This window comes from Myxosarcina sp. GI1 (genome assembly GCF_000756305.1).
In the GTDB taxonomy this organism is placed as follows: Bacteria; Cyanobacteriota; Cyanobacteriia; order Cyanobacteriales; family Xenococcaceae; genus Myxosarcina.
This window is the reverse complement of sequence record NZ_JRFE01000052.1, coordinates 57672-100394: the sequence shown is the minus strand read 5'-3', so window position 1 is coordinate 100394 and position 42723 is coordinate 57672. Positions and strand designations below refer to the sequence as shown.

At 39.0% G+C, this 42723-nt stretch carries 48 protein-coding genes and 1 pseudogene (1 of these 49 cut by a window edge); 26 read left to right on the top strand and 23 right to left on the bottom strand.

Annotated elements, in window-relative coordinates:
* The first annotated feature begins 104 nt into the window (after window positions 1-104).
* Window positions 105-1523, top strand: coding sequence for a hypothetical protein (locus KV40_RS27860; RefSeq protein WP_036488042.1), 1419 nt, complete (start codon window positions 105-107; stop codon window positions 1521-1523).
* Window positions 1524-1634: 111 nt separating this feature from the next.
* Here the strand turns inward: KV40_RS27860 and KV40_RS27855 are convergent, their stop codons facing one another.
* Window positions 1635-1895 (bottom strand): hypothetical protein, encoded by a 261-nt coding sequence (locus KV40_RS27855; protein WP_036488040.1) that lies wholly within the window; start codon window positions 1893-1895, stop codon window positions 1635-1637.
* Window positions 1896-1897: 2 nt separating this feature from the next.
* A complete protein-coding gene (locus KV40_RS27850; RefSeq protein WP_036488038.1) occupies window positions 1898-2095 on the bottom strand; it encodes a hypothetical protein in 198 nt (65 codons plus the stop codon).
* A 61-nt stretch (window positions 2096-2156) separates the two neighbouring features.
* On the opposite strand from KV40_RS27850, the gene KV40_RS27845 reads away from it, so the two are divergent.
* From KV40_RS27845 to KV40_RS27795, 11 genes are all read left to right on the top strand, one after another.
* Window positions 2157-2531, top strand: a complete 375-nt coding sequence (locus KV40_RS27845) for a hypothetical protein (protein WP_036488036.1) — start codon at window positions 2157-2159, stop codon at window positions 2529-2531.
* Window positions 2531-3496: a hypothetical protein gene (locus KV40_RS27840; RefSeq protein WP_036488034.1), complete on the top strand. Its 966-nt coding sequence runs from the start codon at window positions 2531-2533 to the stop codon at window positions 3494-3496. The genes KV40_RS27845 and KV40_RS27840 overlap by 1 nt, the downstream gene beginning before the upstream one ends.
* Window positions 3497-3498: 2 nt before the next feature.
* Window positions 3499-5415 (top strand): hypothetical protein, encoded by a 1917-nt coding sequence (locus KV40_RS27835; RefSeq protein ID WP_036488033.1) that lies wholly within the window; start codon window positions 3499-3501, stop codon window positions 5413-5415.
* Window positions 5412-6848: a hypothetical protein gene (locus KV40_RS27830; RefSeq protein ID WP_036488031.1), complete on the top strand. Its 1437-nt coding sequence runs from the start codon at window positions 5412-5414 to the stop codon at window positions 6846-6848. Before KV40_RS27835 ends, KV40_RS27830 begins: the two co-directional genes overlap by 4 nt.
* A gap of 179 nt (window positions 6849-7027) precedes the next feature.
* On the top strand, window positions 7028-7372 hold the full coding sequence (locus KV40_RS27825; RefSeq protein WP_036488030.1) for a hypothetical protein: 345 nt from the start codon (window positions 7028-7030) through the stop codon (window positions 7370-7372).
* Between the two features lie 11 nt (window positions 7373-7383).
* Window positions 7384-7968: a hypothetical protein gene (locus KV40_RS27820; RefSeq protein WP_052056020.1), complete on the top strand. Its 585-nt coding sequence runs from the start codon at window positions 7384-7386 to the stop codon at window positions 7966-7968.
* Window positions 7968-8198: a hypothetical protein gene (locus tag KV40_RS27815; RefSeq protein WP_036488028.1), complete on the top strand. Its 231-nt coding sequence runs from the start codon at window positions 7968-7970 to the stop codon at window positions 8196-8198. Before KV40_RS27820 ends, KV40_RS27815 begins: the two co-directional genes overlap by 1 nt.
* Window positions 8185-9069 carry a malectin domain-containing carbohydrate-binding protein gene (locus tag KV40_RS27810; RefSeq protein ID WP_036488027.1) on the top strand — a complete coding sequence of 295 codons (885 nt, stop codon included), beginning with the start codon at window positions 8185-8187 and terminating at the stop codon, window positions 9067-9069. Before KV40_RS27815 ends, KV40_RS27810 begins: the two co-directional genes overlap by 14 nt.
* Before the next feature lie 19 nt (window positions 9070-9088).
* On the top strand, window positions 9089-9529 hold the full coding sequence (locus KV40_RS27805; RefSeq protein ID WP_036488026.1) for a D-Ala-D-Ala carboxypeptidase family metallohydrolase: 441 nt from the start codon (window positions 9089-9091) through the stop codon (window positions 9527-9529).
* A complete protein-coding gene (locus KV40_RS27800) occupies window positions 9526-9888 on the top strand; it encodes a hypothetical protein (protein WP_036488025.1) in 363 nt (120 codons plus the stop codon). The genes KV40_RS27805 and KV40_RS27800 overlap by 4 nt, the downstream gene beginning before the upstream one ends.
* Entirely contained in the window at window positions 9854-10105 is a 252-nt protein-coding gene (locus KV40_RS27795) for a hypothetical protein (protein ID WP_156114215.1), read from the top strand. The genes KV40_RS27800 and KV40_RS27795 overlap by 35 nt, the downstream gene beginning before the upstream one ends.
* On the opposite strand, the gene KV40_RS27790 is transcribed toward KV40_RS27795, so the two are convergent.
* The 3 genes from KV40_RS27790 to KV40_RS32710 are packed head-to-tail and all read right to left on the bottom strand — an operon-like array spanning window position 10102 to window position 13141.
* Window positions 10102-10308: a hypothetical protein gene (locus KV40_RS27790; RefSeq protein WP_036488023.1), complete on the bottom strand. Its 207-nt coding sequence runs from the start codon at window positions 10306-10308 to the stop codon at window positions 10102-10104. The genes KV40_RS27795 and KV40_RS27790 overlap by 4 nt on opposite strands.
* Before the next feature lie 45 nt (window positions 10309-10353).
* Window positions 10354-10617 (bottom strand): hypothetical protein, encoded by a 264-nt coding sequence (locus KV40_RS27785; protein ID WP_156114214.1) that lies wholly within the window; start codon window positions 10615-10617, stop codon window positions 10354-10356.
* Window positions 10618-10621: 4 nt separating this feature from the next.
* Window positions 10622-13141 (bottom strand): DUF5906 domain-containing protein, encoded by a 2520-nt coding sequence (locus KV40_RS32710; RefSeq protein WP_052056019.1) that lies wholly within the window; start codon window positions 13139-13141, stop codon window positions 10622-10624.
* 309 nt (window positions 13142-13450) lie between these two features.
* Between KV40_RS32710 and KV40_RS27775 the strand changes: the two genes are divergently transcribed.
* Window positions 13451-14320, top strand: a complete 870-nt coding sequence (locus KV40_RS27775) for a manganese catalase family protein (protein ID WP_371260846.1) — start codon at window positions 13451-13453, stop codon at window positions 14318-14320.
* 149 nt (window positions 14321-14469) lie between these two features.
* Window positions 14470-14913, top strand: a complete 444-nt coding sequence (locus KV40_RS27770) for a DUF4383 domain-containing protein (protein ID WP_036488021.1) — start codon at window positions 14470-14472, stop codon at window positions 14911-14913.
* A gap of 235 nt (window positions 14914-15148) precedes the next feature.
* On the opposite strand, the gene KV40_RS27765 is transcribed toward KV40_RS27770, so the two are convergent.
* Window positions 15149-15619: a DUF4079 domain-containing protein gene (locus KV40_RS27765; RefSeq protein WP_036488075.1), complete on the bottom strand. Its 471-nt coding sequence runs from the start codon at window positions 15617-15619 to the stop codon at window positions 15149-15151.
* A 188-nt stretch (window positions 15620-15807) separates the two neighbouring features.
* Here KV40_RS27765 and KV40_RS27760 point away from each other — a divergent pair, with 188 nt between their 5' ends.
* The 3 genes from KV40_RS27760 (at window position 15808) to KV40_RS27750 (ending at window position 18383) form a co-directional block, all read left to right on the top strand.
* Window positions 15808-16962, top strand: a complete 1155-nt coding sequence (locus KV40_RS27760) for an acyl-CoA dehydrogenase family protein (RefSeq protein WP_216595753.1) — start codon at window positions 15808-15810, stop codon at window positions 16960-16962.
* A gap of 84 nt (window positions 16963-17046) precedes the next feature.
* On the top strand, window positions 17047-17799 hold the full coding sequence (locus KV40_RS27755) for a PIG-L deacetylase family protein (RefSeq protein WP_036488018.1): 753 nt from the start codon (window positions 17047-17049) through the stop codon (window positions 17797-17799).
* The gene (locus tag KV40_RS27750) at window positions 17796-18383 is read left to right on the top strand and encodes a class I SAM-dependent methyltransferase (protein WP_036488015.1); all 588 of its coding nucleotides are present in this window, start codon (window positions 17796-17798) and stop codon (window positions 18381-18383) included. Before KV40_RS27755 ends, KV40_RS27750 begins: the two co-directional genes overlap by 4 nt.
* Here the strand turns inward: KV40_RS27750 and KV40_RS27745 are convergent.
* Window positions 18330-19622 (bottom strand): glycosyltransferase family 2 protein, encoded by a 1293-nt coding sequence (locus KV40_RS27745; protein WP_072013925.1) that lies wholly within the window; start codon window positions 19620-19622, stop codon window positions 18330-18332. The two genes, KV40_RS27750 and KV40_RS27745, sit on opposite strands and share 54 nt — an antisense overlap.
* Window positions 19623-20260: 638 nt before the next feature.
* Here KV40_RS27745 and KV40_RS27740 point away from each other — a divergent pair.
* A complete protein-coding gene (locus KV40_RS27740) occupies window positions 20261-20695 on the top strand; it encodes a DUF4383 domain-containing protein (RefSeq protein WP_156114213.1) in 435 nt (144 codons plus the stop codon).
* A 144-nt stretch (window positions 20696-20839) separates the two neighbouring features.
* Window positions 20840-21820, top strand: coding sequence for a hypothetical protein (locus tag KV40_RS27735; RefSeq protein WP_156114212.1), 981 nt, complete (start codon window positions 20840-20842; stop codon window positions 21818-21820).
* An 86-nt stretch (window positions 21821-21906) separates the two neighbouring features.
* Here KV40_RS27735 and KV40_RS27730 read toward each other — a convergent pair whose 3' ends face one another.
* Entirely contained in the window at window positions 21907-22098 is a 192-nt protein-coding gene (locus KV40_RS27730) for a hypothetical protein (protein ID WP_036488006.1), read from the bottom strand.
* A 135-nt stretch (window positions 22099-22233) separates the two neighbouring features.
* Window positions 22234-22878: a transaldolase family protein gene (locus KV40_RS27725; protein ID WP_036488070.1), complete on the bottom strand. Its 645-nt coding sequence runs from the start codon at window positions 22876-22878 to the stop codon at window positions 22234-22236.
* 167 nt (window positions 22879-23045) lie between these two features.
* Here KV40_RS27725 and trpS point away from each other — a divergent pair, with 167 nt between their 5' ends.
* Both trpS and KV40_RS27715 read left to right on the top strand, forming a co-directional pair.
* Complete coding sequence (trpS, locus tag KV40_RS27720; protein ID WP_036488003.1) at window positions 23046-24056, top strand: tryptophan--tRNA ligase; 1011 nt, start codon at window positions 23046-23048, stop codon at window positions 24054-24056.
* Window positions 24057-24215: 159 nt separating this feature from the next.
* Window positions 24216-25109, top strand: coding sequence for a methylenetetrahydrofolate reductase (locus tag KV40_RS27715; protein WP_036488001.1), 894 nt, complete (start codon window positions 24216-24218; stop codon window positions 25107-25109).
* Window positions 25110-25292: 183 nt separating this feature from the next.
* On the opposite strand, the gene KV40_RS27710 is transcribed toward KV40_RS27715, so the two are convergent.
* The 7 genes and pseudogenes from KV40_RS27710 to KV40_RS27690 all read right to left on the bottom strand — a co-directional run bounded on the left by KV40_RS27710 (window position 25293) and on the right by KV40_RS27690 (window position 30563).
* On the bottom strand, window positions 25293-25829 hold the full coding sequence (locus tag KV40_RS27710) for a cupredoxin domain-containing protein (RefSeq protein ID WP_036488068.1): 537 nt from the start codon (window positions 25827-25829) through the stop codon (window positions 25293-25295).
* Window positions 25830-26041: 212 nt separating this feature from the next.
* On the bottom strand, window positions 26042-28318 hold the full coding sequence (locus KV40_RS27705; protein WP_036487998.1) for a heavy metal translocating P-type ATPase: 2277 nt from the start codon (window positions 28316-28318) through the stop codon (window positions 26042-26044).
* A 53-nt stretch (window positions 28319-28371) separates the two neighbouring features.
* A complete protein-coding gene (locus KV40_RS27700) occupies window positions 28372-28566 on the bottom strand; it encodes a heavy-metal-associated domain-containing protein (RefSeq protein WP_036487996.1) in 195 nt (64 codons plus the stop codon).
* Between the two features lie 273 nt (window positions 28567-28839).
* Entirely contained in the window at window positions 28840-29844 is a 1005-nt protein-coding gene (locus KV40_RS27695) for a hypothetical protein (protein ID WP_156114211.1), read from the bottom strand.
* Window positions 29845-29917: 73 nt separating this feature from the next.
* The gene (locus KV40_RS33810; RefSeq protein ID WP_081942957.1) at window positions 29918-30088 is read right to left on the bottom strand and encodes a Uma2 family endonuclease; all 171 of its coding nucleotides are present in this window, start codon (window positions 30086-30088) and stop codon (window positions 29918-29920) included.
* Window positions 30089-30093: 5 nt separating this feature from the next.
* Window positions 30094-30351: pseudogene (locus KV40_RS37495) on the bottom strand (hypothetical protein).
* Window positions 30351-30563, bottom strand: a complete 213-nt coding sequence (locus KV40_RS27690; RefSeq protein ID WP_216595752.1) for a hypothetical protein — start codon at window positions 30561-30563, stop codon at window positions 30351-30353. Before KV40_RS27690 ends, KV40_RS37495 begins: the two are co-directional and overlap by 1 nt.
* 270 nt (window positions 30564-30833) lie before the next feature.
* Between KV40_RS27690 and KV40_RS27685 the strand changes: the two genes are divergently transcribed.
* On the top strand, window positions 30834-31820 hold the full coding sequence (locus KV40_RS27685) for an adenosine kinase (protein WP_036487992.1): 987 nt from the start codon (window positions 30834-30836) through the stop codon (window positions 31818-31820).
* A 14-nt stretch (window positions 31821-31834) separates the two neighbouring features.
* Window positions 31835-32608 carry a transporter substrate-binding domain-containing protein gene (locus KV40_RS27680; protein WP_036487990.1) on the top strand — a complete coding sequence of 258 codons (774 nt, stop codon included), beginning with the start codon at window positions 31835-31837 and terminating at the stop codon, window positions 32606-32608.
* Window positions 32609-32825: 217 nt separating this feature from the next.
* Here KV40_RS27680 and KV40_RS27675 read toward each other — a convergent pair whose 3' ends face one another.
* The 3 genes from KV40_RS27675 to KV40_RS27665 all read right to left on the bottom strand — a co-directional run bounded on the left by KV40_RS27675 (window position 32826) and on the right by KV40_RS27665 (window position 35887).
* Window positions 32826-33086: a hypothetical protein gene (locus tag KV40_RS27675; protein ID WP_036487988.1), complete on the bottom strand. Its 261-nt coding sequence runs from the start codon at window positions 33084-33086 to the stop codon at window positions 32826-32828.
* Between the two features lie 171 nt (window positions 33087-33257).
* Complete coding sequence (locus KV40_RS27670; RefSeq protein WP_036487985.1) at window positions 33258-34079, bottom strand: hypothetical protein; 822 nt, start codon at window positions 34077-34079, stop codon at window positions 33258-33260.
* A gap of 611 nt (window positions 34080-34690) precedes the next feature.
* A complete protein-coding gene (locus KV40_RS27665) occupies window positions 34691-35887 on the bottom strand; it encodes an ISAs1 family transposase (protein WP_036488062.1) in 1197 nt (398 codons plus the stop codon).
* A 76-nt stretch (window positions 35888-35963) separates the two neighbouring features.
* Between KV40_RS27665 and KV40_RS27660 the strand changes: the two genes are divergently transcribed.
* Together KV40_RS27660 and KV40_RS27655 are read left to right on the top strand one after the other, a co-directional pair.
* Complete coding sequence (locus KV40_RS27660; protein WP_052056017.1) at window positions 35964-36722, top strand: hypothetical protein; 759 nt, start codon at window positions 35964-35966, stop codon at window positions 36720-36722.
* Window positions 36723-36800: 78 nt separating this feature from the next.
* Entirely contained in the window at window positions 36801-37514 is a 714-nt protein-coding gene (locus KV40_RS27655; protein ID WP_036487983.1) for a glycine zipper family protein, read from the top strand.
* A gap of 355 nt (window positions 37515-37869) precedes the next feature.
* Here KV40_RS27655 and KV40_RS27650 read toward each other — a convergent pair whose 3' ends face one another.
* From KV40_RS27650 to KV40_RS27640, 3 genes are all read right to left on the bottom strand, one after another.
* Window positions 37870-38664 (bottom strand): MOSC domain-containing protein, encoded by a 795-nt coding sequence (locus tag KV40_RS27650; RefSeq protein WP_036487981.1) that lies wholly within the window; start codon window positions 38662-38664, stop codon window positions 37870-37872.
* A gap of 92 nt (window positions 38665-38756) precedes the next feature.
* Window positions 38757-39092: a DUF3082 domain-containing protein gene (locus tag KV40_RS27645; RefSeq protein ID WP_036487979.1), complete on the bottom strand. Its 336-nt coding sequence runs from the start codon at window positions 39090-39092 to the stop codon at window positions 38757-38759.
* Between the two features lie 94 nt (window positions 39093-39186).
* The gene (locus KV40_RS27640; protein WP_036487977.1) at window positions 39187-39759 is read right to left on the bottom strand and encodes a thioredoxin domain-containing protein; all 573 of its coding nucleotides are present in this window, start codon (window positions 39757-39759) and stop codon (window positions 39187-39189) included.
* 149 nt (window positions 39760-39908) lie between these two features.
* Here KV40_RS27640 and KV40_RS27635 point away from each other — a divergent pair, with 149 nt between their 5' ends.
* Complete coding sequence (locus KV40_RS27635; RefSeq protein ID WP_036487974.1) at window positions 39909-40565, top strand: cyclase family protein; 657 nt, start codon at window positions 39909-39911, stop codon at window positions 40563-40565.
* A 216-nt stretch (window positions 40566-40781) separates the two neighbouring features.
* Here the strand turns inward: KV40_RS27635 and glsA are convergent, their stop codons facing one another.
* Window positions 40782-42723 carry the 3' portion of a glutaminase A gene (gene glsA / locus KV40_RS36865; protein ID WP_036487972.1) on the bottom strand. The gene runs 80 nt beyond the window's last position, so the window shows 1942 of its 2022 coding nt (coding positions 81-2022); the start codon falls outside the window, past its right edge; its stop codon occupies window positions 40782-40784.

Here is a 42723-nt window from a genome sequence, read left to right as displayed (position 1 = left end):
TTTATCACAAAAAACGTATGCAACTGTAATCTTTTTGAAATATACTGGAGTAGGCAAACTTGATGCTTTTAAGTAAGTAACAAGTAAGTAAGAAATACCCAGTTATGAAAAACAAAATAATTAGCGAACAAATTTTAAATGATGGGAGCTATTCACTTCCTAAGCTGTTAGCAGATACTAACGATCGTCTTAAATCAATTGGTAAGAGAGGGAAAACAGCAACTATCAAAGTTAGCGGTCAAAACTTAGCTGCTCAATTTAATTATGAAAAACAGCAACAAAAAGGATTAAATCTTAGATACAACCAAAAAGGCCTTGAAGAAGCAGAAAGATATTGTAGGTTAATTACTTCTCATCTTTTGGCTAATACCTTTACCTGGGATTGGTTTGAGGGATTGATAGGGAAAAAACAGGTTGTAAAGACTGAAAAAGTTACGGGAGCGATCGCCATTGCCACTTACAAAAATTTTTATTTAAAAGAAAATGCTGGTTTACGGTATCCCATGCAAAGTTACTATCGTAGCTATCGACATATTGAAACAGTACTAAGCAGTTTTGAGTCTCAAATTACCGTAACTCAGATTAAATCTATTATTCATCTGACAGAAAATAACAGTTACAATCGAACGTATTGTCTAAATGGCTTGATTAATTTCTTAGATTATTTTCAAATCAATGAATTTGACAGTCTTATCGCTAGATACCGCAAAAATAACAACCCCAAGCCAAAAACTAAGTACATTCCTAGCGATATTGAAATAGTTAATATTTGGGAAAACAAGCTTACTAAATATCGTTTGAAAAAAGGTAAAAACGCAATGCGTTGTAAACAATGGGTATTTATCTATTGTTTACTAGCGGTTTATGGTTTGCGAGTGCATGAGGTGTGGAATATTGCTAACTGGGATACTTCAGTAATTTTTAAAAATGGTGATTGGTTGGCAATTGGTGACGATGAATTAGAAATTGACAATTCTGTTGTAGTTCCGTCAATACTCGATCCAAATAATGACAATAAATTATTGGCGATCAAACATGAAACAAAAACAGGTTATCGAATAGCGTTTCCTCTATCGCCAATTGGTGAGAATTGGTTAGAAAAGTTTGGATTACTCAAACCGTTAGAACTACCCGACATTAATAATCCTTTAGTCAAGGACAATAAAAAGGGTCATGGTGGTTATCCCTGTAGTCATATGTGCGCTCAATTTTTCAGACTGAGAAAATTACCATTTACTCCCCATGCTTTACGTCATGCCTACAACCATAGAGCGCATAACTTAGGCTATAACCCCAAAGATATTGCTAATAGCTTGGGACATCAAATTAGTACAAATATCTCTACCTATCTAAAACATGAGTCTATTAGTGAAAAGGTTAGAACCGCCAAGCTAGCGGCGGAAAATGCTAAAGCTAAGCAAGATGAATTAACTAAATTAAGACTGGAGAATAAACAGCTAAAAGCAGAAAATGAACGGTTAAAGACTTTATTTAAGATGCATCAAGCAATAACAGATAAATAAAAAAATAACTCTCAATATTGCCCGTTGAGAGTTACCAAATTTTGTTTTTAACTTCTAGCACCAATATTTTAACTAATGCGATCGCCCTACAAAGAGCGATCGCGTTTTTTATTAGAATGGGATGCCTCGATCTATTAACGCTTCGTTAAATCGATCTATTTGTTCGTTAGTTAATACCTCTAAAGTTTTCAAGTAAATCATATACGGTAGACTCAAGCCATTTTCAACCTGATTAATACTAGGCTTGCTAGATTCATTTTCTATTAAATCCAAATAATCACCTAAAAGCCGATATGTTTCTAATAAAGTATCATCTTTTACTTCTAACAGATTTATGCGTATAACTGCTTTTAAAAAAGTATCTTGAATCATTTTCAATATGGTATTTCGTCTATGTCATTTTGTTCTGTTTTTTGTTCGATATCTAACGCATTTAAAACACTAGATTTTAAATCTTCAAAACATTCATGAGGTATATCGTTATCATCTAGCTCTATAGACATCTCTACTGTTTCTGACTGATAGTTCCCTAAGTTCTTTATACGCTTATAAGTGATAATTTTATATTGCATTTTTGCTCGACAAATTGAATTTAGATTATCATAATATGAATATGTTTATTAGTAAAGAACTATGGCAGATTTAACATTACAACAAAGGTTTGGATCTTCAGTATCTTTTGATGAAACTACTAAAATATTGTCAATTGATTTAAACAATCTTACCGATACAGGAGATATAACTACAGGAAAAGGATTAACAGTAACTGGTATTAATGCTAATACCATAGACGCAAACGCTACTAAGATTTTATGGACGTTATTATTACTATCCCAACAGAATCAACCAACAGATAATAATGACGAAACAGTAGGGTTATATATTACTAATGAAGGTAAGCGTAATGTTACTAGAAATAGTGTTTCTCAGTTTGGTTATCGTTTGGTTGCTACAGCATATAAAAACGATACTCTAGGCACAACTTTAGATCCTGATGAGATTAGTTAATGGGTAACTTTCACTGCATACCAGAATCATGTGGCAAGGTGGTTTATCGTGAGTATTTACCACCTGTTATTAGATGGAAGTATCCAAATGAAGACTGGCAAGAAATAGAAGGTGATGATTATGCGATCGAACAAGAAAAAGGAAAATGTCCTACTGCTTATATACTTAAATGGCGTTTTAGAGCGAGTCCTACGCGAGACTGGATTATTTATCAAACAGGGGATAGTAGTTTTTATCCGCCATTTGAAGATTTGCAGTTTATTTTTGACGATCGTAGCGGTGGAATTGTTACAGGTTTTCCGTTACTTTCCGCTAGCTATCCAAAAAGTAGAGGAAATGGTTTATGGTATTTTAAATATTCTTGGCGCGAAAACGGAACATCAAAAAGAACTTTTGCTCAACAATTCCAATCAAGTCTCTTTCAACTAGAAGGCACGTCTGAATTCATAAGTTTTGAACGATTAGATGGAGAATTAGATAACTGTGGCAATTGTATTTTTACGGTTTATAAAAACGAGCAAATTGTTTACCAAGAAACACGTGATGTATGTCCAAAAGTAGAAAAAATAGACTCGCGGTTGTCTGATGTTTATAAAGAAGTAAGAGTAGATAAATTGTCTTATTTAGAAGGGATAGAAGTGGTTAATTATGCTAAAGATATTTTGGCAGTTACTAATAACTTTAAAAGCGATATTCCTTCTTGGTGTCTCAATATTTACTCGACATCTTTACAACCAAGTATTATCCCTTTAGAAGCAATTAAATATTTAGATGCTAGATATATCGCTCAAATATGTTCGCCGCCTACCTTACCGCCGCCTAGTTACGAAGTAATTTGCAATTGTGATAGCTGTGAATCATGCCCCGATGGTACTTGCCCTGTAGAATGCGGCGGTAAAATTTGCTGTTACAACGATTTGGGAGTAAGCATTAAAGAAATACCTCTTAGTAATTACTGTGGTTAGTTATGGCAAACTGCGAAAATTTATGTACCGCCGCAAAATGTGCGGAATTAGAGAGACGAATAAATGAATTAGAAAGTCTTATTAATAATCATTTATCCCTCGCTGTTCCCCAAGCACATCAATTTAATTCCAGTGTTAACGTCAATGCAGATCTAAGCGATCGCAGTTTGAGAATACAGGTAGAGGTAGAGGATATTGGCGTTAATGCCGATACGGTAACTTTGCCTTTCGTTACCCAGGATGAATTTAACGATCACGTAAACCAAGATATTCCTACAGCGCATGACTACAAACCATTTGTTGCTGTAGATTTTTTTAATGAGAGCGGCGTATTAGTTGTCAGTGTTGATGGGGAATCGGACTCTGACGTAATTAATGTAAATAACGAAACGGATGTTTTTGTAGATGTTTTTCCCCAAGATGATTACTCGGTTATTAAAGTAACCGTCAATGGTTCGAGCGATGAAGATTATTTTCAACTACCAGATCCAACAATTGAGGTACAGAACGAACTTAAATTTACAGGTACTAATGATTACGGATCGCAATTAACTTCTACAGTTACCGTAAACGGTCAACAGGCAAGCGATAGCGTAACTATTGATGTAACTAGCGATGTTGAATTATCGGGTAGCAGAAGAGGTAACGGGTTCGATCTAACTGTCAGAGTAGATGACGGACAAGATACCATTTTTATTCCTGACTATATAGGCGGTGGTTACGATGTCGATTTGAGTGCCTATGCTACTAAAGCAGAATTAAATGCACATACTAATACTGGTTTGAGCGGATCGCATCCAAACGATTTAGATTTACAAATTGGCATGAGTTTTGTAGAAGACGATCTTAGAGTTTGCGTAGAGATAGAAGGATTATTAAGTAATTGCGGTCAAATAAATTTAAGTGGTTTTTTAGGACAAGATATCGATATGGAATTATTACTTCAAATATTGGCTAATACCGATCGCATTTATAAAATACTTGGCGGCGACTTATGGGGCAATCCTGACAGTGAAGACATCTCATTAAAAATAAAGCCCGAAGAATATATAAGAACTATTGGCAAGGCACAATATAAAACCGATGTTGACGAGGGTAAAGAGTTAACTATTACTAGTTTGGTACAGTTGCTCGGTGCATTTTCCAGCGTTGATTACTTTAGATCTGGTCTTCATAGATTGCCAGCAACAACGTTCAATTCTCTTATTAATACCGAACAAGGCAACCAGGAATTAAAAATATACGATACTCTATCCTTTCAAGAATGGATTATTAGAAACATCGATGCTTTAGCTGGTGAATATCCACTGGAAATTAAATCTAAAGCTAAAGATTCTAATAATAGGGATGTCGAGCAAACTATTACTTTTGCCAACAACGCCGAAGCATTAGCAGAAATTACCGCGTTAATTATTGGCTTAGTTCAAGATACTGACGATACTCTTAACGCTAGTCTCAGAACTATGGCGGAAGCTAGGGCGGCGGCTAATGCGGCGATAGTAGCCGTAGACTATGCGGCGGCGAACGCTGAATACTTAGGGTACAAGGGTAAGGAAAAAAGTAAAGAAGTCAATCTTAGTTTTACTCCTGGTGCTAAGACATTGAGAGATACATTTAAACCTAGTACCCAAAAAATAATTAGCTGGATCAATCAAGATAAAGAGACATTAGTCGAACTAGTCAAACGTACTTTAATCGGGGCGGAAATTATTAAAGCAGCTAACTATATTCCCTGGAAACCAGGACAAAAATTTACGGGCGATACGATCAGAGAGAAACGCGACGAACAGCGAACCGAGAATGATGCTAAGTGGCAAGAATTTGTTAATCGCACTAATAACCCTACAGGACGCTATAAGGTTAATAAACCAGAGGCTAAGATTAAGGACAATACAGTTAATAAAAACAACCAGAAATGAAGTTAACTACTGTTATTTTCAAACGCGATAGTTTGGCTAGTAATATTACTCGCAATTTGTTAGGCGAACGGGTAATAAATTTAGCTGAAGATTTGAGCAAAAAAGAAGGTAACAGTAATATATTTTCCCGTGTTTTTAGTTTTGGTAAAAAGTTACTAGGGTTTGCGGTTAGTTCTTTATTAACCTTTGGTGGCTGGTCGCTTACAGCTATCTGGGATTTTGCGATCGAAGCTTATTACGAAATTATTTACTTTGACTGGAATCAAACTGACGCTGAAATTAGAAATCAATTAAGAAGTAATGACACCATAATTAGCGGTGCTTTGGGGCGGTTAACTGGTACGGGATTAGTTTGGTTAACTGGTATTGCTGTTAGCGCTGGTTTATCGTTTAAATTCCCTGTTTTAGCTGGCAGAGTAGCCTTAAAACTGGCAGAAGAGGGCGGTTATGAGTTACGAGCGGCACTGACTAACTTCATCCTTACCGCTCGCAACGTAGCAGTACAAAACTTTTTGCTGATTGGCTTGTTAGATATTCGCAGTTTAAAGCGACTGAACCAACAACCAGTAACAACCGAGCGTAAACCATGGACCATTGCCGATAAGGTAGAGGAAAAGGTAAACAGTATTACTAATGCCAAGTTAAAAGCATTTGTTAATGGTTTATTAGACTCGGTAGAAGATTCAATTATTGAGATGGGATACGTTATAGCCTATACCCTGGATGACTATTACGAATCTCAGCGCATAGCTCAACAGGAATTGTTAGGACAAGAAAGAAGTATAGTTATTACTCCCGATACCAGAGTGGAAGGGGAACAGTTTGTACTAGAGTCACCACAAGAGCTAGTTATTGCCGATACCCAACAGTTAATTAACCAGCATCAATTGATATATAACCGCGATGTCGGTCAAATAACGGGTAGCTATGAAGAAGACTATATACATCCATCGCCGCAACGAAGAAAGCTAAGAGTAGTATTTAAATCAGCTAATAAACCACCTTGGAAAAACCCAGATGGCAGTAGAGCTAAAGAAATTAAATTAGTTATCCCAAATGTTAAATATTCTCTTACCTGGGAAAAGCTTAAAGGTGGTATTCCTAGATTTACCTGGGGTAAATATCGAGTTACAGCATATTTAACTAATGGAAGACAAATGGTTGTTTATGGCGGCTCTTATGCAGAAGCAAAACAACAGTTAAATACTATGATGCTACTTTCAACGGCTGCTATTACTAATTACACTCAAGGCGAAGATACACAAACCGCTTTATGGAGACGCAAAGAGCCTACAATCGTTTACCCTGCATATGCCAAGTTAATAGAAGGTGATGTTAAACCCAACGGCGAACTGCGAAGTAAAAAGACAGAATCGCAACGTATTGTACTTTGGACAGATCGAAAACCTGTAGACTTACCGTCAAGTTTTTAACACTACAATTATAAATTCTTAACTACTGTCACAGACAAACGACTTTAGCACTACCTATAGAAAGTTTCGATACTGCAAATGGCTCAACACCTTTTGTACTATGGGTTTACACGGATGCAAAAAGTTTGTGCGATCGCTATAAAGGTAGTTGTAACCAATAATAATTTTTAGTTATTACTATGGCGGTCAAAGAAGATTTAACATTCGAGGAATTGAACACGGCTCTAGGCGTTGACGCTTTTTCTCTTTCTGGATCTGATATTGTAGTATCCGTTTCGGCAATTACGGGAGACACTTATACTGCATTAACCGATGAGGGAACGATCGAATTTCTCTACAAGTTACGCAGTGCTTGCACTACGGCACAAGATACAGCTAACGAAGGATTAACCGCAGGGGAACAGTTAGACTCATTCCCTGGTTTTTCTTATTCTCCACCTGCCGATGGCTATGTAACCGTTACGCAATCTCATACGGTACAGATTCCTTTAGATACTGCAACCGTTAAAGGTACAAACGTATAGGAGGTTAAGACATGGCAAGACGTAGAGGCGAACGAATACCCGTATATGTAAGTATGGGTGAACTTAAATATGGTTTTCAGACCAACCAAAAAATACATGATGCTTATAAAGATGCATTAGGACAAACTGGCTACGCTGGTGCGGTTGGTGTTTTTTTTGGTGCTAATAGTCCCAAACCATTTAGAGCGGCTAAAGAGTTTGGTAACGATCTTATTAGCAGTTATTGTTCCAGCAATAAAGTTAGTAGTCTTAAAAAAAATGGTTGGTCGGTCACTCGTAAGGGGTCGATTAGAGGTCTTAAACTTAGCGGCAAGACTAGAACCGTATATGTTCAAATGCCTGGAGGTTGGAATTATGCCTGGAATATTACGGCGGCTGAAGCAAAATTGTCTAGTACTCTAGGTTTTACTGTTGCTGACAGTGCAGACGATCTAGTATGGGGCGTTAATTCTCCTAAACCGCCTAGAGCTTATAAAAAAGAAGCTGATGGTGTTGTTTCAACGTTTATCGCTCCCAAGCAGTCAGTGTTTGATAAAGCTTCCAATGAAGGATGGTCGATTACTAACAACACAGTAGGGGTAGTAGCAGAAAGTTAATGTCTGATATTCTCTACCTTCCTGGCGATCCAGGTTTTAATGAAACGCTACTAACACCACGTCCAGATTGGCGACACGTAGCCGCTAAGGATGGTGATACATATGCGTTTGTCTTTGAACCTGGATCGGGTATTGCTAGACCTGTTACCCAAACAGAACTAGACGAATACTTAGAAGGTGGGGAATATGACGAGCGGTTAGACGAGATAGAAGCTGATGACCTGGCGTAATTTGGCGGCGGTAGTTACTACTAAGCAGTGGCAATATACCCAACCTGTTACGGGTAACGTCATTCGGATACGACATTTAATCAATGGTGGTATTGGTAACGCACCCTATGGCTTTAAGGGTGCGATCGCTTTAGCTTACAACTACGGTAATTTAATCGAACTCAGTCAATATCGTTCGATTTATCCTTCTACTCAAACCTTTATTTATAGCTTTGACAATTTTTTTAGCAATCGCGAGGCAAGGATAGCTATTCGAGGACAGCGAAAGTATTATTCTGCTCCCAACTGGATTGTTTATGTTGATAGTTGGATGTCTACAGAGCGACCAAAACTAGAAGATATCGATCTAAAACTAAGTGCTATATCGTCAAATATTGCTTTAATTGCCAGCAATTTAGACGTAGATCCCCATGAATTAAAAAATGCTTACATCATAAGGATTAATATTGGCGGTGGCGATTATACCGATATTAACGGCGATCGCTGGATAGGACGAGAATTGCCTATTTACGAAGGTAATTATAGAACTCACAATCCAATTGCCGATCCCGATTCATATTTATTTGAATCGAGTTTAAATGCTTTAGAAGCTGGCTATATAGACTCTAATGCTCCCGACGGAAGGTATCAAATAAGTTTTTATGCTCAAGAATGGTATCGAAACGATCCTACTACTCGGTTTATTGACATATATATCAATGAAGTTTTAGTAGAAGAAGGATTGAATATTTGGACAGAAGCAGGGGGGCAATATAAACCATTAATCAAAACTTATACGGTAGAGATTGAAGGTGGTTTGAGAGTAAGAGCGGTAGGACAAAACGACAAACCAATAATTATTTGTGCTTTAGCAATAATTCAAATAGCTTAAAAATAGACGATGTTTAATTATGCTTTTACCTAGTGGATTTAATGTAGAGAAGCGAACGCCTATCTATGATGGCTCGCATTTTACCTGGGGTGAAGCTACTAAAAATTTATCCCGTCCCATAGAAGACTTAGTGATTGACGGCAAGTTTATTCAAAGTACATATGACATTGAAGCTTCAATTATTAGAACGGCAAAAAGTTTAGACGCGATCAGAAGTTTGCTTGGCAACCGTCCGATACATATCAATTCCTGGTATCGTCCCGTTAAAGTTAATGTTGCTGTTGGCGGTAGTAAATATTCACGTCATCAATATGGTGATGCTGTAGATATACGTTCTAATTACTATTCTCCACAACAAATATATAAAGTCTTACATTCGGTTCATATTGGCGGTATAGGTCGTTATTACAACTTTATTCACATTGACTGGAGAGGTAGTAAAGCGAGGTGGTACGCATGAAATTTTATAGCGAACTCGGATATAGCCCGATGGGGTTTTTATTAGGTATTTCATTAATTATTCTCTCTAGCGGTGCGACTTATTCTATGGTGCGGTCTAGAGAAGTAGAACTTAAAGGTGCTGGAATATCTTTACAGGTAGTAAACAGACTTAAAGAAGTACAGGAAACTAACCAGGAACTAGAAGAGACGATCGACCAAATCAAGCAAACAAGACAGATTAGCAGTATGACGATCGATCGCTTGGATAACACTATCAAACGCAACCAGGAAAAGCTAGAGTCTACCAGTCAAGATATATCCGAGACAATCGATGAATTGACTAATGAACAATCAAAAGGAATGTCAGAGGCACAATGAAATATATCGCGTGTACCGTCGCTTACATCATCGTCCCTGGGATTTTAAATATTGCCCTGATTATGATGCTTACGTATTTATGGGTAACTCTTTTGTTTACCGCATTCAGACAATTGAACCAATAGAAATTGTTTACCAGTCTAAAAACCGTAAAACTGATATTTGGCTAGACGGTAATAGGTTAGTTAAGCCAACAAGGGTAGAAATAGTACATTAATTACATCCATAACCACAGTTTTGACACCATTCTAAATAACCAGTTCCCTGGCAGTCTTCACAAATTTGTATTTCACTATCCCAGAATGGATCGTCATCCTTGATATATCCTTCATTGCAGTCAATGACTTGGCATTGTTGCCAAACTAAATAATAACCACACTTAGGACATTCTGTTTCTGATTTTTGTACGTCATCTATCATTGTTATTTTTGGTAGTAATCATTAGTTATTAAGGATTAAATAAAGCTATTTTTCCAAGTAATAAATAGTTTTACCTATTTGTACTCGCTCAAATTCATGTAGCTTTCGTTCCTCATATTTCTTAGTACCTGGAATTTTAACCATTATGTGAGGTTTGATTATTTTTCCCACTTCAAAACAAACATTATCTTTATCAAAAACAAATTCTATTTTGCTCTTAAAAGCTTCAGTTAGCGTAATACTCTTATGCGGCAATAACGGATCATTTAAACCGCTTAGTGAGGCAAAGTTAGGCAAATGGTTAGGCAAACGGTTAGGCTGCAACCCAGAGGGGGGGGGGCGGTGAGGCAAAGTTAGGCAAATTGCCTAACTCACTATCAGATGAATTTTCGCTAGTTTGTTGAGAATTTTCACTTTCTTGTTGCGAAAGCAAATTTTTAATATATTCTTGAACTTCTAAAGCTTGAAATCTCGTTAACTTTTTAAGATAAAGTTTGATAAATTCGATCTCAGAGTAATATAATGTATTTGCCTCACTTTGCCTAACCGTCATATTTTCCAATGCTTTCAGCCTAACCGTTTGCCTAACCGATCTAATTAAGCGAATACCCATAATAACCGCTTTATTTTTAATATCTCCTGTAGTACTTGTTTTCTTGTCAATCTGAGGAAAAATATCTTTTAACTTGCTATAAAGCAATCGACTAGCTTTAACATAGTCATCACCTTTTCTAATAGGCGGTTGCCAATAATTCTTACCGTCTTGACGTTCTAAAATGTCATTATCCATGTACCATTGCTTTAACTGTTCCCAGATATCCTGTACATAAACTTGCCCGTTTGGATCGGGAACTAGCCCGATATCTTCTACAAATTCCCACAGGTGATTAGATTGCTTTTTTATAGTTTCTAAAGCATCTTCAGTGCAACTGTAATCTATTCCTTCAGTTACTAAAGATTTCAAAGCAGCAAGTATGTAATTTAACAACGATGGTGCAATTTCATTATTCAAAAATTCTGGATCGTATCTAAACCTTGGATCGGCTTCTAACTGGTTTAATTCTGGTTTAGCATCCTTACAGTAGGTCTTATTAAAGCTAAGAACCGCGTAACGTCTCTTAATAGCTTCCAAACCAGCGTTAATTAATGGTGCTTCATTGACGTTAAAGAGAAAAACGCTATTTACTTCGACTTCATAAGCTGGTAAATTTTTCTCTTCGATTACAATCTCTTCACTGGTTACGGCTTGTTTGAGAATTTGTAAATTATCTAGAGAGACATAACTACTATTTTCGCTAGCCCAACAGATACGAGAGGTAGCTAACCTGGCTACGTTGAATTTTCTACCCTTGTCATATTCCTGAAAGTCAGACAGGCTAATTTGTGTCATGCTATCGCGTAAAATAGCCGCTACAGATTGCCATAAGCTATCTTTACCATTGCTACCAGTTCCTTGTAGCAGTAAAGCTTTAATGTCTCCTGAATAATACTTTCTAACCGTTTTGAGATCTAAAGACGCGGCAATAATTTTTAGAAAAATATCTCGCTGCGGTTTATCTAAAGCAGCTAACAAGCGATCGCACATTGTTGGATCGGCATCTTGGTTATATTCAACATCCGAGCAGTAAGTAAAATATCTTTTTGGATCGTGTGGTTTTAGCTCGATATGGGGAACTTTACCCAACCAATTAATTACTACTACCCCATTCTTACAGTTAATCCCAGGAGGGTTGATTTTACTCGGATCGACGGCATTAATAACCATTGCCCATTTATAAATCTCTTCTACTTTGCTAGTAGTAGCTAACCCGTACCGATAACCGCCGCCGCGTTTGGGTAATGGAGTACTCTGACACCATAAAGCGATCCTTTTCTTTTCTTCAAATTCCGATACTCGCTCGTAATGGCTACCATTCCACTTATATAAATGTTGGTTTATCGAAATATAGCTACGTTCCCCATACAATGCGGCGTAAGCTTTCTGAGTAAAGTTATCTTCCGTTTCTTCAATCCTGGGAGCTTCAGTTTTATCTAGCTCTAATGGTTCGTAAGTTATTGCCGCAATAATTTGCTCGGCGGTAGCTTTATCTCGAACGATCCAGTCGTAAATATCTAGCCCATTATTTTTGGGTAATTTTTGCCAGAAAAAATCGCTCGGTGGAGCAAACAACCAAGCGATCGGCACATTGTAAGAGACTAAGAAATCGCTAACTTTAGTCATTTTATTTATACCTGGGATATCGCGATCGGGGCATAATACTACTCTTTTAGCTCCCTCAAGATCCTTAACGTGTTCCTCTCTAAATTTTCCAGGTCTAATTGTTGTAGCTGGCAATCCTAGCTCCCAAAGTTTATTTACTGCCTTTTCACCTTCTACTAAGAAAATATATTGTTCCTTCCGAGCGATCGCGTCTCTAACATCTTGGTAACGATAAATTGGCACGTCTGAGGGATTGCAGTTATTTAAATGTTCGTGCCAGCAATTGCCGTCATAGTGTTCCTGTTTAAAATCTTTCTTGCCGTTCCCGTCGTCAATCCTGGTTATTTTGATTAGCTCGTTACCTTGGCGATCTGGGTAATGGTAAACAATCGTTCCTTTGGGATTAATTACTTTTTTCTCGGTTATGGGAGCTAAATAATAATGTCCGTTGTCATCTTGTTGGCTTGTCTGTTCCCAATTTTCTGCTATGGTTGCCGTTCCCTCGGTAACTCTCGGGCATACCGATAATTCACCTAACCTGTAGCACCAGTCAGGTTTACCACAATGTACACAGGGATTAGTTTTTGAGACTCTATCGAATTTACCGTCATTATTGCTGTAAAATTGATTCATGTTAGTGCGACAAATGAATAACATCTTCAAAAGGCAGTCCCCAAAACTGTCTTTTGTGCGTTTTGGGACATTATCCATTATTTGTGTTACCAACGTTTACCGATACAGTATTTATACCGATCGCTTAATGTGAAATATTTAGCGATCGCTGTTCCTAAAAGTAAGTAACTACCAAGTAAATACTTTTTGTAGTTGCGATCGCCAAGAATCTATTATTTTGAGTCTAAATTAACAGTCATATAAGTAAGTAGTAAGTAAAAAAGGTCTTTCTCCTACGGATTAAAGGCTAAAGATACTGACTTCACGTTGATAGGCAAAATTCATCCCGTTTATCACAAGAAGCGTCTACAATATTTTACCAAACCAGAAAATCCCGATCCAATTCTTGCTAAAAAAATGCAGGAATTGATTGGCGGTCCTTTTGGCGAAATGACTGTAATGATGCAATATTTCTTTCAAGGTTGGAACTGTCGAGGTCCCGCAAAATACAAAGATATGATGCTCGATATTGCCACCGAAGAAATCGGACATATCGAGATGCTAGCAACTACCATTGCTCATCTTTTAGATAATGCGCCCATAGAACAACAGGAACAAGCTGTCAAAGACCCCATCATGGAAGGTGTTATGGGCGGCATGAAAGCCGAAGATGTAATTATGGCTAGCATGAACCCCCAACACGCTACCGTTACTGGCGGTGGTGCGCTACCAGCAGACAGTATGGGCTATCCCTGGAACGGTCGCTATGTAATCGCTTCTGGTAACTTAATGGCTGATTTTTATTCTAACGTTCAGGCAGAAGCTCAGGGTCGTTTACAGGCAGTAAGAATGTACGAAATGGCTAAAGATCCAGGAGTTAAAGATACTTTAGCTTATATGATTGCTCGCGACACCATGCACCAAAACCAGTGGGTAGCAGCAATTGAAGAACTTAAAGCCGACGGCTTAGAAAGTCTACCCATTCCTAGTTCTTTCCCCCAAGAACAAGAAAAACAACACGCCTCTTATCAATTCTGGAATCTATCTGAAGGAACCGAGAGTAAAGAAGGACGTTGGGCAAAAGGAACTGCTCCCGATGGTAAAGGAGAATTTGAATATCTCGAAAATCCTGAAGGGGAGTCAGAAATGCCAGATCCTCCAGCCCCCGATCCTCGATTCCACAGTACGGGGAAACAGTAAAAAATCTGTTAATTATTAGCTCTTAGCTATGAGCTTGACAGCTTACAAGTTAATAGCGAGAGCGACAACACAAATCGGGATAAAAATCTCTCGACAATTTTACTCGCTCGAATAGTTCAACATCCAGACACACAATAGAGGTATAAATTATGCAACGTAACTGTGCGTTAGCTTTAGGCATTATTTTTCTACTTTTGGGCATAACTGGGTTTATCCCTGGCTTAGTCGCATTGCCACCCGAAAGCTTAGACGCTGGTGGTATTTCTTTAAATGCGGATAGCTTTTATGCCAAAGGCTTTGGCTATTTGTTCGCTGCATTTCCGATTAATTTGATGCATAATATCGTTCATCTTTTAGTTGGAGCGTTAGGTATTGCAGCAGCGACTACAGGAAACGCCAAACTTTATAATCGCGGCTTTGCGATCGCCTATATTGGAATTGCCCTTATGGGTCTAATTCCCCTAACTAAAACTACTTTTGGCATTATGCCCATCTTTGGTAACAATGTTTGGTTTAATGCTTTATCGGGTGTAATTGCTGGTTACTATGGCTTCTTAGGTAGAGAAACCACAACTACAGAACTTAATGCTTAATTAAATAAGGCGATCGCTTTACCAGATCTTTATCTCTAAAGAGCGATCGCCACTTAATTTGCAAATTACAGGTTATTCTGCGTCAACGACAAAAATGTCTCGGCTCGTCGGTTAATATTAATACTCAGCCTTCAGAGCGCAATGATAATCAAACTCCAGCAAGCAAAAATAATAAAGCGAAATTGCTACACAGATTTTATAGTTCATCTAATATTTTGCCAAACAAGAAAAATTATTACATCTTGCTGACAATGTTTTGAATAATTCGTACGCCAGTTATTGCCTGCCAGCTAAATAACCCTAAAACGCCAATATTTATAGCAAAATGAACATTTCGCGCCCACATACTACCTTTTTGCATCAACGGTGAGAGGGAAGCGGAAGTAACAACTAAGCTGACTATAATTAGTCCGATAATTAAGTGTGAGCCAAAAAAGATCTTGCCATTATTAAGATAAGTAACAGCCATTGCCACAAAAGCACCGATTGTGATGAGTGCTAACAGTATCGAGCCGATTTGATAGTGCCTGATGTTATAACGATCTTTAATTAGTTTTTTTTTGGTTTCACCCTCTACGCTTCTAATTTGTCGAATTTTTAAACCTAAATATAAAGCATAAATTGTCATTGCTAGTAACACCCACATTAAAACGGGATGAATAAATTGCGACCAAACTTTAATTGATTCGGGAATTGCTATATTCATAATCTGTAAGTGATAAATTGCTTTAACTAAAAAAAGGATTAAAGCCAAGCTGATGCCTCAGCAGCTATTCCTCTAGATAGAAGCGTCTCAACAAGAGTATTAAAGACAATTAGAAATAACGAGACTATTAGCATAGGAGAAGAAAGATTATCAGTCAACTTTTCCCCCAAACAGCCCCAACTCAAAATTTGTCACTGACGCAAATTATTCAAAAGACCAAAGAAATTGCCGATTTTGCAGCAGCCAATGCGGATAAGCTAGATAAACAAGCTATCTTTCCCGTCGAAGAATTTCAGCATTTTGCAGTAACAGGTTTGTTGACTGCTCCTTTGAGCCGTCATTGGAGTGGGCTGGGGTTGGGTTTTGAAACGGGTCACACTGAGAAGTTATTACTGCTTCTCAAAGAAATTGGTCGTGGAAACCTGGTTGTAGGGCGTATTTATGAAGGTCACGTCAATGCTTTACAGCTAATCCAAACTTTTGGTACACCAGAACAGATAGAGTCCTATGCTGCCGATGCCAAACAACACAAAATATTCGGTGTTTGGAATGCCGAAGCCGAAGACGGAGTAAAGATTATTCCTTTAGATAACAGAAAGTATCGATTAGAAGGTAGTAAAACTTTTTGTACGGGCTGTGGTTATGTCGAGCGTCCATTTGTCAACGGTAAATTGCCCGATGGCGGATGGCAAATGTGTATTGTGGCGATGGAGAAAGCTAAAACAGTAGTAGATTCAGACTGGTGGCAACCATCGGGAATGCGGGCTACTGTTAGCTACAAAGTTGACTTTACCGGCGTAGAAATAGAACAGCAATCTTTAATCGGTCAACCTGGAGACTATTTTCGTCAACCTTGGTTGAGCGGTGGCGTAATTCGCTTTGCTGCGGTACAGCTTGGCGGTGCAGAAGCTTTATTTGATGCTACTCGCCAATATTTACAAAAGCTCGATCGCTGCGATCATCCTCACCAACAAGAACGTTTGGGTAAAATGGCGATCGCTATTGAAAGCGGTAAGCTCTGGCTTCAGAGGGCAGCGCGGTTAGTCGATAACTATGCCCCTGTATTTGGCGGATATCCCCAGGATAACCACGAACAAGCTACAAAACTAGTAGCTTATGCCAATATGGTGCGAACGGCGATCGAACAAATTTGTCTGGATACAATTCAGTTAAGTCAACGCTCGATTGGAACTTTAGGGTTACTCCCTCCCGAACCAATGGAGCGTCTGATTAGAGACTTGAGCTTGTATCTGCGACAACCCGCTTTTGATACGGCTATTACTAATGTCGGACAATATGTGCTTTCTAAAACTGACCTCGCTAGAGAGCTTTGGGAGTTGTGAAGGCGATTTGTCAAATTGATAAATTAAGCAAACAAGCAAGACAAACTATATATTTTCAATCCTGCTGTCTATTTCTTTCCTAATATGACTGCTATAGTTAATCGCTCTCTGTTTGACGAGCCAGAATCTCTACCCTTGTTGAGTATACAAACACTAGTCAATCTTGATTCATCTGGTTGTGTCTTAATTGTCGCTCCCCATCCCGATGATGAAGCTCTTGGCTGTGGAGGAGCGATCGCTTTACTGCGTCAATTGGATCTATCCGTAAATGTATTAGTTGTTAGCGATGGCACCAAATCCCATCCTAACTCCCAAACCTATCCTCCTCCAGCTTTGAAAAAACTTAGGGAACGGGAAAGTTTGGCGGCGCTAAAAATTTTAGGAGTAGAATCCAAAGCGGTTACTTTTTGGGGGCTGCCCGATGGTGCGGTAAATACTTATAAAGCATCTCAAGAGGCGATCGCACATTGTTATAATTTTCTGACTGCTTTAGCCCCATCAATGATTTTCTTGCCTTGGCGTAAAGATCCTCATGCCGACCATCGTGCCAGCTGGCAAATATTTACAACAGCGAGTCAAAGATTACCTAAACCGCCACAACTAATTGAATATCCCATCTGGGATTGGGATAGACAGCAAAGAGGCAGTTTTACCGAGTCGCTAAAGGCTTGGCGTTTGGATATTAGTAGCGTCCTGGAATTAAAACTACGGGCGATCGCTCAATATCGCTCTCAAATCAGCGATTTGATTGATGACGATCCTCAAGGGTTTCGACTCACACCTCAGATACTGCAAAATTTTACTCGACCCTGGGAAATATATTTACAAAGTCAATGAATAAGCCGAAAAATTCTTTACCGCCAAGTTATTTTGAACAAATGTATCGCAAAAATTCCGATCCCTGGGATTTTGAAACTAGCGATTACGAAGCCCAAAAATATCAAACCACGATTAAAGCTTTACCCAAAACTCATTACCATAATGCCTTAGAAATAGGAGGCTCGATTGGGGTACTTACTGCTTTACTGGCACCATACTGTGACTCGTTACTTTCGATAGACGTTTCCCAAACCGCACAACAACAAGCGATCGCTCGGTGTAAAGATTTATCTCAGGTACGCTTTGAGATTGCCCAAGTACCTCAAGTTTATCCCGATGAAATGTTCGATCTAACTCTGCTATCAGAGGTAGGCTACTATCTAAACTGGGACGATCTAAAAAAAACCCAACGATTGATTATCGAACATCTCCATGTAGGAGGACATCTGCTGCTAGTTCACTGGACGCTGTTTGCTAAAGATTATCCTCTTACAGGTGATGAAGTTCACAATTTTTTTGGGCAGCTTACTGGCACCCATTTAAAACATTTACATGGACTGCGGCGAGAGCAATATCGGCTTGATTTGTTCGAGCGCGTTTAAAGATAAAGATTCAAACTGCTTTAATGGCGAATGGCTACTAAAACCAGAAGCTATAGTGCGTAAGTCGGCAATTGCTTTTTGAATCGTTACTTTTTGCCAGTTGCGCTCTAGCTCGTCATTGTCTTGCTGATAAAGCCCAATTTGCTCCACTAACAAACCGAAAGTTGGCGATCGCCAGATCGATTCTTCTAATAAATTGCTAGCTATGTCTAGTTTTGGAGCGATAATTAAAAGCTCTACCGAAGAAGTTTTGCCTTCTCGAACCTTTTGCCACAGACAGCGTAGCTGACGACGCAGACAAAAACGTGCTTGAAGCAATTCGGCAGATTCAACTAACATCGGTTGGTGTTTGTAAGCCATCATTTTCAATTGAGACAGTCGATCTGCAAGTCCAGCTTTAGCTTTTCCTATAACTCTGGCACTAGTAGCTACTCTTACTTTGGGACTATGGCGAAAATGAGCATCAACACGCTTTAAAGCTTTATATAAAGCGACATCTTCTGAAGAACGCCAGGGCGGTAATCCTCCTACCTTGGCATACATTCGAGCGGTTACAGCCAAACTCGCACCAAAATGCTGATGATGTCGTGGCAAGCATTCGTAAGAATCTGGATCTAAAATAGTTTCAAGTTGCGCGACTAAGTATTGATAGCCAACATAACGCAAAAAATACAGCCTCGTAGCTCGCTCTAAAGCTAATCTTTCTTTACGCTCCGTAATAATGCGACCGCCTACAGCATCAATTCCACTGTTGATTTCTTGCATAATTGCGGCGATCCAAGTAGAAGAAACGCGCGTATCTCCATCGGTAGAGGCAATAATACCTGTGTCGCGTCCGATAAACTTCAATCGTCTGTAGGCTTCATCCATCAAAAGCTTTCGTACCCAACCGATATGTGCGCGATCGCTATTTAAAGTCATCTCAACGATATGAAGGACTAAATCGGGATGAGTTTGAGCAAAGTTTCTAGCAATTTCTGTTGAATTATCCGAACAGTTGTTAGCCAAAACAATAATTTCGTAACAGTTTTTATTTAAAGGTTTAGCCTGAAAATCGATTTGATTTGTTAATGCTAATAGCGTTGCTTCAAGACTTTTTGCTTCATCGCGCACGGGGACAATTACGCAAGCTTGGCAGCTTACAAGTGGTAGTTGGCTGACTAACGGTTTTAGATTGGCATCATAATCCATTCGCTCCGTTTTTAGCACGGGAAAAACTTCCGAAACGGTTTTTAACATTTAATTATTTAAAAATGTAAATGTGTAGTAAAGTATTTACATTTTTACTAATTTAAATACTGACTTTCTTCTTTACAAAGATAGAATTCAAAAAATAAACTTTGTTAAAATACTATGCAAATAAGTAGATGTTTTTTGTCTTTTTGGTGTTTAAATAGGAGGAATAAATACAAAACTTAAAAGACGATTGCATTTTTGCTACTATCAACCGCTAATTATTTTTGAATTATTTTTGGTAATAGCTAAAAATTTAATTGCCGTTACTGATTTGTATTAAATTGTGTCGCGACCCTGCTGCGTTTTTGGAGCAGTAGTTCTCTTCTTTTTGATAAAGTTCTTACTAAAGAAAGATTTGCTATTGACTTTAGTTTTGCTTTAATGAAATCAAGAATTTGTTTGATTATCTGTAAATAGTAAATTTAAACTCCCTTTTTTACTAAAAATAAAAGTTTAGCAGTCTAATATACTAAACACCAAAACTTTGATGACTTCAATAAGTTTGATGAAATTGGTGTTTAAAAAAAGTCGGCTCAAATTGAGTTGCAATTGCCAATTTTTTCAAAATTAAAACATTATAAATATTTAAATAAAATTGCTCGATAGATAATTTAGCACTTAGTAAAATAGAGGTATTAACTATGCAACGCAAATGTGCGCTAGGCTTGGGGATTTTCTTCCTAATTATTGGAGTTGCAGGATTTTTTCCCAATCTTCTAACCTTACCAACAGAAAAATACGATACTTATTATGTTTATCGTGCTGGTGATATTTACTCTCAAGGATTTGGCTTTCTCTTTGGCTTATTTCCCACCAATCTACTTCATAACCTAATCCATATAACTGTGGGCTTATTCGGCATTGCTGCTGCTGCAACAGGAGATGGAGCGAGATTTTACAATCGCAGTTTTGCTATTAGCTACGCTTTAATAGCGATTATGGGTTTGTTGCCAATAACTCAAAGTTTTTTTGGTACGATGCCAATTTTTGGTAACAATGTCTGGTTGAATGCCCTATCAAGCGCGATCGCTGGGTACTTTGGTTTTGTTTCTAAGTGGGTTATACCTAATTACTAAATGTGAGTTCGATAAATACGAAATTTTAAAAACTGAAAACTCAGAAAGTAAAGACAATTATTCCTAAATATTAGAGATTGTCTGGCTTCTGGTTCTTCTGTACCGTGAAGCTGAAAGCCTACGCAATAAAAGAGGAGCGACTCGGTGACAGAAATATCAAACGAAATTATGAATGGTGATGGCGAGCAAAAATACGAAAACAGCGAACCATTACTCGTCGGTACAAATACTACCTTAGATTATGATGCATCTGAAAATAACAACCTGACTTATGATACAGAAACCCAACCTCTAGCAGTAGGTACAAATTTAACAATCGACATTACTTACGCTGAAGCTCAATTATTAGAAGAGCAGTTAGGAATTAACCTCGATGGTTCTGATAATTATCTCGGCTCTAACATTACAGTTATTGATGGCGATCGCGACTGGCTTGAGAGGATAGATAATAATCCCCTTTATAGCGGAGAGATGTCTTCACCCACCGCCGAAAGAGCCGATGACAACTATAGCTGGGATTTGGAAGGAGCCGTTACAAGTCCTGCCAATGGCAACAATGAAGAGGAATTGGCAACTGGAGTCAACTTTACGAGCGATAGCAACGAACCTCTACTTGTCGGTACGAACATTACCTTTGTCATCGAAGAAGATATTAATGGCAACGGCGAAACTTCTACTGAAGAAAGCCTATCCGAGCGAGACGGAGCAACGCCTTTTGCGCTCGGTACAAATTTGCTGCTAGAGTTGCCCGATGATGACGGACAGCAAGACAATTATCTCGGTACAAACTTATCTACTATCGGTGACGAAAGTGAGACTCAAACCACTGCAATGGAAGGAGATTCTCTTGGAAGCGGTATGATGCCTACTGAAGAAGGCAACTCTACGTTCAGCGATAATGATGATTACGCTTGGGACTTCAACGGGCAATTCGATCGCTTTACCACCGATAATAGCGGAGGTATGGGTGAGGATATCGATCCCGATGCTTTATTTGCAGCATCTCCCTGGGGTGCTTTAGAAGAAACAGGAGCAGTTGATGGTTTCGAGGATGTCTTTCCTAATGCTGCTGGCGAGATTGAAAACAATCTTTTTGCTAGCGGCTTTGGCGGTGGAGAGATTTAGCGTCAACTTTTATATATTTGTGTGGGGACGTTCCAAAAAACGTCTTTACATTTAGAGCAGTTGCTTTAGGTAGAAGGTTATTTGCTCTATTCGTTAGTCGCATCTCTAGATTGAGATTTTGATTCGCCAAAAACTAATACTTGTAGTATCGAACCCAAAAACCAGAATGCACCAGCAACCAAAATAATTAAAAACAAAGGTGCAAAGCCAGCAAATGGAGCTAGCACCAACATTAACAATAGTCCAAAAGCAATAATTCTCAACCAGAAAGTATTCATTTTTTATTATTTGCAGTTTAATCTTATTTATTCAAAGTAGCAGTGATAATTATTAAGTTTGCATTTCTGGCGAGTGAATTTATTATCTTTCTAAAGATAGATTTAACCGCTTCGCAGTAGCTCTTAGCTTACGGCTTAAAGCTTTTTTAAATTAATTCCTCTGCCCTTTTCCTGAAACTCTACAACAGTTTTTTCTGATAATTCGTGAACCGTCATTTGCTGTAAAATCGAAAGAGGGATGGTAAGATGGTGCGCTCCTGCTCTCAAAGTAGCGGCAGCTTCTTCAGAAGATTTAAGACTGGCGGCGAGAATTTTGGTATTGCTACCTTCTAAAATCTCTGACATTTCTCTAACCAACGCCAAACCGTCTCCTAAAAATCTTGTCGCTCGGTTTACGTAAGCGATCGCATATTTTGCCCCTGCTTCTGCTGCAATTGCTGTTTGTGCAGCACTGTAGATAGCCGTCACCGCACAGGGAATGTCTGAGGATAAATAAGCTGTTACTTGAAAGCCCAAAGCTGTTGCAGGGATTTTAAGTACCGTCTTCTCGCCAATTATTTCTCTAGCCTTTGTACCTTCTATCACCATGCCGTCAAAGTCAGTAGCGCAGAGTTGGTAATATAGTTCTCCAGGACAAATTGCAGCTAACTGCTTGAGAGTAGCTTCGGGGGTTAAATCGCTTTTTGCCAGTAAAGTTGGATTGGTGGTAATGCCTTTTATCCAACCCAAGCTAACGGCTATTTTTGCTTCTTCTACAATTGCCGAATCGAGATAAATCATATTGCTGTTAGTTAAAATGGCTTGCCACAAATTTTAGTTTAAATTGCGCTGCAAAAACTAAGGGCGATCGGAGAACGAGCGAAACGTGTAATACTAATTTATTGTGGGAATTTCCCGATCTGTTGCTAAACCAGCAGCAAGCACGTAAGCGGACAAAGTTTTAAATAATGAGTAAACAGCGAGTTTTATCTGGAATTCAGTCTACTGGTAAGTTACATTTGGGTAATTATTTAGGTGCGATCGCCAATTGGGTAGAAATTCAACACCACTACGAAAACTTTTTCTTTTTTGCCGACCTACACGCTATTACCGTTCCCCACGATCCTAAAGTTCTGGCAGCTAATACCTACAACATGGCTGCGATCTATTTAGCTTGCGGTATAGATCTAGATTGCTCGACAATTTTTGTGCAGTCTCACGTTAGCGCACACAGCGAACTTACCTGGTTGCTCAACTGCGTTACGCCCTTAAACTGGTTGGAGAGAATGATTCAATTTAAGGAAAAAGCTCTCAAACAAGGAGAAAATGTGGGAGTAGGCTTGTTAGATTATCCTGTCTTGATGGCAGCAGATATTTTACTCTACGATGCCGATAAAGTACCAGTAGGAGAAGACCAAAAACAGCATTTAGAATTGACCAGAGATATTGCAGGTAGAATCAACGATAAATTTGGCAAGAAAAAAGAACCGATTTTAAAAGTGCCAGATCCTTTAATTCGTTCTGAAGGTGCGAGGGTAATGAGTTTGGCAGACGGTACGAAAAAAATGTCTAAATCCGATCCTTCAGAATTAAGCCGTATTGAAATTCTCGATCCTCCCGATGTTATTAAAAGAAAAATTAAAAAATGTAAAACCGATCCCATAAAAGGATTGACCTTTGACGATCCAGAACGCCCAGAATGTCACAATTTACTTAGCCTGTATCAGCTTTTATCGGGAAAAACCAAAGCCGAAGTAGCTGCCGAATGCCAGGATATGGGATGGGGGCAGTTTAAGCCATTGCTTGCCGAAACTACAATTGAAGCTTTGCGACCCATACAAGAAAAGTATGGTGAAATTATGGATAATAAAGATTATCTAGACTCTGTATTGCGGGATGGTGCGGCTAAAGCTGCTTCAGTTGCCAATCAAACTCTAGCTAGAGTCAAAGACGCTTTAGGTTATTTACCACCTTTGTAAAGTGCCATATTTACAGTAGATGGTGAGTGCATTAAAGAAGATAGAAACTCAATAATTAATAACTGATATAAAATTTCCTAAGAAAGTGCGATCGCAACTATTAGCCATCATTAGATTTAATACCGCAATAATTAAAAATTTAATTTATAACCAATCGATATGACCGAAAACTTTCGTCAAGCTGTTGCAGAAGGACAATTTTTAGTGACCGCTGAAGTCGCTCCCCCCAAAGGAGGCAATCCTGTCAGAATGCTAGAGGTAGCCAAACAACTTAAAGGCAGAGTTCATGCCGTTAACGTTACCGATGGTAGTCGTGCCGTACTGCGGATGTCTTCTGTAGCTGCTTCCACGATTTTATTACAGCACGGCATCGAACCTATTTGCCAGATAGCCTGTCGCGATCGCAACTGCATTGGCTTACAGGCAGACTTAATGGGTGCTTACGGTTTGGGCATACGCAATATTCTGGCTCTTACGGGCGATCCGATAAAGGCTGGAGATCATAAAAAGTCAAAATCCGTATTTGAACTAGAATCGGTTCGACTGCTTAAATTAATTGCCAAACTAAACAGCGGCGTAGATTTTAACGATAAAACTATGCCAGACGAACCTTTAAATTTGTTTCCTGGTGCGGCTGTCGATCCTCAGCTTAAAAGTTGGTCTGGTCTGCAAAAACGCTTTGAGAAAAAATTAGAAGCGGGAGCGCAATTTTTTCAGAGTCAGATGATTACTGATTTTGATAAGCTCGATAAGTTTATGAATCAAATTGCCTGTATCGACAACAAACCTATTCTGGCGGGCATATTTTTACTCAAATCAGCCAAAAATGCTCAGTTTATCAACAACTATGTTCCAGGGGTTAATATTCCAGATGCCACAATAGAACGCTTGGCAAATGCTAAAGAACCGCTCCAGGAAGGAATGAAAATTGCTGCCGAACAGGTTAAACTAGCTAAGACTCTCTGCGCGGGAGTTCACATGATGGCGGTCAAAAAAGAAGAATTGATTCCCGAAATTTTAGATTTGGCAGGAGTTGAGCCAGTTTGGAATTAATAAAGGCAAAAGGCAAAAGGCAAAAGGCAGAAAATTTGATTTAATTTATAGTCATTTCAAATAAAAACCGTAGGAAAATATGTACTGTTTTCTTCCTATTTCCTTATTACCCATTACCCATTACCCATTACCTCGAAACGATAATTTAAACCATAAGGAAATTAATTGGAACGACTATATCTGTCACTCCGTTTGGGAAACGATCGCTTTTATGGTGCCGCGATACATATTCATGCCGCAGGTAAAAGGGTATTCTCCAGGTTGAGTGGGAGTAAATTCTATTGGCGTAACGCGATCGATGGTTAGATCTCTAGCGATATGAAAATCTGGTAGTAAAACTTTTTCCAAACAGCTACTGCGATCGCGTCTTAAGAAGTTTAATCTTACCTTTCGCCCTGCTTCAACTTCTACTAAACTGGGTTCGTAACCGCCATCGACAACAATTTCTACTTCTTGTATTCCCTTCTGAGTAACGGCTTGAGAGGCTTTGGTCTTACTAAACATAAACCACCAAAGTTCCGCACCGATTAAACCCAAACCGCCTAAAGCAACGACGAGTTTTAAGCTTAAAGGCTGTTCTATTTTTTGAAAACTCGTTTGTTCTCCAGACGCAGCAGGCATTTCTACTTCAGGATTTTGAGCTAAAGCACTGTTGGTAATTAAAACCAAAAAAAATCCCAATCCTGCCAAACTGCTAACAATTTTATTCTTACTGTTCATAACATCAATCCATTCGGAAATTTGCGTGGGTTCATGAGCGCGATCGCTCATATTTATATCAATTCCAAAACAGAATGCTACATAATTGGGGATCGGGAATTAGGAATTAGGGATTAGGAACCTTTGCCCAGTCACCAATCCACATCCTTTTGTAGCAAACATTTAAGTATTTCATATTAAAAGCTGATAGCTAATAGCTCACAGCTTAAAGCTTAGAGCCTAGAGCTATTAAAATTCCGCAATCTTAGAGCATTAGTTACCACCGAAACCGAACTAAACGCCATTGCCGCACCAGCAATAATTGGGTTGAGTAGCCAGCCAAAAATGGGGAACAATATTCCTGCGGCGATGGGAATACCTAGAGTATTGTAAATAAAGGCAAAAAATAGATTCTGACGAATATTAGCCATTGTTGCCTTACTTAGTTCGATCGCGGTGACGATGCCCTCTAGTTCGCCAGAAATCAGGGTAATATCGGAAGCTGCGATCGCCACATCCGTTCCCGTACCGATGGCAATACCGACATCGGCTTGAGCTAAAGCAGGTGCGTCATTAATTCCGTCTCCCACCATCGCCACAATTTTGCCTTCCTGCTGTAGTTCTTTTATTTTTTCTGCTTTACTATCGGGGCGAACCTCGGCAAAGAAGCGTACAATGCCTACTTCACGGGCGATCGCTTCGGCGGTTTTTTGGTTGTCTCCCGTCAGCATCACTACTTCTAAATCCAACTTGCGTAAAGCTCTCACAGCTTCGGGTGAGGCTGGTTTAATCGCATCGGCAATCCCCATAATGCCTTCTATTTCCCCATCTACGGCAATTAAAACTACGGTTTTGCCTTCCGCTTCCCAAGTATTTTTTTGTGATTGTAAAGCCTCTATATTTATACCCAACTCCGACATCCAGCGTTGGGTACCGATTTGTATGGTGCGATCGGAAACTACACCTCTAACGCCACTACCCGCGATCGCGTCAAAGTCTTCTGCTTCAATTAATTCTACCTGCTGCGACTGAGCGTATCTTACTATCGCTTCAGCTAAAGGATGTTCGGAATTACGTTCTACTGCGGCTACCAATCGTAACAGCTTTAACTCCTGACTGTCGGTAATGCCTCTAACGGTGACGTAATTAGTTACTGTCGGTTGTCCTTGAGTAATGGTACCAGTTTTATCTAAAACTACCGTTTGAATTTTGTGTGCTACTTCTAAACTCTCTGCACCTTTGATTAAAATGCCGTTTTCTGCACCCTTACCAGTTCCGACCATTACTGAAGTGGGAGTAGCCAAACCCAAAGCACAGGGACAGGCAATGATTAACACGCCGACGGTAGTAATTAAAGCCAAAGAGACGTTACCCATAATTACGAACCACAATACAAAAGTAGCAATAGCGATCGCAATAACTGCGGGAACGAACCAACCCGTCACTTTATCTGCCAATCTTTGAATTGGTGCTTTCGATCCTTGGGCATCCTGTACCAGTTTGACAATTTGCGCCAAAACCGTATCCGTACCGACTCTGGTAGCTTTAAATTTAAAACTGCCAGTTTTATTAATCGTCGCGCCAATTACTTCATCTCCTGGCTGTTTTTTAACGGGTAAGCTTTCCCCCGTTACCATCGCTTCATCGATACTAGAAGAACCCTCAGTTATTTCACCATCGACGGGAATTTTTTCACCAGGACGAACGATAACAATGTCGTCAATTTGAACTTCGCGAACGGGAATTTCTATTTCTCGTCCCTTACGAATTACCCTGGCATCTTTAGCTTGTAAACCCATCAATTTGCGAATTGCTGCCGAGGTTTGTCCCCTGGCTCGATTCTCAAACCATTGCCCCAGTAAGATTAAAGTAATAACTACTGCCGCAGTTTCATAATATACTTCTGGCTGCAAACCCTGACTGACAAAAAAGCCAGGAAACAGAGTAGCCAAGAGAGAATAGAAATACGCCGCACTCGTACCCAAAGCAATCAGGGTATCCATCGTAGCAGCATGACGTTTAAAGGATTTCCAGGCACCACTAAAAAAACGATAACCACACCAAAACATTACGGGAGTAGTCAGAATTAGTTGCAGCCAGGGATTATGCCACCAGCTATGAATAAAGGGAATTTCTAACCCCGTCATCATTGGCAGAGAACCAACGACTAAAATAACGCTAATTACGCCACCAAAAATTATCTTCCGCAGCAAATCGCGAGATTCTGTCTGACGAGCCTTTTTTTCTGCGTCGTCTTCTCCCGTTACCATTTCCTGTTCTTGAAGAGAATAAGAAGAATAGCCTGCTTTTTCTACCGCTTCCTGAATTGCTTCTAAGTTAGTTTGTTGGGGATTATATTCGATCGCCGCACGTTCGGCACCGAAATTAACGTTACATTTCCTTACTCCTGGTACTGCCCGAATTGCTTCTTCAATATTGCTAGCGCAGGAAGCACAACTCATACCTTTCAATTTAAGGTTTAAGTTTTCTATATGTGTAGTTGAAGTCATAATCTTCTTATTCCTCTGTTTCCCTACCGATTTTTAATCCCGACTGCCACGTCTCAAGCTGGAGAATATCCAGCAGATGAGATCGCTTCTTTTACTGACGACTCGGAAGCCTCAGTATTTATCGTTACCTGTTTGGTTTCGGGATCGGCTTTTACCGAAGCTTTGGGATCTACCGTGAGAATTGCTTTGGTAATAGTTTCACCACAAGCACCGCACATCATATCGGGAACTTTTAGCTGTATATTCATAATTTTTAAATTTTTAAGTTTATTAATTTTAGTTTAAACTCTCAAGCTAACTAGAGAGTCAAGCCGTTTATTAGTTAGACAAAGTATTAAGTTTTGGGTTTCGCGCCTCAACCCAATCCATTGGCTACTATCAAATTGTTTTGTTGTTTACACTAATAGTCAATTACCCACCAAATTACTCGGCACAGAAAAGCGAAATTTGATTATGAGTATGCATTAGCAAAATTGCTTGTGGTAATAAATAGCTGTTTATAATGCCTACTATACATTCATTTATAAATTTTTTTTGGAGACTATCAAAGGAATTTGCTCTATGTAATTTCGTTGTGGCTTACATACAATTACAGGTTGGTCTATACTTGCCTTTTTAGCAAAATTCGGTGCTAAAATATTCCATTGTCTCTGTTTATAAGACCAATTATATAAAGCGGTCGAACTTTGTTTTTTTACTACTAATAGAGCATGAAAATAAGGTCTTCCCCAACCAAATGGACTACCGATTAGAGCTTTTGACCACATGGTCAAAGGAGACAAATCTAATAATGTAGTTATATTTTGATATCTTTGTTTACCTCCCGCAGAAAGCACCTGAATACAATATTTTGTGTTTGTCTTAGAATGGATGTTTATTGTTTGTTTAGTTTTTGCTACAACTAATGGAGGAATACTTAAGCTAAAAATAAGTAAAGCCGACATTGCCGCACATAAACTATAAGCAAAAAAACGAAAGTGTCTATCAAAAACAGTATAGCTACTGTTTAGTAAAGGTGATGTTAACAAGACAGTAAAGCTACAAAAAACAATTATGCTAATAGCAGACAGCAAATAAGCTAAATAAGCTGGTTGAAAACCTGCAAACATATCTCCGTAAAACAAATTAAGAAGATAGGCTGCAAGCAATCCATAAACAACAGATATTAAGTAATTGATTCCTCTTAAAACATCTTTATATAGATCGATAAATTCTGCTGATACTGAGCTATTGTGTCTATGGTTATTATTAATTTTAATAAACGCAACTTTGAGTAAAATAGCTAAGATAGCGGTTATGACATTAGCCCAAAATATTTCTTCATCTAATCCTGCAAAGCGATCGCTAAGATTGTTGGGATAGGGAATCTGAATTGTCTGAGCATAAAACCAAATAGCTATTATTATAAAAATTTTGATATATGTTGTTATAAGTTGTCTGGGTAGTAATAAAGTTATACAGGCAGATATTAAACCTGGAAATAGAAATATAACTATCATAAAAAACAATAACGATATTAGAGCCATTTTACTTTAAATAGAAGTATTTATTTCCTGTTTATATAGGAACAGTACTACTATAGTCAACAGCAGTCGCCATTCAATTCAGTATGGAAGATAAATCGACAATTAATTCAGACAAAATATCTTCACCAGATAAACTTTCAGGGTTGTTTAATACTTCTTTGACGCGATCGCGGCGATAAATCTCTACTTGTTTTTCGTCAGGATTAATCAACCAGCCTAGCTTGACTCCACAATCGATATACATAGAAACTACCGATTGTCAATTAGCCTGTCGTATTCTGCGTGAGTGCCGATCCAAAACCACAATATACCTTTTTCGACTTCCACACCTAATGCTCGATAACTTTGTCCTACTCTGACCGATCGTTATTTGCCAACCTTCTTAAAATGTAGCGATGGATGTGACGGATCGCTTTTTAGCAATTCGTAGCAACGATCTGCGGTTTGCTGCGCTACTTTAGTTAAAGAGTTGTAGCACTCCCAAAATCGGCGAGTGGTGTAGTGCATTAGATTGCTTTGTAGTGACCTGCTTCAAAATCAGAGATTGCTTCTCTAGCTAAAGCATCTAGCTTACCATTAGCAATGTTTTGTTCTAGCTGTTTGTCCCATTGCTGATGGTCTAGATTTAAAAACCATTCTTGTAGTATTTTAAACTTGTCAGGTGGAAGCTTGAGAATAGCAGCTTCAATTTGCTCTACAGTTAACATAACTTTTGACATACTTTACCTTTATAAAATGATATCAAAATAATTCAAACACTTTTTGAGTGTAAATGCGGGTTGATTTGTACCCGTTTTAGCTATTTTCTAAATCTGTATAATTTTGAACCTAAAAATTACGATCTTGGCTTAATTATTACGATCGCCATCGACGACCAACATGATAACAACTATCTATTTATGGTATCTTGCTTAAGACTAGGTAACGCAAAACGCGGAAGACGGAAATAGCATCTAGTAACTTTGAAATCGCTCTTTTAAACAACTTTTATGAAATACGACGTATATGGCTTGGGAAATGCTCTGCTAGATATTGAGTTTGAAGTTTCTCCAGAGGTTCTGCAAGACTTGGGTATAGATAAAGGCGTGATGACTTTGCTGGATGAGGAGAGTCAAAACAAAATTTTGAGTCATCTCCAAGAACATTCGACCAAACGCTCTTGTGGGGGTTCTGCGGCTAATACTTTAATTGCTGTCAGTCAGTTTGGCGGTAAGGCTTTTTACTCTTGTAAGGTTGCTAATGACGAACCAGGGCAATTTTATACTAAAGATCTCATAGATTGCGGCGTAGCGACAAATTTGGCAGATCGCGATCCAGAATCAGGGGTAACGGGTAAATGTTTGGTGTTTGTTACTCCCGATGCCGATCGCACCATGAATACGTTTTTGGGAATTTCTAGCACTTTTTCTAATGTAGAATTGGTTCCCGAAGCAATTAAAGATGCTAAATACACCTACATCGAAGGCTATCTCGTAAGTGGCGAAGCTAGCAAACAGGCAGCAATTAAAGCTAGAGAAATCGCCCATGAGGCAGGTAGTAAAGTAGCTTTTAGCCTCGCCGATTTAAATATGGTGAAATTTTTTAAGCAAGGATTGTTAGAAATTATTGGTTCTGGTGTGGATTTTCTGTTTGCCAATGAAAGTGAGGCTTTGCTGATGGCTGATACTGAAGATCTTGATGTAGCGATCGACTATCTTAAAACTCTGGCGAAAGGATTTGCGATTACTCGCGGTGCTAATGGCTCGATTATTTTTGACGGCGATAATTTAATTGAAATCGATCCAGTTTCCGTTAAGGCGATCGATACGGTGGGTGCTGGAGATATGTATGCAGGTGCTTTACTTTACGGTATTACTAACGATATGACCTTTGCTGAAGCAGGTAAGTTGGCTTCTTTGGCATCAGCAACACTAGTCACTAGTTTGGGTGCGCGTCTGCCAACGTCAGAAACTCGCGCTCTTTTGGAAAAACTTTGAAGTAATTTCAATAAATGAAACAAAGTTTTTTTAATTTGGCTATGGCTATAGGAACGATAACAGCCTTATCGCTTCCTAGTTTTTCTGTGGCTGCTGAATGGACGGAAATAAAAGATCGCGGACAAATTATAGTTGGAGTAAAAGATAATTTGCGTCCTTTGGGTTTTACAGATGCTAAAGGAAATTTAGCAGGATTAGAAATAGATATTGCTCGTAAATTAGCAGCAGAATTATTGGGTGACTCAGAAGCTATAGAGTTTGTACCCGTTAGTAATAAAGAAAGATTGCAGGTGGTGTTAGACGATAAGGTGGATTTAGCGATCGCCCGAATTTCTGTAACTACTTCTCGTTCTAGAATAGTAGAATTTAGTCCCTATTATTATTTAGACGGTACGGGTTTAGTTACTAAAGATGCAAACATTAAAAATATAGACAGCTTGAGTCGAGCGACTATTGCCGTCTTGGAAAACTCAGCTACTATTGCCGTTATTCGCAATCGACTTCCCAACGCTACTTTAATCGGCGTAGATTCTTATGCAGGAGCTTTAAAGCTATTAGAAACCCAACAAGCCGATGCGTTTGCAGGCGATCGCAGCGTGTTAACTGGTTGGATACAAGAATATCCCGAATATAAATTATTACCAGAAAGACTTTCAGGCGCACCTCTATCTATTGTGATGCCGAGAGGTTTGCAGTATCAAGAATTGCGAGATAAGGTCAATGACGCGATCGCTCGTTGGCAAGAATCTGGCTGGCTACAGGAGAGAATCGAATATTGGGGACTTTAAAAAAAGTAAAAAGTAGGAAGTAAAAAGTCAAAAGTCAAAATAATTTACATAATTTACCTCTTATATCAATCTAGAGAATACCTGAGATAGATAATTTCTCCGTGTCTTTGAGTCTCACTGTCCCCGCGTCAACCATCTGTATTAACTTAACTAAAAACTAAAACGATATTATATTTTCCCATTGCCTGTTCCCCGTTTCCTACTCCCTATTCTCTTTTTAAGTATATCGATTAATTTCTTCTTGTAGCCAGGAATCGACGGGTTTGCCATCTTTGCGCCGTAATTCTATTTCCTGCATGATAATTAAACCCGAATCTGGCGGTGCGGGTTTTTCGTGAAACAATATTTCATAATCATCGGGGTTTTCGTTGCGTTCTTTAAGCCAATCTCTTACTTTAGCAGTACAGAACCAAGACTCTCCACGCTCGAACATCCGACTTATTTGCATCGACAGGCTATAAAGATTTAGTCGCGGCATCGATCTTAGTATTTATAATTTTTGTCTTATTTTTGATTTTAGCGTTTGGGGGAAAGCGAGGGCGGTAAAAAAAATTAGTTATTTTGGCGACCGATACTATTATCGGTCGCATTGTTTGCATTATTGAAATGTAATTTTCCTGGTAATAGCTACTAATGAATGCAATGTGGTTTATTTAGCTACTCCAGGAATAGCAGAAGGATAAACACGATCGACAACTAACACTGGTCTATTAGTATATTCTGCTTCTATTTCTCGCTGTACGTCCAAGTCCCAGGTTAAATCGTAGTCTCTTTCTATATCGCTAACGACAAAAGAACGTAATTCTCCAGTAACTGCGACAGTTTCATTATCTTGTACGGCATCGACAGGATCGGTTACTAATACTAATAAATCATTAGCACCGAATAGTTCGTCTTCATCGAGAGAAAAAACATTATCGCCATAGATATCTTCTACTTCTCCAGTAACGGCGAGAGTTTGACCGTAATACTGGCTGGGATCGGAAGTTATTTCTCCTGGTTCTGGAGCGATCGCCAGTGATTGAGCGATAATAGCTGGTCTATCGGTGTATTCTACATATAGATCTGGGTCTAAATCCAGGTCGTAAGCCGACTCAATATCGGACACAATAAACTCAGTTACTTCTCCAGTTACCTGTACTTCTGTGTCATTATCTGTAGGCAATACAAATGGTTCGCCACTAGCGTTAACTACTACAATATCTTCTCCACCAAAAAATTCCTGGTCGGCTACGGTAAAAGTAGCTGGTTCGATTTGTTCTAAAGCATTACTTCTAATCGTAACTGTCTGACCCAACAAATCGCTGGTGTTTTCTGCTACTTCACCTGTAGTAACATTTTCTTCTGTTTGAGTGACCGTACTATCTCCCGTCGGAATTTCTGCTTCAGGCTCGTTAGTATTACACCCTAATAAGGATACTGCTATTAATACTAAAAATATTGGTTTAGAAAAAAGTTTATCAAACTTCATATTTTCCCTCAGATTATTAAGTTAATAAAAATGTTTTTCGCCTTAAATTCAAAAAAAAATTGAAATGGTTTGAATTTTTAAGTACGCCTATAAAATCTTAGAGGGTCAAAAAACAATAAATATCTATCTATTAGTAGAAATAATTATCATAATTTATCCTTTCAAAAGTAAGCCTTGAAGATAAGACTTTAGATGTATGAAACAAAGACTTATTTTTTTTACGGTGTTTAATAGAGAGACTTGCTAGATTTAAAACATTAAAAAAAGTTTTTTAGTTAAGCTCGAACTTTAAAAGTTTGGAAAGCAAGTGACTATCGGGTTTTTCAGTGCCTACACTTCAACGAGGTAAATGTTTTTGTACAGCGATATCGATTTAGTTAATTTTGCTAATACTTTTTCAAACACAAAATAATTGCTTTTATTAACTCGTTCGATTGTATTTAAAACTATGACGGGTGTTCGGCAATTTTACTAATTAAACAATAATAAATCATGACTTTTAGAAACTACTTTAAACATCGCACGACTAGAAAAATATTGGCTTACACAGGAGCGATCGCGCTAGGTTTGACTGCCAGGGTAAGCGCAAGAAAATAGACTAGAAAAAAATGCTACTTTAAAGCAGAAAGAAGAACATCAAACATATAATTGCAATTCATAGCAGCTCGTTTCGTTTTTTGCCTTAGACTACGCTTAGAGTTAGTTTCTTGATTCAAAAGACTAATTGCCATGCGTCTCAAAAGAGTGAAATTCTCAGGACTATGCCCTTGGCGAATTCGCGAACTATCTTCATTGAAGGTAACATCGAGAATCCAATGTAGTTGATTTTCGATTCCCCAATGTTGGCGAATGGCTCTGCTAATCAGCTTGGCATCACAAGATAGAGAGCTTAAGTAGAATTGAGTTTCTATTTGAATCTTATTCCACAAATGTCGCTCTCGATTCACCATGACAATTGTTTTGAGTTCATTCCATTGCTCTTGTTGGTAAAGCCCTTTGATTTGAATTACGGGCAATACCCAACAGAATCTTTTTTCAAGACGATGATGACCAGCTTCAATCTTCGATTCATGGCTACACTCAGATATTATTTCTTTTCCATCTCGAAGATTAAGCGGATTAAAACATTGTTTGACTGAATCTAGAAGAGTCGGGTGATTTGCTTTGAGACTTAAAACATAATCTCCTCCTTGTTGAATAATTAGGTCGGCAATCTCTGTTTGAGTTCCCATAGCATCAAGAGTGACAATACAGCCGTTAATATCTAGCAGTTCTAGTAAGGCAGGAATTGCGGTGATTTCATTACTTTTGTCTTTGACCTTGACCTGTCCTAACACCAAACGGTTTTTATTTGACCAGGCGCTAACTACGTGGAGTGCCGATTTTTTCTGATTTCGGTTATATGAACCTCTCGACTGTTTACCATCAATGGCAATTATCTCTCCTTTTGTTTCTTTGATGATTTGTTTGACCCAGCTCAAAAAACAGCTTTGTAGCGATTCTGGATTAATTAATGCAAACACTCGTCGGTATGTATCGGCATGAGGAACTCCATTTTTCAACTCCAATAATTCTTCGAGCCACACTTGATGAGATTCAGCGTAAAGCTCAATATCATCCCAGCCCTCAGCTCCTGCAATCACCGCCAAAATGGCAATCATGACAATACTTAGAAAATCATGTTCTCTTCCTTGTTTGCCTCTGGGGTCTTCTAGCGTCTCAAAAAACGTTACCCACTCTTGTAACGTTTGTTTAGCTGTTATATTCTGCTTTTCTAAGTCTATTTTTCTGGCAAATCCATAAGCCATAGTAGTTTCTGAGGTCATTTATTTTCTCTTTTCATCTACCATATTTTGCTCTAGTTTTTCTTGCGCTTACCCTGGTTTGACTGCAATAGAGCTACTCCCTGGCAAACTAACTGCCCAAGAAATTCGAAATGATAAAACCAACGTTACTATTGAAAAAATTACTGGCAATATCGACGAATATGTCGGTCAAACAGTAACGGTCAGAAGTGGCGTAGAACGAGAATTAGACGAGTCTGGTTTTGTACTTCAAGCCAATGAATTTTTTGGCGGCGAACCATTTTTGGTCTTCAATGCTGATGCTGTCCCCGTTACTCGCCCCAGCGACGATATACCAGTTCAGGCAACGGGAACGGTTAGAGAATTTGTTATTGCCGACATTGAAAGAGAATACGGCATAGATTTAGATGACGAACTGTATGTAGACTACGAAAATCGACCTGCTATTGTTGCCGACTCTGTAGCTCTAGCACCGACTATTGAAGATTTAGCGGAAAATCCTGATGCTTTCTATAACCAAACTATTGCCGTAGAGGGTGAAGTAGGTGAGTTATTTTCCTCTAACACTATGTCACTCTACGAAGATGGTTGGATCGATGATATTGGTTTGATGGTCGTCGGTGTTAATAATCGCGACCTCAATGCAGAAGGCAGCGCGTTACAAGAAGGAGAAACAATAGTGGTTACTGGAATGGCGCAACCACTGGATACAAATATGCTTCAGCAAGATGCCGAGTTGGGATGGGACTCCAATACTATTAGTGAATTTGAGTCTAGATACACCGATAGACCTGTAATTGTTGCCGACGATGTTTATCCCTCGGCATTAGATGAATAATCTTTTGCGAGCAATAAAATACTTTTTCAAAAAGATTGTAAACACTCAACTTAGGAAGGAAAAATGATAAATAGAGAAATGAAAACTAACTATAAAAGAGCCACAGGCGTTTTTAAAAGTCGAGAAGATATAGAAAACGCGCTACGCGCTCTTAAAGATAATGGCTTCAATATGGATAATGTCTCCCTACTAGCAAGAGATCTAGAAGGTGTAGAGAGTGCAGATGAAGTAACCGAACAACACGGTAATGAAGCTTCAGAAGGCGCAGGTATTGGTGCGACTACTGGTACGGTTTTAGGCGGTATTGGTGGATTCTTAGTTGGTGCTGGCGTATTGGCTATTCCTGGTGTAGGACCCGTCCTCGCCGCTGGAGTAGGAATTTCTGAAATTGCCGCTACCCTCGCAGGTGCTGGTATTGGTGCGGCAGCAGGTGGTATTGTCGGTGCTTTAGTCGGTTTGGGTATCCCCGAAGAAAAAGCCAAAGTCTACGAAGATCGCATTAAGGCTGGCGACTATTTACTCATGGTTACGGGTACGGAAAATGAAGTAGAATCAGCAGCCTCTATTTTGCGCGATCGCCACATTCAAGAGTTTGAAATTTATGACGCTCGCGATCTTGATAACCAAGATAGGGAGGTAGTAAACGATAATCGTCCTATGGCAAGTCGCAATGAAGTCGTTACCGAACGGCGCGAAACAGTTACTAGAGAAGATGCTACCAAGAAAATTGATATCGATAACGACAACGAAGCAGAAGTATTTATCGTTGACAAGACTCAAAAAGATCTCTAAATTTCGCGATCGTTTCTAGAGCATTATTAATTGAGCAAAACAAACAGTATCTAGAAAATTAGCAAGTTTTTTCATCTAGTAAATAGTAAGCGTCCGACTCTAAAGTCGGGCGTTTTTTTAGGAATTTTAATTTACACCATTTCTCAAAAGTAATAAGAGAGACAAAGATGCTCTTGTGTATAAATGAAAACCTCATAACTCTTATCTTCCCTAATCTCTAACCACCGCTTCCTAATCCCTGCCATCATATTTACGAGAAATGATATTAGCTTAAATTTTCAAAAACACATTTTTTTTGCTTTTGTTTGTTATCTATCAAAAGTATAAGAATTATTGTGAATAAAATGCTAACTGCTTAATTAAACGAACTACTAACTATTTCTACTTTGTCACCCAGAATAATAACTTTGTCTGCTTGCGATCGCGGTACATTAGTATTGACGCTGAGGCGATAAAAATGATTGAAGCGATCGCGATTTGCCCAATCAGGTAGAGTTTCGCGACGTTTGGCAACAAATTTTTTAGTAAATTGCGGATCGCCCTTTCCTGTAAGAGTATCTCTGGTAGGAACTACACAACGCTGACAGGGATTAACACCTTCAAACAAAACATCCCCAATTTTAAAAGAAACGGTATCGTGTTCGCTGGCGAATAAGCGATCTTCCCAAAATGCAGGTACGCCATCTATTTCTAAATTAGCCCGTAGGCGCGATCGCATTTCAGCTACGCTAATATTGTCAAACCAAGATGCTACTGTTTCGATGGTGGCGGTACTAATAACAGTGGGACCATTGGCATTAAGATCGTCGGGGAAGCCTGTTTGAATGTTTCTTTTTAATCTGACGAGAAAGCCAAAATAATCGCCTAACCAGTTTTCTATATCCTCTCTATCTCGATCTAAATTAAAAACTTTCTGGCTATCGCCATTGTGAATATTTAACGTAAGCTGGTTAAAATCATTAGCGAAAGACGATCTAACTAAATGCACCTTGGCGTTATTTTTCCCGTTGACAAATTTATTTTCTTCGTCAAACAAAGCCCATTCTCGATCGTGTTCGATCGCGCCACTAGCCAATAATCTCGTACTTTTTACAGCGACTCCGTCTAAAGATTTGATGGGATAAATATAAATACCAGCAAGATAAGCCATTTCATTTATCAATGAACAGTGAACAGTGAACAATTAACAGTGTTTAGCGATCCGTTGATAATTGCTCATTGCTAATTGATAATTGCTCATTGCTAACCAGATTTTTTAGAAAAACGCCGTTGAAGATTTTGAATTGCTACTTGAATACCCAGTAAAAATAAACCAAGAGCTACTATACCAAAAACTCCAGTTCCTAAAGCAGCCATACCAATGACGAGCGTTCTTACTGCTACAGTTAAATTAACTACTACTGGGTTGGCTGAAGTAACTGGCTTGTTAGCATAAGTTTGGACGATAGACATCATTAAAAAATAAATCGCGGTTGCCAATCCCCCAGAGAGAATAGAAGCCGTCCAACAGCGTAGAAGCGTAATTTTTTTCTCTGGAGACTCTGCCGAACTGAGATTCTGGGGTGTATTTTCGCTCATAAAAAGACGCTCGAAGATGGCGACGCGCTAAGTTTTTATTTTTAGATTACTTAGATCGTAGACAATCTTGGACGGCAAATCTCGTACTATTCACTTAACTTAAAAGAGAATCAATAGTCTGCTGCCAATCTTCCAAACTGGACTGTGAAGATAAATCGGTAGCTTCTGCACCATTAATAAAAAAGGTGGGAGTAGACCAAACGCCACGCACAATTGCCAAACGAGCGGGTATTCTTGCCAAATTGTAAATTTCTTTGCTTTCCAGGCGATCGATAAATTGTTGTTTATCCCAACCAAAACCATCGGCAGCATAGCTGGCTAAAAGGTGATGAAAATCTCTTTGGGTTTTATCTTTAGAAGCTTCGTTGGCAAACTCTTCTTGATGCCGATAAATATAACTAACAAAATCAATAAACTTATCCGTATCGTCTCCAGCTACGGCGATCGCTGCTTTGGTAGCATCCCAACTTTGACGATGATTGCCTAAAGTCATGGGCTGCAAGATAAAATAGACGCGATCGCGATACTGTTCAACTACTTTAATTAAGGTATTCCAGCCTTTTTTAGAAAACGGGCATTCTAGATCGAAAAACATCTCAACCATTACAGGTGCATCTGTATTACCTAGTCTGTAGCCACTAGGTTTATTAGGTATAGGAATTGGCATGATCGATCGATAATTTTTTTCTTAATTGCTTTTTATTATCTTGACAGTCTTTACGGCGATAAAAACTACATCTTGAGATAGAGACATTAGTTTGGGTAATTTTGAGATCTTGTTACATAGCTTCAGATCAAATATTCAAACTTACCAATATGTCAGTATCGTCAGCAAATAATTCTAGTGATTGGATCGATGTTTCTCTAACTATTCATACGGGTATGGCTCATTGGCCTGACAACCCTGGAATTAAGATAGAACCTAGTTTGTGTCTGGCGCACGGTGATGTTTGCAACGTTTCCAAGTTGACATTAGGCAGCCATACAGGCACTCATGTCGATGGGTTAAATCACTTTATTAAAGGCGGTTTGGGAATCGATAAAATGCCCTTGGATGCCACCATTGGTAAAGCTAGAGTAATTGGCATCGAAGATACAGAATCGATTAAAGTAGCAGAAATTGCACCTCATAATTTACAGGCAGGCGATCGCGTGTTATTTAAAACGGTCAACTCCGAGCGTTGCTACCAACAGGATGATTTTGTTGAAGATTTTGTTTATATTTCTACAGAAGCTGCGGAATATCTAGCAGAACGACAAGTACGTACTGTAGGAGTTGATTACCTTTCTGTAGGTGGCTATCAAGGCAATGTAGTAGAAGTTCACCACGCTTTATTGGGTTCTGGTATTTGGGTAATTGAAGGTTTAAATCTTTCAGCGATCGCCCCTGGTGAATACGAATTAATCTGTTTGCCGATTAAAATTCAAGATGGAGATGCAGGTTTGGCTCGCGCTATTTTAAAACCCCTTTAAACAGTGAAAGCAGTGAAAGCAGTGAAAACGCAGCGGCTATCGCCGCAAGTCGCGACGCTCGGAGCGACGCTTTGGCGCGAATGCGCCTGCAAAGCAGAAAGTTTATTTTATAGTAGTGGACAGAAGATTTAAAATATCTTTAACTACTGGAAACTTTATGAGTTAGGCATTTTAGTTTTGACTTTCGACTTTTGACTTTTGACTTTTGACTCCAAGTTAATTATCGAAGATGTGCAGCCTGTAATTTCGAGAGAGATTTTTACAAACTTTTATGCCGCGAATACTATTGCCACGTTCGTCGATAAGAGGTGAATATACAGCCAAACCCATGATGCCTGGGATTACACTAATAATTGCGCCACTTACACCACTTTTAGCAGGAAAACCAATTTTATAAACCCATTCTCCTGCAAAGTCATACATCCCACAGGTATACATAACGCTGAGCAAATCTCTGACGTATTCAGAATTAATTGCCCGTTCTTTGGTTATGGGATTAACACCGTTATTAGCTAACGTGGCACCCATCATGGCTAGATCGCGACAGTTTAGTAAAACAGAACATTGTTGCAGATAGAGATCGAGAATTGGTTTAATATCTCCAGAAATGATGTTGAAGTTACGTAGCAGGTAAGAAATTGCCCAATTGCGATCGCCATGATTTTGTTCGGAAACCAAAGTCGGGGTGTCGATAAATACTTGATGTCCGATGTAACGGCGATACATCTCTAAAACTCGGTTGAGCCTACGAGCAGAACTATTACCCTGAATCAAACTGGTAGTAGCGATCGCGCCAGTATTCACCATAGGATTATAAGGGAGTTTTGTCTGGGTTTCTAGCTTAATTATCGAGTTGTAGGCATCTCCCGTTGGCTCGACATCTACTTTAGTTAAAACTCTCTCTCTGCCCCAATCTTCTAATGCCATACCGTAAGCAAAGACTTTAGAGATTGATTGAATTAAAAAAGGAACTTCCCAATCACCTACTGTATAAACTTCTCCCGTAACCGTAACCATACAAATCCCGAACCAATCTGGAGCGATGTTAACTAAGCCTGGTTCGCTTTGATAGATTTTGCCCTTTCTGAGGGGTAAGTAACGTTGATGTAAACTTGCTAAATATTCAGTTACGATTTGGCTGCCTGGTGCTGCTGGTTTTTCGATGGGCTTAGAGTGTGAGTCTTGATGCTCGTAGGAAGAATCCAAATCGCAGCTATGACTGGATTGAGTACCAGAGTTATCATCAATACTTGATGGCAAACGAATTGGAGCGAAAATATGTATTTGCCAGCGTTTTGATAGCGTTTCAAATACTTTTACTCCCCGCAGGCTTTTTTTATGTTTGCCCAGACGGGGAGAAAAAACGGCAATACCCATTTGTTGGGGAACGACACCAATAATTGCCCCCGATAGACCACTTTTAGCTGGAATACCCACTCTGTAAGCCCACTGCCCCGAAAAATCGTATAATCCGCAGGTATACATAATGCCGAGCAAGTTTTTAACATAACTCGCATCTATGGCTTGTTTTTTAGTAATTGGGTTAACGCCACCATTAGCTAAGGTAGCTGCCATAACTGCCAAATCGTTGGTGTTAACCATCAACGAACACTGCTGAAAGTAAAGCGCGAGAATTTCCTCAATTTCCCCTTCTATTAGATCGAAGTTGAGCATCATATAGGCAATTGCCCGATTGAGGCGATCGCTCTTTTGCCTCGATTTAAATACAGCCTGATTTACCTCTACCTCTCGACCAATGTAGCGGCGAAACATCTCTCGCAGTTTAGCGGAACGTTCTGCTGGATCTCGACCTGGAATTAAACTCGTAGTTGCGATCGCACCAGCATTAACCAAAGGATTATACTGTCGCTTAAAAATTTCTTCGGGTTCGATAATTGAGTTAAATGACTCCCCTGTAGGTTCGACTCCAATGCGATCGAGAACGTAATCTTCTCCCCTTGTTTCTAAAGCCATTCCATAAACAAACGGTTTGGAGATCGATTGAATGGGAAAAAGTTCGGCAGTATCGCCAGCTTCAGCGCGATTGCCGTTGACATCCACAACACTAATTGCAAACCAATCGGGAGCGACATTGGCAAGTTCGGGAAGATTAGCAGCTACTTCTCCTTCATTAAGTGGTAGGTATTGACGATGTATG

Excerpts from the sequence above, each read along its gene's own strand:
- KV40_RS27860 (WP_036488042.1), top strand. The coding sequence starts at position 105 with ATGAAAAACAAAATAATTAGCGAACAAATTTTAAATGATGGGAGCTAT.
- KV40_RS27855 (WP_036488040.1), bottom strand. The coding sequence starts at position 1,895 with ATGATTCAAGATACTTTTTTAAAAGCAGTTATACGCATAAATCTGTTA.
- KV40_RS27850 (WP_036488038.1), bottom strand. The coding sequence starts at position 2,095 with ATGCAATATAAAATTATCACTTATAAGCGTATAAAGAACTTAGGGAAC.
- KV40_RS27845 (WP_036488036.1), top strand. The coding sequence starts at position 2,157 with ATGGCAGATTTAACATTACAACAAAGGTTTGGATCTTCAGTATCTTTT.
- KV40_RS27840 (WP_036488034.1), top strand. The coding sequence starts at position 2,531 with ATGGGTAACTTTCACTGCATACCAGAATCATGTGGCAAGGTGGTTTAT.
- KV40_RS27835 (WP_036488033.1), top strand. The coding sequence starts at position 3,499 with ATGGCAAACTGCGAAAATTTATGTACCGCCGCAAAATGTGCGGAATTA.
- KV40_RS27830 (WP_036488031.1), top strand. The coding sequence starts at position 5,412 with ATGAAGTTAACTACTGTTATTTTCAAACGCGATAGTTTGGCTAGTAAT.
- KV40_RS27825 (WP_036488030.1), top strand. The coding sequence starts at position 7,028 with ATGGCGGTCAAAGAAGATTTAACATTCGAGGAATTGAACACGGCTCTA.
- KV40_RS27820 (WP_052056020.1), top strand. The coding sequence starts at position 7,384 with ATGGCAAGACGTAGAGGCGAACGAATACCCGTATATGTAAGTATGGGT.
- KV40_RS27815 (WP_036488028.1), top strand. The coding sequence starts at position 7,968 with ATGTCTGATATTCTCTACCTTCCTGGCGATCCAGGTTTTAATGAAACG.
- KV40_RS27810 (WP_036488027.1), top strand. The coding sequence starts at position 8,185 with ATGACCTGGCGTAATTTGGCGGCGGTAGTTACTACTAAGCAGTGGCAA.
- KV40_RS27805 (WP_036488026.1), top strand. The coding sequence starts at position 9,089 with ATGCTTTTACCTAGTGGATTTAATGTAGAGAAGCGAACGCCTATCTAT.
- KV40_RS27800 (WP_036488025.1), top strand. The coding sequence starts at position 9,526 with ATGAAATTTTATAGCGAACTCGGATATAGCCCGATGGGGTTTTTATTA.
- KV40_RS27795 (WP_156114215.1), top strand. The coding sequence starts at position 9,854 with ATGAACAATCAAAAGGAATGTCAGAGGCACAATGAAATATATCGCGTG.
- KV40_RS27790 (WP_036488023.1), bottom strand. The coding sequence starts at position 10,308 with ATGATAGATGACGTACAAAAATCAGAAACAGAATGTCCTAAGTGTGGT.
- KV40_RS32710 (WP_052056019.1), bottom strand. The coding sequence starts at position 13,141 with ATGAATCAATTTTACAGCAATAATGACGGTAAATTCGATAGAGTCTCA.
- KV40_RS27770 (WP_036488021.1), top strand. The coding sequence starts at position 14,470 with ATGCAACGTAACTGTGCGTTAGCTTTAGGCATTATTTTTCTACTTTTG.
- KV40_RS27765 (WP_036488075.1), bottom strand. The coding sequence starts at position 15,619 with ATGAATATAGCAATTCCCGAATCAATTAAAGTTTGGTCGCAATTTATT.
- KV40_RS27755 (WP_036488018.1), top strand. The coding sequence starts at position 17,047 with ATGACTGCTATAGTTAATCGCTCTCTGTTTGACGAGCCAGAATCTCTA.
- KV40_RS27750 (WP_036488015.1), top strand. The coding sequence starts at position 17,796 with ATGAATAAGCCGAAAAATTCTTTACCGCCAAGTTATTTTGAACAAATG.
- KV40_RS27745 (WP_072013925.1), bottom strand. The coding sequence starts at position 19,622 with ATGTTAAAAACCGTTTCGGAAGTTTTTCCCGTGCTAAAAACGGAGCGA.
- KV40_RS27740 (WP_156114213.1), top strand. The coding sequence starts at position 20,261 with ATGCAACGCAAATGTGCGCTAGGCTTGGGGATTTTCTTCCTAATTATT.
- KV40_RS27730 (WP_036488006.1), bottom strand. The coding sequence starts at position 22,098 with ATGAATACTTTCTGGTTGAGAATTATTGCTTTTGGACTATTGTTAATG.
- KV40_RS27725 (WP_036488070.1), bottom strand. The coding sequence starts at position 22,878 with ATGATTTATCTCGATTCGGCAATTGTAGAAGAAGCAAAAATAGCCGTT.
- trpS (WP_036488003.1), top strand. The coding sequence starts at position 23,046 with ATGAGTAAACAGCGAGTTTTATCTGGAATTCAGTCTACTGGTAAGTTA.
- KV40_RS27715 (WP_036488001.1), top strand. The coding sequence starts at position 24,216 with ATGACCGAAAACTTTCGTCAAGCTGTTGCAGAAGGACAATTTTTAGTG.
- KV40_RS27710 (WP_036488068.1), bottom strand. The coding sequence starts at position 25,829 with ATGAACAGTAAGAATAAAATTGTTAGCAGTTTGGCAGGATTGGGATTT.
- KV40_RS27705 (WP_036487998.1), bottom strand. The coding sequence starts at position 28,318 with ATGACTTCAACTACACATATAGAAAACTTAAACCTTAAATTGAAAGGT.
- KV40_RS27700 (WP_036487996.1), bottom strand. The coding sequence starts at position 28,566 with ATGAATATACAGCTAAAAGTTCCCGATATGATGTGCGGTGCTTGTGGT.
- KV40_RS27695 (WP_156114211.1), bottom strand. The coding sequence starts at position 29,844 with ATGGCTCTAATATCGTTATTGTTTTTTATGATAGTTATATTTCTATTT.
- KV40_RS33810 (WP_081942957.1), bottom strand. The coding sequence starts at position 30,088 with ATGTATATCGATTGTGGAGTCAAGCTAGGCTGGTTGATTAATCCTGAC.
- KV40_RS27690 (WP_216595752.1), bottom strand. The coding sequence starts at position 30,563 with ATGTCAAAAGTTATGTTAACTGTAGAGCAAATTGAAGCTGCTATTCTC.
- KV40_RS27685 (WP_036487992.1), top strand. The coding sequence starts at position 30,834 with ATGAAATACGACGTATATGGCTTGGGAAATGCTCTGCTAGATATTGAG.
- KV40_RS27680 (WP_036487990.1), top strand. The coding sequence starts at position 31,835 with ATGAAACAAAGTTTTTTTAATTTGGCTATGGCTATAGGAACGATAACA.
- KV40_RS27675 (WP_036487988.1), bottom strand. The coding sequence starts at position 33,086 with ATGCCGCGACTAAATCTTTATAGCCTGTCGATGCAAATAAGTCGGATG.
- KV40_RS27670 (WP_036487985.1), bottom strand. The coding sequence starts at position 34,079 with ATGAAGTTTGATAAACTTTTTTCTAAACCAATATTTTTAGTATTAATA.
- KV40_RS27665 (WP_036488062.1), bottom strand. The coding sequence starts at position 35,887 with ATGGCTTATGGATTTGCCAGAAAAATAGACTTAGAAAAGCAGAATATA.
- KV40_RS27655 (WP_036487983.1), top strand. The coding sequence starts at position 36,801 with ATGAAAACTAACTATAAAAGAGCCACAGGCGTTTTTAAAAGTCGAGAA.
- KV40_RS27650 (WP_036487981.1), bottom strand. The coding sequence starts at position 38,664 with ATGGCTTATCTTGCTGGTATTTATATTTATCCCATCAAATCTTTAGAC.
- KV40_RS27645 (WP_036487979.1), bottom strand. The coding sequence starts at position 39,092 with ATGAGCGAAAATACACCCCAGAATCTCAGTTCGGCAGAGTCTCCAGAG.
- KV40_RS27640 (WP_036487977.1), bottom strand. The coding sequence starts at position 39,759 with ATGCCAATTCCTATACCTAATAAACCTAGTGGCTACAGACTAGGTAAT.
- KV40_RS27635 (WP_036487974.1), top strand. The coding sequence starts at position 39,909 with ATGTCAGTATCGTCAGCAAATAATTCTAGTGATTGGATCGATGTTTCT.